This is a genomic window from Streptomyces sp. NPDC094032, assembly GCF_040303965.1.
In the GTDB taxonomy this organism is placed as follows: domain Bacteria; phylum Actinomycetota; class Actinomycetes; order Streptomycetales; family Streptomycetaceae; genus Streptomyces.
Genome location: NZ_JBEOUE010000017.1, coordinates 1 through 57,671, shown reverse-complemented (window position 1 = coordinate 57,671; position 57,671 = coordinate 1). Strand labels below are relative to the sequence as shown.

Annotated in this window: 43 protein-coding genes (1 of these 43 running past the window's edge); 21 read left to right on the top strand and 22 right to left on the bottom strand. The window is 72.8% G+C overall.

Going from position 1 to position 57,671, the window contains the following annotated elements:
• A protein-coding gene (gene glxA, locus ABTZ54_RS23210; protein ID WP_351666266.1) for a radical copper oxidase GlxA crosses the window boundary here: on the top strand, positions 1–1,954 show its 3' portion. The gene continues 14 nt to the left of window position 1, outside the view; 1,954 of the gene's 1,968 nt are visible here — the last part of the coding sequence; the start codon falls outside the window, past its left edge; it ends in the stop codon at positions 1,952–1,954.
• Positions 1,955–1,978: 24 nt separating this feature from the next.
• On the opposite strand, the gene ABTZ54_RS23205 is transcribed toward glxA, so the two are convergent.
• Both ABTZ54_RS23205 and ABTZ54_RS23200 read right to left on the bottom strand, forming a co-directional pair.
• Complete coding sequence (locus ABTZ54_RS23205) at positions 1,979–3,001, bottom strand: glycoside hydrolase family 6 protein (protein WP_351666264.1); 1,023 nt, start codon at positions 2,999–3,001, stop codon at positions 1,979–1,981.
• 65 nt (positions 3,002–3,066) lie between these two features.
• Entirely contained in the window at positions 3,067–4,065 is a 999-nt protein-coding gene (locus ABTZ54_RS23200) for an ArsR/SmtB family transcription factor (protein ID WP_351666254.1), read from the bottom strand.
• Positions 4,066–4,143: 78 nt separating this feature from the next.
• Between ABTZ54_RS23200 and ABTZ54_RS23195 the strand changes: the two genes are divergently transcribed.
• The 4 genes from ABTZ54_RS23195 to icmA all read left to right on the top strand — a co-directional run bounded on the left by ABTZ54_RS23195 (position 4,144) and on the right by icmA (position 8,142).
• Positions 4,144–5,457 carry an MFS transporter gene (locus ABTZ54_RS23195; protein WP_351666252.1) on the top strand — a complete coding sequence of 438 codons (1,314 nt, stop codon included), beginning with the start codon at positions 4,144–4,146 and terminating at the stop codon, positions 5,455–5,457.
• A gap of 9 nt (positions 5,458–5,466) precedes the next feature.
• On the top strand, positions 5,467–5,976 hold the full coding sequence (locus tag ABTZ54_RS23190; protein WP_351666250.1) for a MarR family winged helix-turn-helix transcriptional regulator: 510 nt from the start codon (positions 5,467–5,469) through the stop codon (positions 5,974–5,976).
• 54 nt (positions 5,977–6,030) lie between these two features.
• A complete protein-coding gene (locus ABTZ54_RS23185) occupies positions 6,031–6,360 on the top strand; it encodes a DUF3817 domain-containing protein (RefSeq protein WP_351666248.1) in 330 nt (109 codons plus the stop codon).
• 81 nt (positions 6,361–6,441) lie between these two features.
• Complete coding sequence (icmA, locus tag ABTZ54_RS23180) at positions 6,442–8,142, top strand: coenzyme B12-dependent isobutyryl-CoA mutase large subunit (protein WP_351666246.1); 1,701 nt, start codon at positions 6,442–6,444, stop codon at positions 8,140–8,142.
• Between the two features lie 91 nt (positions 8,143–8,233).
• On the opposite strand, the gene ABTZ54_RS23175 is transcribed toward icmA, so the two are convergent.
• Positions 8,234–8,860 (bottom strand): TetR/AcrR family transcriptional regulator, encoded by a 627-nt coding sequence (locus tag ABTZ54_RS23175; RefSeq protein ID WP_351666244.1) that lies wholly within the window; start codon positions 8,858–8,860, stop codon positions 8,234–8,236.
• Positions 8,861–9,123: 263 nt separating this feature from the next.
• On the opposite strand from ABTZ54_RS23175, the gene ABTZ54_RS23170 reads away from it, so the two are divergent.
• From ABTZ54_RS23170 to ABTZ54_RS23155, 4 genes are all read left to right on the top strand, one after another.
• Positions 9,124–10,095, top strand: a complete 972-nt coding sequence (locus ABTZ54_RS23170; protein WP_351666242.1) for a tetratricopeptide repeat protein — start codon at positions 9,124–9,126, stop codon at positions 10,093–10,095.
• Between the two features lie 569 nt (positions 10,096–10,664).
• Positions 10,665–11,318: a DUF6230 family protein gene (locus ABTZ54_RS23165; RefSeq protein ID WP_351666240.1), complete on the top strand. Its 654-nt coding sequence runs from the start codon at positions 10,665–10,667 to the stop codon at positions 11,316–11,318.
• A gap of 124 nt (positions 11,319–11,442) precedes the next feature.
• The gene (locus ABTZ54_RS23160) at positions 11,443–12,015 is read left to right on the top strand and encodes a DUF6114 domain-containing protein (protein WP_351666238.1); all 573 of its coding nucleotides are present in this window, start codon (positions 11,443–11,445) and stop codon (positions 12,013–12,015) included.
• Positions 12,005–13,327, top strand: a complete 1,323-nt coding sequence (locus ABTZ54_RS23155) for a hypothetical protein (protein ID WP_351666236.1) — start codon at positions 12,005–12,007, stop codon at positions 13,325–13,327. Before ABTZ54_RS23160 ends, ABTZ54_RS23155 begins: the two co-directional genes overlap by 11 nt.
• A gap of 74 nt (positions 13,328–13,401) precedes the next feature.
• Here the strand turns inward: ABTZ54_RS23155 and pyk are convergent, their stop codons facing one another.
• The 3 genes from pyk to pta all read right to left on the bottom strand — a co-directional run bounded on the left by pyk (position 13,402) and on the right by pta (position 18,232).
• Positions 13,402–14,820: a pyruvate kinase gene (gene pyk, locus ABTZ54_RS23150; RefSeq protein ID WP_351666234.1), complete on the bottom strand. Its 1,419-nt coding sequence runs from the start codon at positions 14,818–14,820 to the stop codon at positions 13,402–13,404.
• 74 nt (positions 14,821–14,894) lie between these two features.
• Positions 14,895–16,142: an acetate kinase gene (locus ABTZ54_RS23145; RefSeq protein WP_351666232.1), complete on the bottom strand. Its 1,248-nt coding sequence runs from the start codon at positions 16,140–16,142 to the stop codon at positions 14,895–14,897.
• The gene (gene pta / locus ABTZ54_RS23140) at positions 16,139–18,232 is read right to left on the bottom strand and encodes a phosphate acetyltransferase (protein ID WP_351666230.1); all 2,094 of its coding nucleotides are present in this window, start codon (positions 18,230–18,232) and stop codon (positions 16,139–16,141) included. The genes ABTZ54_RS23145 and pta overlap by 4 nt, the downstream gene beginning before the upstream one ends.
• 259 nt (positions 18,233–18,491) lie before the next feature.
• On the opposite strand from pta, the gene ABTZ54_RS23135 reads away from it, so the two are divergent.
• Positions 18,492–19,517 (top strand): ATP-dependent 6-phosphofructokinase, encoded by a 1,026-nt coding sequence (locus tag ABTZ54_RS23135; RefSeq protein WP_351666228.1) that lies wholly within the window; start codon positions 18,492–18,494, stop codon positions 19,515–19,517.
• 201 nt (positions 19,518–19,718) lie between these two features.
• The gene (locus tag ABTZ54_RS23130; protein WP_351666226.1) at positions 19,719–20,810 is read left to right on the top strand and encodes an RICIN domain-containing protein; all 1,092 of its coding nucleotides are present in this window, start codon (positions 19,719–19,721) and stop codon (positions 20,808–20,810) included.
• Positions 20,811–20,889: 79 nt separating this feature from the next.
• Here ABTZ54_RS23130 and ABTZ54_RS23125 read toward each other — a convergent pair whose 3' ends face one another.
• From ABTZ54_RS23125 to ABTZ54_RS23110, 4 genes are all read right to left on the bottom strand, one after another.
• The gene (locus ABTZ54_RS23125) at positions 20,890–21,636 is read right to left on the bottom strand and encodes a tyrosine-protein phosphatase (protein WP_351666224.1); all 747 of its coding nucleotides are present in this window, start codon (positions 21,634–21,636) and stop codon (positions 20,890–20,892) included.
• Positions 21,637–21,645: 9 nt separating this feature from the next.
• Positions 21,646–22,260, bottom strand: coding sequence for a helix-turn-helix transcriptional regulator (locus ABTZ54_RS23120; protein WP_351666529.1), 615 nt, complete (start codon positions 22,258–22,260; stop codon positions 21,646–21,648).
• Between the two features lie 209 nt (positions 22,261–22,469).
• The gene (locus ABTZ54_RS23115; RefSeq protein ID WP_351666222.1) at positions 22,470–23,171 is read right to left on the bottom strand and encodes a response regulator; all 702 of its coding nucleotides are present in this window, start codon (positions 23,169–23,171) and stop codon (positions 22,470–22,472) included.
• The gene (locus ABTZ54_RS23110) at positions 23,168–24,787 is read right to left on the bottom strand and encodes a sensor histidine kinase (protein ID WP_351666220.1); all 1,620 of its coding nucleotides are present in this window, start codon (positions 24,785–24,787) and stop codon (positions 23,168–23,170) included. The genes ABTZ54_RS23115 and ABTZ54_RS23110 overlap by 4 nt, the downstream gene beginning before the upstream one ends.
• Before the next feature lie 210 nt (positions 24,788–24,997).
• Between ABTZ54_RS23110 and ABTZ54_RS23105 the strand changes: the two genes are divergently transcribed.
• Positions 24,998–26,353, top strand: a complete 1,356-nt coding sequence (locus tag ABTZ54_RS23105; RefSeq protein WP_351666219.1) for a cation:dicarboxylate symporter family transporter — start codon at positions 24,998–25,000, stop codon at positions 26,351–26,353.
• Positions 26,354–26,460: 107 nt separating this feature from the next.
• On the opposite strand, the gene ABTZ54_RS23100 is transcribed toward ABTZ54_RS23105, so the two are convergent.
• The 3 genes from ABTZ54_RS23100 to ABTZ54_RS23090 form a co-directional block, all read right to left on the bottom strand.
• Positions 26,461–27,939, bottom strand: a complete 1,479-nt coding sequence (locus ABTZ54_RS23100; protein WP_351666218.1) for a glycoside hydrolase family 16 protein — start codon at positions 27,937–27,939, stop codon at positions 26,461–26,463.
• A 111-nt stretch (positions 27,940–28,050) separates the two neighbouring features.
• The gene (locus ABTZ54_RS23095; protein WP_351666217.1) at positions 28,051–28,929 is read right to left on the bottom strand and encodes an aldo/keto reductase; all 879 of its coding nucleotides are present in this window, start codon (positions 28,927–28,929) and stop codon (positions 28,051–28,053) included.
• Positions 28,929–29,831 carry an NAD-dependent epimerase/dehydratase family protein gene (locus tag ABTZ54_RS23090; protein ID WP_351666216.1) on the bottom strand — a complete coding sequence of 301 codons (903 nt, stop codon included), beginning with the start codon at positions 29,829–29,831 and terminating at the stop codon, positions 28,929–28,931. The genes ABTZ54_RS23095 and ABTZ54_RS23090 overlap by 1 nt, the downstream gene beginning before the upstream one ends.
• Before the next feature lie 44 nt (positions 29,832–29,875).
• On the opposite strand from ABTZ54_RS23090, the gene ABTZ54_RS23085 reads away from it, so the two are divergent.
• Genes ABTZ54_RS23085 through ABTZ54_RS23075 form a run of 3 tightly spaced genes read left to right on the top strand, consistent with a single transcriptional unit; the run spans position 29,876 to position 31,194 of the window.
• Positions 29,876–30,397, top strand: a complete 522-nt coding sequence (locus ABTZ54_RS23085) for an Lrp/AsnC family transcriptional regulator (RefSeq protein ID WP_351666214.1) — start codon at positions 29,876–29,878, stop codon at positions 30,395–30,397.
• Between the two features lie 51 nt (positions 30,398–30,448).
• A complete protein-coding gene (locus ABTZ54_RS23080; protein ID WP_351666527.1) occupies positions 30,449–30,850 on the top strand; it encodes a MerR family transcriptional regulator in 402 nt (133 codons plus the stop codon).
• Entirely contained in the window at positions 30,847–31,194 is a 348-nt protein-coding gene (locus tag ABTZ54_RS23075; protein ID WP_351666212.1) for a thioredoxin family protein, read from the top strand. The genes ABTZ54_RS23080 and ABTZ54_RS23075 overlap by 4 nt, the downstream gene beginning before the upstream one ends.
• 37 nt (positions 31,195–31,231) lie before the next feature.
• Here ABTZ54_RS23075 and ABTZ54_RS23070 read toward each other — a convergent pair whose 3' ends face one another.
• Both ABTZ54_RS23070 and thrS read right to left on the bottom strand, forming a co-directional pair.
• Entirely contained in the window at positions 31,232–32,452 is a 1,221-nt protein-coding gene (locus tag ABTZ54_RS23070; protein WP_351666525.1) for a glycosyltransferase, read from the bottom strand.
• Positions 32,453–32,500: 48 nt separating this feature from the next.
• Entirely contained in the window at positions 32,501–33,715 is a 1,215-nt protein-coding gene (gene thrS / locus ABTZ54_RS23065; RefSeq protein WP_351666523.1) for a threonine--tRNA ligase, read from the bottom strand.
• 359 nt (positions 33,716–34,074) lie between these two features.
• Here thrS and ABTZ54_RS23060 point away from each other — a divergent pair, with 359 nt between their 5' ends.
• Positions 34,075–36,312, top strand: coding sequence for a HelD family protein (locus tag ABTZ54_RS23060; RefSeq protein ID WP_351666210.1), 2,238 nt, complete (start codon positions 34,075–34,077; stop codon positions 36,310–36,312).
• On the opposite strand, the gene glgB is transcribed toward ABTZ54_RS23060, so the two are convergent.
• The 5 genes from glgB to ABTZ54_RS23035 all read right to left on the bottom strand — a co-directional run bounded on the left by glgB (position 36,299) and on the right by ABTZ54_RS23035 (position 45,284).
• Complete coding sequence (gene glgB, locus ABTZ54_RS23055) at positions 36,299–38,557, bottom strand: 1,4-alpha-glucan branching enzyme (protein ID WP_351666208.1); 2,259 nt, start codon at positions 38,555–38,557, stop codon at positions 36,299–36,301. The two genes, ABTZ54_RS23060 and glgB, sit on opposite strands and share 14 nt — an antisense overlap.
• A gap of 136 nt (positions 38,558–38,693) precedes the next feature.
• A complete protein-coding gene (locus ABTZ54_RS23050) occupies positions 38,694–40,046 on the bottom strand; it encodes a maltokinase N-terminal cap-like domain-containing protein (protein WP_351666206.1) in 1,353 nt (450 codons plus the stop codon).
• Positions 40,047–40,279: 233 nt separating this feature from the next.
• Complete coding sequence (treS, locus tag ABTZ54_RS23045) at positions 40,280–41,992, bottom strand: maltose alpha-D-glucosyltransferase (RefSeq protein ID WP_351666204.1); 1,713 nt, start codon at positions 41,990–41,992, stop codon at positions 40,280–40,282.
• The gene (locus ABTZ54_RS23040; protein ID WP_351666202.1) at positions 41,989–43,983 is read right to left on the bottom strand and encodes an alpha-1,4-glucan--maltose-1-phosphate maltosyltransferase; all 1,995 of its coding nucleotides are present in this window, start codon (positions 43,981–43,983) and stop codon (positions 41,989–41,991) included. Before ABTZ54_RS23040 ends, treS begins: the two co-directional genes overlap by 4 nt.
• Positions 43,984–44,339: 356 nt before the next feature.
• The gene (locus tag ABTZ54_RS23035; protein ID WP_351666200.1) at positions 44,340–45,284 is read right to left on the bottom strand and encodes an SDR family oxidoreductase; all 945 of its coding nucleotides are present in this window, start codon (positions 45,282–45,284) and stop codon (positions 44,340–44,342) included.
• Between the two features lie 121 nt (positions 45,285–45,405).
• Here ABTZ54_RS23035 and ABTZ54_RS23030 point away from each other — a divergent pair, with 121 nt between their 5' ends.
• The 5 genes from ABTZ54_RS23030 (at position 45,406) to glgP (ending at position 53,190) form a co-directional block, all read left to right on the top strand.
• Positions 45,406–46,383, top strand: coding sequence for an AraC family transcriptional regulator (locus ABTZ54_RS23030; protein ID WP_351666198.1), 978 nt, complete (start codon positions 45,406–45,408; stop codon positions 46,381–46,383).
• A 142-nt stretch (positions 46,384–46,525) separates the two neighbouring features.
• Complete coding sequence (locus ABTZ54_RS23025; protein ID WP_351666196.1) at positions 46,526–47,971, top strand: 4-hydroxyphenylacetate 3-hydroxylase family protein; 1,446 nt, start codon at positions 46,526–46,528, stop codon at positions 47,969–47,971.
• A gap of 87 nt (positions 47,972–48,058) precedes the next feature.
• Positions 48,059–49,156, top strand: a complete 1,098-nt coding sequence (locus ABTZ54_RS23020) for a monodechloroaminopyrrolnitrin synthase PrnB family protein (RefSeq protein WP_351666194.1) — start codon at positions 48,059–48,061, stop codon at positions 49,154–49,156.
• Between the two features lie 14 nt (positions 49,157–49,170).
• On the top strand, positions 49,171–50,553 hold the full coding sequence (locus tag ABTZ54_RS23015; RefSeq protein ID WP_351666192.1) for an FAD-dependent monooxygenase: 1,383 nt from the start codon (positions 49,171–49,173) through the stop codon (positions 50,551–50,553).
• A gap of 93 nt (positions 50,554–50,646) precedes the next feature.
• Positions 50,647–53,190, top strand: coding sequence for an alpha-glucan family phosphorylase (glgP, locus tag ABTZ54_RS23010; protein WP_351666190.1), 2,544 nt, complete (start codon positions 50,647–50,649; stop codon positions 53,188–53,190).
• 82 nt (positions 53,191–53,272) lie between these two features.
• Here the strand turns inward: glgP and ABTZ54_RS23005 are convergent, their stop codons facing one another.
• Both ABTZ54_RS23005 and ABTZ54_RS23000 read right to left on the bottom strand, forming a co-directional pair.
• Entirely contained in the window at positions 53,273–55,294 is a 2,022-nt protein-coding gene (locus ABTZ54_RS23005) for a M4 family metallopeptidase (RefSeq protein ID WP_351666188.1), read from the bottom strand.
• Between the two features lie 466 nt (positions 55,295–55,760).
• A partial coding sequence (locus ABTZ54_RS23000) for an ABC transporter ATP-binding protein (protein WP_351666186.1) occupies positions 55,761–57,671 on the bottom strand: 1,911 nt, incomplete at its 5' end.

Sequence of the window (57,671 nt, the reverse complement as noted above, 5' to 3'; positions counted from 1 at the left end):
GTCCAAGCAGTTCAGGAAGGCCCTGCTCGGCAGCGGCGCCGTCCTCGTCCTGGCGGCGCTCAACGCCCCGGCGGCGCTCTCCTTCGCCACCGAGAAGTACCACGCCTACAAGATCGCCCAGCCGGGCTACCAGCGGGAGTTCGGCTCCTGGTCGGTGGTCCCGGTCCCCGACGCGTACCGCGTCAACGCCATCCACGCGGCCCTGCTGCACACCGGCAAGGTGCTGCTGATCGCGGGCTCCGGCAACAACCAGAAGAAGTTCGACGCCGGCACCTTCGAGACCGTCCTCTGGGACCCGGTGAGGAACACCTTCAAGAAGATCCCCACCCCCGAGGACTTCTTCTGCTCCGGTCACACCGCGCTCCCAGACGGGCGGCTGCTCGTCGCCGGCGGCACCGCCCGCTACGAGATCCTCGACGGCGAGGTCAAGAAGGCCGGCGGCGGCATGCGGGTCAAGAACGAGAGCCCCGACCGGGCCGTCACCCTGAAGAAGGGCACCCTCTTCCGCTCGCCCTCCGGGGTCGAGTACGTCTCCAAGACCGATGTCACCGTCCCCAAGGCCACGCGCGCGTTCGAGATCTCGTACTTCGCGTCCGGCCAGATGAAGCCCTGGAAGACCAAGGTCACCGCGGCCGAGGCACGGGTCTTCGTGGAGGCCGTGGAGGAGGGCCCGCAGGCCCTGACCACGGAGGCCGCGCAGTACGAGGTCGTCGGGCTCAAGGGCGAGGACGCCGACAACGTCTACGGCCTCGCCCAGCGGCTCACCACCGAGAAGCAGGACTTCCAGGGCATCAGGGCCGCCTACGAGTTCGACCCCGGGGCCGAGCGGTACGTCCCGGTGGCGCCCATGAAGGACGCCCGCTGGTACCCGACCCTGGTCACCCTCGCCGACGGCAAGGTCCTCGCCGTCTCCGGGCTCAACGACGTCGGCGACGTCGTCCCCGGCGACAACGAGATCTACGACCCCGCGACCAAGAAGTGGTCCAAGGGCCCCTTCCGCTACTTCCCCACCTACCCCTCGCTCTTCCTCACCAAGGGCGGCAAGCTGCTCTACACCGGCTCCAACGCCGGTTACGGCCCCGCCGACAAGGGCCGCGAGCCGGGCCTGTGGGACCTGAGGAAGAACTCCTTCACCAAGCTGGGCGGCCTCACCGACCCGGACCAGCTGGAGACCTCCTCCTCCCTCCTGCTGCCGCCCGCGCAGGACCAGCGGGTGATGGTCCTCGGCGGCGGCGGGGTCGGCGAGTCGCCCGCCGCCACCGCCCGCACCTCGATCGTCGACCTGTCGAAGGAGGGCCCGGTCTTCCGCGACGGACCCGCCCTGCCCCAGGGCACCCGCTACCTCAGCAGCGTGCTCATGCCCGACGACACCGTCTTCACCAGCGGCGGCTCCGGCGACTACCGGGGCCGCAGCGGCAGCGACATCCTCCGGGCCCAGTTCTACGACCCGAGGACCAACGCCTTCACCGCCGCCGCCGAACCCACCGTCGGCCGCAACTATCACTCCGAGGCGCTGCTGCTGCCCGACGGCCGGGTCGCCACCTTCGGCTCCGACCCGCTCTTCGACGACACCGACAACACCAAGCTGGGCACCTTCGAACAGCGCATCGAGGTCTTCACCCCGCCCGCCCTGCACCGGGGCGGCGCCGACCGGCCGGTCCTCGGCGAGGGCCCGGGCGCGCCCGACCGGAACGGGCGCGTGACGTTCCGTACCAAGGACGCCGCCCGGATCGCCAGGGCCCGGCTGATGCGGCCCAGCGCCGTCACCCACACCACCGACGTCGAACAGCGCTCGGTCGAACTGGGCCTGACCAAGGCGCCGGACGGGTCGGCCGTCACCGTCCAGGTCCCCGCCGACCGCACCCTGGTCCCGCCCGGCTGGTACATGGTCTTCGTCACCGACCGGGACGGGATCCCGTCCGAGGCGAGGTGGATCCGGGTGGGGGAGGGCTGAGGCCTTCGCGCGTACGGAGCGGGCTCAGGCCTTCGCGCGCCGGGCGAGCCCCAGCGCGTAGTCGGGCCACCAGGTACCGGCGGCCGGGCCGCCCCGGCAGGGGCCGTCCGAGTCGCCGGGCCGCTTGATCCACAGATAGGCGTCGACCAGCTCGTCCCCGGTCCGGTCGGTCGGCGGCACCCCCAGCGAACGGCCCGGCGGGTTGCACCAGCCCTCCGGCCGGTCGCCCGGCAGCGGGCCGGCCCCGTTGCGGCTGGTGTCCACGGTGAAATGGGTGCCGCCGAGCAGCCGGGAGAGCCCGGCGCCGAAGCCCCGGACCACGTCGTTGGTCTGGAAGTTGGACACGTTCAGCGCGAAACCGTCGGCCCGCGCGACCCCCGCCCGCCGCAACGGCTCCACCAGCTTGTCCGGCCGCTCGATCCAGGCCGGATTGCCCGCGTCCAGATAGACCCGGGTCCGCGGCTGCCGCTTGAAGCGCTGGACCGCCTCCGCGAGCAGCCGGAGCCGCTCCTCGTGGTACTCCGCCGGGGTGCAGCCGTCCACGATGTGCGGCACCGCGTCCGGCTCCAGGACCACGACCGCCGGGGCGTCGCCGATGGCGGCGGCGAAGGCGTCCACCCAGCGCCGGTACGCGGCGGCGTCGTGCGCCCCGCCCGCCGAGTACAGGCCGCAGTCGCGGTGCGGGATGTTGTACGCGACGAAGAGCACCGTCCGCAGCCCGGGCGCCGCGCCCCGCACCGCCTTCGCCACATCCGGTACGGGATCGTCGCCGGCCGGCCAGTCGGCGACCGGCCGCTCCGAGATCCGCTTGAGCAGCCGGGCGTCCTCCGCCCGCCCCTGCGCCTCGTACTGCCGCACCTGCCGGGCCGCGTCGCTCTCCGGGTCCACCCAGAACGGCGAGCCGCCCGTCGGGGGCGCCGCCTCGCCGCGCGAGGAGGGCGGCCCGACGGGAGCGACGGGCGCCTCACCGCGCCCGCAGCCGGAGAGCGGCAGCGCGGCGACGAGGGCGAGAGCGGCGACGGTGACGGTGACGGAGCGACGGGACATCCGGCCCCCAGGGTCGGGATACGGGAGGGGTTACGGAACAGACCGGGGTCATCCTCACATAACGGTCAGTCGCCGTCCGGCTGCGACACCGCCAGCGCGATCCCCAACGGCGTCCGCTCGTACAGCACCTGATGCCCGTAGCGCCGCGAGACCAGCAGCCCGGCCGCCCGCAGCACCGACAGATGCGCCGACACCGACGAGGGCGCGAGCGCCAGCCGGTGCGCCAGCGCCGTCGTCCCGGCCGGCTCCTCCAGGGCGCACAGCACGTCCGCCCGCGCCCGTCCGAGCAGCCGCGCCAGCGCCTCCGGCGTCCGGTCCCGGGCCTCCGTCCACAGGCCGCCGATGCCCCGTGCCGGATACGCCACCGTCGGCTGCCACGGCGGATCGAAGCCGCTCACCACGTCCGGCCAGGTGAACACCGAGGGCAGCAGCACCAGACCCTGCCCGTCCAGGGCCCGCACATGCTCGCCGTGGTAGTCCACCGTCAGCGTCGCGGTCTCCTCCGCCCAGTCGAAGGCCGGATGCAGCTCCGCGAGCAGCCGCTCCAGACCCCCCTCGGCCAGCCGCCGCGAGTGGTACGCCACATCCGCCTCCAACAGCGCCCGCAACCGCGGCCACTCCGGCTCGACCAGCGCCTCCCAGGCCCGCTCAAGGAGATCGGCCAGCCGCTCAAGCGACCCGGCGGGATCCGCCAGCATCCGCCGCCCCTCCTCCGTGGCCGCCGCGCCGGGCGTCTCCGCGAGCGCGCGCCGGAAGTCGTCCAGGGCGAGCGCCGGGTCGGTCTCCCGTACCGCCGCGATCTCCCGCTCGAACGGCGTGGCCGTCCCGATCGGCGGCGGATAGAGGAAGTCGGGACTGTGCCCGCGCAGCGGCATCAAGAGATGCAGCGGCCCCAGATCCACCCCCGCCGCCGCCTCCGCGATCCGCCGCAGCCACGGCAGGTGGTACCCCTGCTGCCGCGGCCGGGCAAGCACCCGCACCGCGCAGTGCGTCTCCCACAGCGGCGAGATCGCGAACCGGATACGCAACGGATCGGCCTCGCCGAAGTGCAGGTGGTACGGCATGGGCGCGCCTCCGGCCCGGAAGATTCGGCTGGGCCCGAAAGTCTAGGGCCAGGGCCCGACCGCCCGCACGCTCCTCCCATGCCCACGAACGACACCGGGGCGCCCGCGGCGGCCCCCGCGCACACCCCTGCCCCGGCGCCCGAGCCCGCCCCCGCGCCGGAGCCCGCGCCCGCCGCCCCCGCCTCGCCCGGATACGCCGCCGTCTTCGCCGTACGCGAGTTCCGCTTCGTCTTCGTCGCCCATCTCTTCTCCCTCCTCGGCGTCGTCGTCAGCGAACTCGCGCTCACCGTGCTCGTCTACGACCTCACCCGCTCCCCGCTGCTCTCCTCCCTCACCTTCGCCCTCGGCTTCCTGCCCTACCTCCTCGGCGGCACCCTCCTCGCCGGCGTCGCCGACCGCTTCCCGCCCCGCCGCGTCCTCGTCGTCTGCGACCTCGTCTGCGCCGGCTGCGTCGCGCTCATGGTCCTGCCGACCACCCCCGTCGCCGCCCTGCTCGCCCTGCGCTGCGCCGTCGCCGCCGTCGCCCCCGTCTTCAACGGCACCCGCATCGCGACCCTCGCCGACATCCTCGGCGAGGGCGACCTCTTCGTCCTCGGCCGCTCCCTGCTCCGGATCGTCTCCCAGAGCGCCCTGCTCACCGGGTTCGGCGTCGGCGGACTGCTGCTCACCGTGCTCACCCCGCGCGGCGCCATCGCCGTCACCGCCGCCACCTTCCTCGCCTCCGCCCTGCTGCTGCGCCTCGGCACCGCCCGCCGCCCCGCCCGCGCCCCCGAGCGGCGCGAGGGCATCGGGGCCACCTGGGGCATCCTGCGCGACCGGCGGATCCGGGCGCTCATGCTGCTCTTCTGGGTCCCCCCGCTCTTCTTCGTCGTGCCCGAGGCCCTCGCCGCCCCCTACGCCGACGAGATCGGCGTCTCCACCGCCGCCCTCGGCCTCCTCATGTGCGCCGTACCCGCCGGCACGATCCTGGGTGAGCTCTTCGCAGGCTCCGCCCTCAGCGCCGCCACCCGCGCGCGGATCGTGCACCCGCTCCTCCTGACCGGCTTCCTGCCCTTCCTCGTGTACGCGCTGCGCCCCGGCCTCGCCCTCGCGGCCGCCGCGCTCTTCCTGGCCGGGGCGGCGGGCGCGTACAGCCTCGGACTGGACGCCTGGTTCGTCGCCGCCGTGCCCGAGGAGCAGCGCGGCCGGGCGATGACCCTGATGACCGCGGGCATGATGACCGTGCAGGGCCTCGGCATGGCGGGCGCGGGGCTCGCCGCCGAGTTCACGTCCGTCCACACCGTCGTCGCGGGCACCGGCGTGCTCGCCACGCTGTGCGTGCTCGGGCTCGTCCTGGAGGTGCGGGCGACCGAAAGGCGAGACGCGGCTGACCGTCATATGACCAGTGGGTAAGGTCGACGCGTGCCCAAGCCGCTCAGTCTCCCCTTCGACCCCATCGCCCGCGCCGACGAACTCTGGCAGCGGCGCTGGGGTCCGGTCCCCTCGATGGCCGCGATCACCTCGATCATGCGCGCCCACCAGATCCTGCTGGCCGAGGTGGACGCGGTGGTCAAGCCGTACGGACTGACCTTCGCGCGGTACGAGGCGCTGGTGCTGCTCACCTTCTCCAAGGCGGGCGAGCTGCCGATGTCCAAGATCGGCGAGCGGCTCATGGTGCACCCCACCTCCGTGACGAACACGGTGGACCGCCTGGTGAAGTCGGGCCTGGTCGCCAAGCGCCCCAACCCGAACGACGGCCGCGGCACCCTCGCCACCATCACCGAGAAGGGCCGCGAGGTGGTCGAGGCCGCCACCCGGGACCTGATGGAGATGGACTTCGGACTCGGGGCGTACGACTCGGAGGAGTGCGCCGAGATCTTCGCGATGCTGCGCCCGCTGCGGGTCGCGGCGCACGACTTCGACGAGGGCTGAGCCGCCGGGGACCCGGCGGAAGATCGCCCGGATCGTGCCGTTACGCTCGACGGCATGAAAGAGAATGTGCTGACCCGCTACCGGGTGATGGCCTACGCCACCGCGATCTGGCTCCTCGTCTTCACGGGCGCGATCATCGCCAAGTACGTGTTCAAGGTCGGCGACACCATGCTGATCTCGCAGATCCACGGCGTGCTCTTCATCATCTACGTGCTGTTCGCCTTCGACCTGGGCTCCAAGGCGAAGTGGCCGCTCGGCAAGCTGGTGTGGGTGCTGGCCGCCGGCTGCATCCCCTTCGCCTCGTTCTTCGTCGAGCCGAAGATCACCCGCGAGGCGCGCGCGCTGATCGCGGACGCGGCGGACCCCGTGACCGTCAAGGCCTGATCCCGGGTCCACCTCACCCCCGCACGGATGTGCGGGGGTTTCCCATCGACATTTACTAGGACGTCCTAGTAAATTCGAACCATGGACGCTGACGCCATCGAGGAAGGCCGCCGTCGCTGGCAGGCCCGTTACGACAAGGCCCGCAAGCGCGACGCCGACTTCACCACGCTCTCCGGCGACGCCGTGGAGCCGGTCTACGGCCCGCGCCCCGGGGACACCTACGAGGGGTTCGAGCGCATCGGCTGGCCCGGTGAGTACCCCTTCACCCGAGGGCTGCACCCGACCGGCTACCGCGGCCGGACCTGGACCATCCGCCAGTTCGCCGGCTTCGGCAACGCGGAGCAGACCAACGAGCGCTACAAGATGATCCTGGCCGCCGGCGGCGGCGGCCTCTCGGTCGCCTTCGACATGCCGACCCTGATGGGCCGCGACTCCGACGACCCCCGCTCCCTGGGCGAGGTCGGCCACTGCGGCGTCGCCATCGACTCCGCCGCCGACATGGAGGTCCTGTTCAAGGACATCCCGCTCGGCGACGTCACCACCTCGATGACGATCTCAGGACCGGCCGTCCCGGTCTTCTGCATGTACCTGGTCGCCGCCGAGCGCCAGGGCGTCGACCCGGCCGTCCTCAACGGGACGCTCCAGACCGACATCTTCAAGGAGTACATCGCGCAGAAGGAGTGGCTCTTCCAGCCCGAGCCGCACCTGCGCCTGATCGGCGACCTCATGGAGCACTGCGCCGCCGGCATCCCCGCGTACAAGCCGCTCTCGGTCTCCGGCTACCACATCCGCGAGGCCGGGGCGACGGCCGCGCAGGAGCTCGCGTACACCCTCGCCGACGGCTTCGGCTACGTCGAGCTCGGCCTCTCCCGCGGCCTGGACGTCGATGTCTTCGCGCCCGGCCTGTCCTTCTTCTTCGACGCGCACCTCGACTTCTTCGAGGAGATCGCGAAGTTCCGCGCGGCCCGCCGGATCTGGGCCCGCTGGATGAAGGAGGTGTACGGGGCCAAGACCGACAAGGCGCAGTGGCTCCGCTTCCACACCCAGACCGCCGGTGTCTCGCTCACCGCGCAGCAGCCGTACAACAACGTGGTGCGCACGGCCGTCGAGGCCCTGTCCGCCGTGCTCGGCGGCACCAACTCGCTGCACACCAACGCCCTCGACGAGACCCTCGCGCTGCCCAGCGAGCAGGCCGCCGAGATCGCCCTGCGCACCCAGCAGGTGCTCATGGAGGAGACCGGCGTGGCCAACGTGGCCGACCCGCTGGGCGGCTCCTGGTACGTCGAGCAGCTCACCGACCGGATCGAGGCCGACGCCGAGAAGATCTTCGACCAGATCAAGGAGCGCGGTCTGCGCGCCCACCCGGACGGCAGGCACCCGATCGGTCCGATCACCTCCGGCATCCTGCGCGGCATCGAGGACGGCTGGTTCACCGGCGAGATCGCCGAGTCGGCCTTCCGCTACCAGCAGTCCCTGGAGAAGGGCGAGAAGCGGGTCGTCGGCGTCAACGTGCACCACGGCTCGGTCACCGGCGACCTGGAGATCCTGCGGGTCAGCCACGAGGTCGAGTGGGAGCAGGTGCGGGTCCTCGGCGAGCGCAAGGGCCGCCGCGACGACGCGAAGGTCACCGCCTGCCTGGACGCGATGCTGGCCGCGGCCCGGGACGGCTCCAACATGATCGGCCCGATGCTGGACGCGGTACGGGCCGAGGCCACGCTCGGCGAGATCTGCGACGTGCTGCGCGAGGAGTGGGGCATCTACACGGAGCCCGCGGGCTTCTAGCCGTACGGATACGGAGGAGAGGGCCCCGCACGACGGCGTGCGGGGCCCTCCCGCGTCCGCGCGCCGCCTGCCGCTCGTCCGCGCCGGGCCCCTACTGCTCCGCCGCCGCCGCGAGGCCGCCGAGGAGCAGGGTGGTGAGGCGGCGCACCCAGGCCTCGTCCACCGGTTCCGCGCTGACCAGCGCCCGGTGCACCACCGCGCCCGCGACCACGTCGAAGATGAGGTCGTCGATCGCCTCGACGGTCAGCGGGTCGCGCTCCCCGGGGAGTTCGCCGCGCTCCTGGGCGCGCTGTCGGCCCTCCAGGACCAGGCGCTTCTGGCGGTCCACGATCGAGGCGCGGATCCGCTCGCGCAGCGGCTCGTCGCGGGTGGACTCGGCGACCACCGCCATCAGGGCGGTCTTGGTCTCGGGGCGGCCGAGGAGCTCCGCGAACTGGAGCACCACGTCGGCGATGTCGGCCTGGAGGGAACCCCGGTCGGGCAGGTCGAGTTCGTCGAAGAGGACGGCGACGGCGTCGACGACGAGTTCGTTCTTGTTGGCCCAGCGGCGGTACAGGGTGGTCTTGGCGACCCCGGCCCGGCTCGCGACGTCGCCCATCGTCAGCTTGGACCAGCCCAGCTCCACCAGGGCCGCCCGGGTCGCCTCCAGGATGGCCGTGTCGGCCTCGGCGGAACGGGGGCGTCCGGATCGGGCGCGGGAGTGGGGGCGGCTGCACATGGAGGTCGACCATACCCGCCGGTAGGTATTGCGCCAGGGGGCGGTGATGTGAGGCAGTTCACGAACCGGGCCTCCCCACGGCGGGGGGTGGAGGATTACGCTACGACCCGTAGCGAAAGGCTTTTCAGGGGCCGGCTCGCGACAACCACCCGCGCCTGGTGGGGACCCGGCGCAGACGAACAGCGGTCCGTGCCGTCCTCCGTGGACGGCACGGATCAGCCATGGCTTACCGGTTACGCGCGCGGAAGGGGGAGGATGTAGTCATGCAGCCCCGAAACATGTCCATGAGCGGCGTCGTCGACCTCGCCGCGGTGAAGGCGGCCGGAGAGGCCAAGGCGAAGGCGGAGCAGGCGCGCGCCGAGGCCGCCCGGCAGGGCGGGACGCCCGCCGTCGCGCCTTCCGCCCTGGTGATCGACGTCGACGAGGCCGGCTTCGAGCGCGATGTGCTCCAGCGTTCCGCCGAGGTCCCGGTCGTCATCGACTTCTGGGCCGAGTGGTGCGAGCCCTGCAAGCAGCTCGGCCCCCTCCTGGAGCGGCTCGCCGTCGAGTACAACGGCCGCTTCCTGCTCGCCAAGGTCGACGTCGACGCCAACCAGATGCTGATGCAGCAGTTCGGCATCCAGGGAATTCCGGCCGTTTTCGCGGTGGTCGCCGGCCAGGCGCTGCCGCTCTTCCAGGGCGCGTCCCCGGAGCCCCAGATCCGCGAGATCCTCGACCAGCTGATCCTGGTCGGCGAGGAGCGCTTCGGTCTGACGGGCATCCAGGTGGACCCCGCCGCCGAGGGCGTGGCCGCCGAGTCCGCGGCCGCTCCGGTCGGCCCGTACGACGCCCTGCTCGAAGCGGCCATGTCCGCGCTCGACGCCGGTGACATGGCCGGCGCCGTCCAGGCGTACAAGAACGTGCTCGCGGACGACCCGGAGCACCCGGAGGCCCGGCTGGGGCTCGCCCAGGCCGAGCTGCTCGCCCGGGTGCAGGCGATGGACCCGGCGGCGGTGCGCAAGGCCGCGGCCGACGGCCCGGCCGATGTCGCCGCGCAGATCGCCGCCGCCGACCTGGATCTGGCGGGCGGTCATGTCCAGGACGCGTTCGGCCGGCTGATCGAGACGGTCCGCCGCACGGCGGGCGAGGACCGGACCGCGGCCCGGCTGCGGCTCCTGGAGCTGTTCGAGGTCATCGGCTCCGACGACCCGCGCGTGACGGCGGCCCGACAGGCGCTGGCGAGGGCGCTGTACTAGGCCGGTCGCCCCGTCCGTACGGGGACGATTTGGCGACACAGTGACATTCGGCGGCCGCGCTTTACCAAAACTTGGTAATCGCGGCCGCTGTTACTTGCAGTAAATCGAACCCGTGATTACGTCCGGATTCCTCCTTCCTTATCCCCTTTTGTCCCATCACGCGACGACACCCTGAGTCGCGGTCCGGCCCCGGCCTGTCGTGCTGCGGTTATCAGGCCGTTACTAGCCAGTAACGAACCCCCTTGTGCGGGCGCCCGGAATGGACCACGATCGGCGACGCTCGGTCCGATGCCGCACCAGTGGCAGCGGGTCCCCACCGGGCGGGCCGGCGGCGGTGCCGCCGGTCGTGGACAGGGGGGTTCCTGCTCTGACCGGCAGGGCCTGTCCAATCCGGCCGCGCGCACGGCGTGGCCAGTGGTTGTCGCTCGGGGGTGACCGCCGGTGATTCGGACGCGCGTCGTGCCGCCTGAGCCCTCGGCGCTCCCCTTCCCGAGGACGTAACGCTTCTCCCATCCCAGGACGGGCCCGGGGCCCATCCGGAGATGTACGTCCGAGAAGGAGGAATTCTCATGAAGTCCCAGGTTCGTGGCGGGACCAGATGGAAGCGGTTCGCCGTCGTCATGGTGCCGAGCGTGGCCGCGACGGCCGCGATCGGTGTCGGCCTGGCCCAGGGCGCGCTCGCCGCGTCCTTCAGCATCTCCGGCCAGGAGTTCAAGGTGAAGGCCGACAGTCTCGTCGGCAAGGACTTCGTCCAGTACGGCAGCGTGGACGCCGGTAAGGACCTCGAAGGCAAGGCCTTCGCGGAGCCCGTCGCCGTGTCCGGCTTCTCCGAGGCCTGGATCAGCAACATGTGCCAGTCCGTCGTGACGCCGAACGTCCCGTTCGTCGGCGACGTCACGCTGGTGCTGAAGGCCGGCACGCAGAACAACAAGCCGGTCTACGCGAAGGACATCTACCTCGATGTCTCCGAGCTGAAGGCCGACGCCGAGTTCGGCAACATCGACATCGGTGTCGCCGCGGGCAAGCTGGCCAAGGCGGACGGCAAGCCGGGCATCCAGCCGGGTACCCAGGCCAACCCGTACGGCTTCGGCCAGCGGGCCGAGGACGCGAAGCTCACCGACGTCCACCAGAAGGCGTGGGCCACCACGGCCGCGACCTTCAAGCTGCCGAACCTCGACCTCTCCCTCAAGCGGGGCAAGGGCGCCGGGGTCGAGTGCTACTGATGCCGACGTCCCTCCGGGACTGACGCGTCCAGGGTGCGGGGCCGTCCCGTACGGCCCCCACCCGCTTCGGCAGCGTTGCCTTCTCCACCTCTTTCAGCAACACCGCTTCCAGGGAGCTGTTTCCATGAGCGCCGAGTCCACTGCTTCCAGCGGAGTCCCCCACGACAACCGGTTCAAGATCTGGCGGCAGACCCGGCCCTTCTGGGCCGGCCTCTTCACCATGATCGGCGGCGTACCGATCGCCTACCTCCCGTACGGGGACATGCGGCTCGGCAACGTCACGCTCGCGATGAAGACGACGGCCGGCGCCGGCGCGCTGATCATCGGCGTCCTGCTCATCACGCTCGGTCTGACCATGTGGTTCCAGCCCCTCGTCCGGGTCTTCGCGGGCGTCGCGGCGATCGTGCTCGCGCTGGTCTCCATCCCCGTGTCGAACTTCGGCGGACTCGTCATCGGCTTCCTCTTCGCCCTGATCGGCGGCGGGATGTCGGCGGCCTGGGCCCCGGCACCCCCGGCCAGGGAACCCGCGGCCGGCGCCGAGCACGACGGGCCCCCGGCCGAGCACCAGGCCGCACCGGTCGAGTACGCGCACATGCACGACGGCACGACGCAGCCCGTGGTCCCGCAGCAGGGTCCCGAGGCGCCGGCGGCCGAGACGACGATCGAAGCCAACGGCGGGAGGAACAGTGCGGGGTGACGAATCACAGTCGGCGGCGCAGACGCCGAGAGGACCGCGCCACGCGGCCCCGCGCAAGTCACTGCTGAACAAGATCCATGTACCGGCGGGCAAGGCGATGGCCCTCGCGGCCATGCCCACCGCGGTGCTCGTCGGCATGGGCCTCACCCCCCGGCTCGCCCTCGCCGACGACAAGGACATCCCCTTCGCGCCCGGCCCGTGCGTGACCCGCTCGGACGAGCCGACCACCGGCGCGAGCGCCAAGCCGGACGAGACCAGGAGCCCCGACCCCACGGCGAGCGCGAGCGCCACCGGGACGGCGAAGCCCGACCCGACCGGGTCCGCGACCAGCTCCCCGGAGCCGACCGCCACCGGTGCCACCGGCGGGACCACCGCCACCACGGCCCCCAAGGCGGGCACGACGCAGGCGCCCGCGCCCAAGGCGACCACGGCCGCGCCCGCGCCCACGCCCACCAAGTCGGTCAACCCGCTCGACCCGCTGGGCCTCGGCGACGCGCTCAAGGACCTGTTCGGCGCACCGGCCGCGACCACCGCGCCCGCCCCCGCCCCGACCACCCCGAGCACGTCGGCACCGGCCGCGCCCAAGCCGACGTCGTCCGCCCCGGCCACCCCGGAGCGGACGACGCCGCCGAAGACCGGCACCACCGGCGGCAAGGGCACGACCACCAAGGGCACGACCACCACCGACAAGGCGGCCGACAAGACCAAGGCCGCCATCAAGTCCGCCGCCGACAAGGCCGGTGCGAAGACCGAGGAGCTGCCGGAGTCCGCCCAGGGCCTCGACGCCAAGAAGGACGAGGACATACCCGACGGCGCGAAGCCGCGCTTCCCGTGCCCCGAGCCGGACGCGAAGGCGCTCGCCGACGCACAGCTGGAGCCGGGCATCCCGCTCCTGCCGGACGAGCCGTGGCTCCTGGAGACCTCGCTGCTCACCCTGCGGGGCCTGGACTACAAGGGCATCGTCGAGGTCAGGACGGGCAGCGGGAAGACCAAGAAGGTACTCAAGTTCACCGCGGACGAGATCGACATCAAGGACCTGCACCAGCTGACGGTGCACTCCGAGGGCCTGACCGGCCATGTCCGCTCGGACCGGGGGTCGACCTCCACGATCCGGCACGGCACGGTGACCATGTACACGGAGGAGCTGAAGGGCAACCTCTTCGGCCTGATCCCGGTCACCTTCAGCCCCGAGACCCCGCCCCCGCTCAACGTCCCCTTCGCCTTCTTCTCCAACGCCAAGGTGACGCAGGCCGGCCAGTTCGGCGGCACGCTCAAGGTCCCGGGCCTGCGCAACACGATCGAGCCCAACTGACGTACGTGTACGCACGTCGTACGACGGAGCCCCCGCCCCTCCGGGGAGGGACGGGGGCTCCGTCGTGCCGTGGGTCAGCCGCCCAGGTGGTGCACCCGGACCATGTTGGTGCTGCCGGGGACGCCGGGGGGCGAACCGGCGGTGATGATCATCGTGTCGCCGGCGTTGAAGCGCTGCAGCTTCAGCAGCTCCGCGTCGACGAGGTCGACCATGGCGTCGGTCGTCTCCACGAACGGCGTCAGGTGGGCCTCGACGCCCCAGCTCAGGGTCAGCTGGTTGCGGGTCGACTCGTCGGTCGTGAAGGCCAGGATCGGCTGGGCCGCGCGGTAGCGCGAGAGCCGGCGGGCCGTGTCGCCGGACTGGGTGAAGGCGATCAGCGCCTTGCCGCCCAGGAAGTCGGCGATCTCGCAGGCCGCGCGGGCGACCGAACCGCCCTGGGTGCGCGGCTTCTTGCCCGGGACCAGGGGCTGGAGGCCCTTGGAGAGCAGCTCCTCCTCGGCCGCGGTGACGATCTTCGACATCGTCTTCACGGTCTCGATCGGGTACGCGCCGACCGAGGACTCGGCCGACAGCATGACCGCGTCCGCGCCGTCCAGGATCGCGTTGGCGACGTCGCTCGCCTCGGCGCGCGTGGGACGCGAGTTGGTGATCATCGACTCCATCATCTGGGTGGCGACGATGACCGGCTTCGCGTTGCGGCGGCACATCTCCACGAGGCGCTTCTGCACCATCGGGACCTTCTCCAGCGGGTACTCCACCGCGAGGTCGCCGCGCGCGACCATGACCGCGTCGAAGGCGTCGACGACGGCGGCCATGTTCTCCACGGCCTGCGGCTTCTCCACCTTGGCGATGACGGGGACCCGGCGGCCCTCCTCGTCCATCACCTTGTGGACGTCCTTGACGTCGTTGGCGTCGCGGACGAAGGAGAGCGCGACCATGTCGCAGCCCATCCGGAGCGCGAAGCGGAGGTCCTCGACGTCCTTCTCGGACAGGGCCGGGACGTTGACCGCCGCGCCGGGCAGGTTGATGCCCTTGTGGTCGGAGATGACACCGCCCTCGATGACGACGGTCTTGACCCGCGGGCCCTCGACCTCGACGACCCGCAGCTCGACGTTGCCGTCGTTGATGAGGACCTGGTCGCCCTTGGACACGTCACCGGGCAGACCCTTGTACGTGGTGCCGCAGATCGACTTGTCGCCCGGGACGTCCTCGGTGGTGATGGTGAACTCGTCACCGCGCACCAGCTCGACGGGGCCCTCGGCGAAGGTCTCCAGACGGATCTTGGGCCCCTGGAGGTCGGCGAGCACGCCGACGGCGCGGCCGGTGTCCTCGGAGACCTTCCGGACGCGGTCGTACCGCTCCTGGTGCTCTGCCTGGGAGCCGTGGCTGAAGTTGAATCGGGCCACGTTCATGCCGGCCTCGATGAGAGCCTTCAGCTGCTCATAGGAGTCGACGGCGGGGCCCAGCGTGCAGACGATTTTGGAACGGCGCATGGGGCGGATCCTATCGGTTTGTTTCACTGCGGAATATTCCGTCTGGTGGAAAGTACAAATGGGCGGGGGGCCGCTCAGGCGTTCACTCCGTCGGGCGACGTCTCGTGCACGAGTGCGTAGCTCTGCCGGGCGATCTCCAACTCCTCGTCGGTGGGCACCACGGCGACCGCGACCCGGGCGTAGACCGGCGAGATGACCCGGGGCTCGTCGGAACGTACGGCGTTGAGGTCGGCGTCGACCGCCAGGCCCAGCTCCTCCAGGCCGGCGATCGCAGCCTCCCGCACCGGGGCGGCGTTCTCGCCGACCCCCGCCGTGAACGCGACCGCGTCCACCCGGCCGAGCACCGCGTAGTACGCACCGATGTACTTCTTCAGCCGGTGTACGTAGATGTCGAAGGCGAGCGCCGCCCGCGGGTCGCCCTCGTCGACGCGGCGCCGGATCTCGCGCATGTCGTTGTCGCCGCAGAGTCCGACGAGGCCGGACTTCTTGTTCAGCAGGGTGTCGATCTCGTCCGCCGACATCCCCGCCACCCGCTTGAGGTGGAAGGTGACCGCCGGGTCGATGTCGCCCGAGCGGGTGCCCATGACCAGGCCCTCCAGCGGGGTGAGCCCCATGGAGGTGTCCACGCAGCGCCCGCCGGCCACCGCCGAGGCGGACGCGCCGTTGCCCAGGTGCAGCACGATCACGTTCACCTCCTCAGGACGCTTGCCGAGCAGCTTCGCGGTCTCCCGCGAGACGTACGCGTGCGAGGTGCCGTGGAAGCCGTAGCGGCGGATGCGGTGCGCGTCCGCGGTCTCCACGTCGATCGCGTACCGCGCCGCCGACTCCGGCATCGTCGTGTGGAACGCCGTGTCGAAGACCGCCACCTGCGGCAGGTCCGGGCGCAGCGCCTGGGCCGTACGGATGCCGGTGAGGTTGGCCGGGTTGTGCAGCGGCGCCACCGGCACCAGCCGCTCGATCTCGGCGAGCACCTCGTCGTCGACGACGGTCGGCTCGGTGAAGCGGAGCCCGCCGTGCACCACCCGGTGGCCGATCACGGCCAGCTCGGGCGAGTCGAGCCCGAGCCCGTCCGCCGCCAGCTCCTCGGCGACCGCCTTCAGGGCCGCCGCGTGGTCGGGGATCGGCCCGTTCCGCTCGCGCTTCGCGCCGCCGCCGCCCAGGAGCGGGGTGTGCGCGAGACGCGAGGTCTCCTCGCCGATCCGCTCGACCAGACCGACCGCGAGGCGGCTGTCGTCCGCCATGTCGAGCAGCTGGTACTTCACCGACGAGGAGCCGGAGTTGAGGACGAGCACGCGGGTGGGTGCCTGGGTGGGGGTTGTCATGCGGGGAGCTCCTGACCCTGGGCGGGGTTCTGGGACTGGATCGCCGTGATGGCGACGGTGTTGACGATGTCGCTGACGAGCGCGCCGCGCGAGAGGTCGTTCACGGGCTTGCGCAGACCCTGGAGCACCGGGCCGACGGCGACCGCGCCGGCCGAGCGCTGCACGGCCTTGTAGGTGTTGTTGCCGGTGTTGAGGTCCGGGAAGATCAGCACGCTCGCCTGGCCCGCCACCTCGGAGCCGGGCAGCTTGGTCGCCGCCACGGAGGGCTCCACGGCCGCGTCGTACTGGATCGGGCCCTCGATCCGCAGCTCCGGCCGGCTCGCGCGGACCAGCTTGGTGGCCTCGCGCACCTTGTCGACGTCGGCGCCGGAGCCGGAGGTGCCGGTGGAGTACGAGAGCATCGCGATCCGCGGCTCGACGCCGAAGCGGGCGGCGGTGGCCGCGGACTGCACGGCGATGTCGGCCAGCTGCTCGGCGTTCGGGTCCGGGTTGACCGCGCAGTCGCCGTACACGAGGACCTTGTCGGCCAGGCACATGAAGAAGACCGAGGAGACGATCGAGGCGTCCGGCTTGGTCTTGATGATCTCGAAGGCGGGCCGGATTGTGGCGGCGGTGGAGTGCACGGAGCCGGAGACCATGCCGTCGGCGAGGCCCTCCTGGACCATCAGGGTGCCGAAGTAGTTCACGTCCGACACCACGTCGTACGCCAGCTCCACGGTGACGCCCTTGTGGGCGCGCAGCGCCGCGTACTTCTCCGCGAAGGAGTCGCGCAGCTCCGAGGTCTGCGGGTCGATCAGCTGGGTGTCGCCCAGGTCCACGCTCAGGTCGGCGGCCTTCTTGCGGATGGTCTCGACGTCGCCGAGGAGGGTGAGGTCGCAGACGTCGCGGCGCAGCAGCACGTCGGCGGCGCGCAGCACGCGCTCCTCGGTGCCCTCGGGCAGCACCACCCGGCGGCGGTCGGCCCTGGCCTGTTCGAGCAGCTCGTGCTCGAACATCATCGGGGTGACCCGGCCGCTGCGGGCGACGGAGATCCGGCCCAGCAGGTCGGCGGTGTCGACGTGCCGCTCGAACAGGCCGAGGGCGGTCTCCGCCTTGCGGGGCGTCGCCGCGTTCAACTTGCCTTCGAGGGCGAAGAGTTCGGCGGCGGTGGGGAAGCTGTTGCCCGGTACGGAGATGACCGGGGTGCCGGGCGCGAGGCGGGCCGCCAGGGTGAGGATCTCGTCGCTGGGCCGCTCGTTGAGGGTGAGCAGCACGCCGGCGATGGGCGGGGTGCCCGCGGAGTGCGCGGCGAGCGCGCCGACGACCAGGTCGGCCCGGTCCCCGGGGGTGACGACCAGACAGCCGGGGGTCAGCGCGTTGAGGAAGTTCGGCAGCATGGCGCCGCCGAAGACGAAGTCGAGGGCGTCGCGGGCGAGCCCGGCGTCGTCGCCGAGGACGACGGAGGCGCCGAGCGCGTGGGTGATCTGGGCGACGGTCGGCGCGGCGAGGGCCGGCTCGTCGGGCAGTACGTAGCAGGGCACCGGCAGGCGGGCGGACAGCCGCTCGGCGATGGTGGCCCGGTCGTCGCCTGCCACCCGGTTGACGACCATCGCGAGGACGTCGCAGCCGAGCCCGTCGTAGGCGCGGAAGGCGTTGCGGGCCTCGGCCCGTACGGACTCGGCGGTCTGGCCCTTGCCGCCGACCACCGGGATCACCGAGGCGCCGAACTCGTTGGCGAGCCGGGCGTTGAGGGCGAGCTCGTCGGGGAGCTGGGTGCCGGAGAAGTCGGTGCCGAGGACGAGCACGACCTCGTAGGCGCGGGCGACGGCGTGGAAGCGGTCCACGAGCCGGGAGACCAGCTCGTCGGTGCCGCGCTCGGCCTGGAGGTCGCTCGCCTCGTGGTAGTCCATGCCGTAGACGGTCGACGCGTCCTGGCTGAGCCGGTAGCGGCTCCGCAGCAGGTCGAACAGGCGGTCGGGTCCGTCGTGCACGAGCGGACGGAACACCCCCACGCGGTCCACCTGGCGGGTGAGGAGCTCCATGACTCCGAGCTCGACGACCTGACGGCCGTCCCCGCGGTCGATCCCGGTCACGTACACGCTGCGCGTCACGCCGTCGTCTCCTGTGTCGATCGAGTGTCAATCGAGTGTGTTCAAAAAACACCGATAGGGTGGCATTGCCCTCTTGACAATACCCCCGCGCGTGGATAGGACGCCCGCCGGACGGAGGGCCTGAAAGAGTGGGACCAAAGGCCCCGAAAGGCCCATCGGCACCGGGCGCGCGGAGTAGCAGCGAGCGCGTCGGCGCACTCGCCCGTGTGAGAATCGACGAGGCTCACACGTACCGATACCGAGCAGGAGACACAGCACGATGCGCATCGGAGTTCTCACCGCAGGCGGCGACTGTCCCGGCCTGAACGCAGTGATCCGGTCGGTCGTGCACCGCGCGCTGACCGGCCACGACGACGAGGTCATCGGCTTCGAGGACGGCTTCAAGGGCCTCCTCGACGGCCACTACCGCCCCCTCGACCTCAACGCGGTCAGCGGCATCCTCGCCCGCGGCGGCACGATCCTCGGCTCCGCCCGTCTGGAGCGCAACCGGCTGCGCGAAGCCGCCGAGTCCGCCCCCGACTTGGCCCGCAAGTACGGCATCGACGTCCTCATCCCGATCGGCGGCGAGGGCACCCTGACCGCCGCCCGGATGCTCTCGGACGCCGGCATGCCCGTCGTCGGCGTCCCGAAGACGATCGACAACGACATCTCCTCCACCGACCGCACCTTCGGCTTCGACACCGCCGTCGGCGTGGCCACCGAGGCCATGGACCGCCTCAAGACCACCGCCGAGTCGCACCAGCGCGTGATGGTCGTCGAGGTCATGGGCCGGCACGCCGGCTGGATCGCCCTGGAGTCCGGCATGGCCGGCGGCGCCCATGGCATCTGCCTGCCCGAACGCCCCTTCCAGGTCGACGACCTCGTCAAGATGGTCGAGGAACGCTTCGCCCGCGGCAAGAAGTTCGCCGTCATCTGCGTCGCCGAGGGCGCGCACCCGGCCGAGGGCTCGATGGCGTACGGGAAGGGCGAGATCGACCAGTTCGGTCACGAGCGCTTCCAGGGCATCGGCAACCAGCTCGCCGTCGAGCTGGAGCGGCGCCTCGGCAAGGAGGCCCGCCCGGTCATCCTCGGTCACGTCCAGCGCGGCGGCACGCCGACCGCGTATGACCGGGTGCTCGCCACCCGCTTCGGCTGGCACGCGGTGGAGGCCGCCCACCGGGGCGACTTCGGGCGGATGACGGCGCTGCGCGGCACGGACATCGAGATGGTCCCGCTCGCCGAGGCCGTCACCCGGCTGAAGACCGTCCCCGAGGACCGCATGCGCGAGGCCGAGTCCGTCTTCTGACGGGCCCGCGCCCCCGGGTCCTCGGACCCGTCCCTCCGGCCCCCGCGCGCGGGACCAAGGTCCCGACTTGTCCCGGACACCCCCCGGCCCCGATCATCCCCCCGTGGACGATCGGGGCCGAATCCATGCTTGAGCCCCGTGCCGCGATCAACAAGGCTTGAGACTGTCCCGGACATGTCCCAATGAGGGGAGCGGCGCGCCATGACGACGGGGGAGAGGGCTCCCGACCCTCGTGCGGCACGGAACCCGGCCGAATTCATCGCGCGGCTCCAGGACCTGAAGGACTGGTCCGGACTCACCTACCGAGAGCTCTCGGCCCGCGCCGACTCCCGCGGCGAGGTCCTGCCCCGCTCGACCGTCGCCAACATGCTGGCCCGCACCACCGTCCCCCGCGAGGAACTCCTCGCCACCTACCTCCGCGCCTGCGGGCTCCCGCCCGAACGGGCGACGGAATGGGAGACGGTACGCGCGGAGCTCGCGGCGCGGGGGACGTACGGGGCGCCGGGCACGGGCGGGGCGGAGGCCGGGCCCGCCCCCGCGGGGGCAGGGCCGGACGGGCTCCCGGCGGGCAGCCCCGCCGGTCTGCCGGTCGCTTGGCCCGGCGCGGAGCAGCCGTCTGCCGGGCTCGCCCCCGCCTGGCCTGGCGCCGAAGCGCCGTCCGGGGAGGCCGGGGAGTCCGGGGAGCCCGGGTCCGAGGGCCGCGAGCCGCGCTCGCGGGTGCGGCGTGCTCTCGTCGGGGCGGTCGCCGTGGCGGGGCTCGTGCTGGCGAGCGTCAGTGTCGTCGCGTTCGTACGGGACGACGTCCGGCCCGGCCGGGCGCACCGGCCGGTGCTCACCGCGCCCGCCGAGGGGCCGGTGCACATCCGGGTGATCGGCTCGGACCTCTGCCTGAACGAGCGGCGGGGCAGCCGGGACGGCCAGATCTACCAGCGCCCGTGCGCGGGCGCCGACGTCCCCCGCTACGAGCTGAAGCGGCTCGGCGGGGACGCCTGGCGGATCGTCTCGGTCCACCCGGACTTCCCCGTCGGCTGCTCGGGGATCCCGTCCGGCGGCCGGATACCCTACGCCGCACTTGAGGACTCCGAGTGCGGCGACCCCACCCGCGTCGAACGCTTCACCCTGGAGCCGCACGGCACCCCGGTCACCGGCTACCGCATCGTCCCGGCCGGCTCCGCGACCCCCGGCAGCTGCGTCACCGTCGTCGGCGACCGCATGGCCGCATGGTCCCGGCTGACCCAGGCGCCCTGCACGACGGACGCCCGGGGCCAGCTCTTCAGCTTCGACCGACGCTAGGGCCTGTCCGGCCGCGACGCCTTGCGAGGCACCGCACCGGACGTCGTGCCCCCTCCGGCCCCGATCCGCCGGACAGGCGCTACGCCGCCGGTTCGACCAGTCGGGTGCGCAGGGCCGTCACCACGGCCGGGTCGAGGCCGACATGGCCGGTGACGTACGCCTCCACCGAGCCGTACTCCGCGCGCAGGTCCGCGAGGACCAGCCGCATGACCTCCTCGGGCGCCCGCCCGTACCCCGGCCAGCGCAGCTCGCGGTCCGGATGCGCCGCCTTCCACTCGGCGACGAAGCGCTCGGTGGCCAGCTCGGTCAGGGCGAAGTCCGCCAGGATCCGCTCGTCGGGGACGCCGAGCAGCGCCAGGACGAGGGCCGCGAGCAGCCCCGTACGGTCCTTTCCGGACGCGCAGTGGAAGACCAGCGGGCCCTCGGCCGAGGCGATGAGCTCCAGCGCCTCGCGCAGTTCGACCGCGCCGTCGGCGGCGACCTCGGCGAAGCGGTCGGCGAGGTAGCGCCAGGGGTCGAGCGCGGGGTCGATCTCGGCCTGGTCGTACGGCCGGTGCTCGATGCTCAGGTTGTGCCAGGCCTGCGGCTCGCGCTCGGGGTGGCGGCCCTTGGCCGCGATCTCCCACGGATAGCGCAGGTCGATCACGGTGGCCACGCCCAGCGCGCGGAAGCGCTCCAGATCGGCCTCGGCGCCGGGCCCCGCCAGCTTGGCGAGGGAGTCGGAGCGGTAGAGGGTCTCCCACCGCACGGTCCCGCCGTCGGCGGTCGGATAGCCGCCCAGATCACGGAAGTTGTGGAGCCGTTCGAAGGCTATGTGTCGTCTCACGGCGCCAATCTACGGGCCGGTGCCGACGAGCCCCCAGAAGTGGTCCATGACCTCGTCGAGGTACGCGCGGCCCGCGTCGCCCGTCGCACCCGAGGCGCCCCAGCTGCTGGTGGCCGCCATCCTGGCGTGGTAGTCGGTGTGCAGCCGCTGCAACGCGTCCTCGACGGCCTGCTTGGGCAGCGGCAGCAGCTTGACCACCGGTTTCACATAGGCCTGCCAGCGGGTGGTCGCCGCGTCCCGCAGCAGGCCCGCCAGCTTCTCGTCGCCGCCGGTCGCGGTGAGCAGCGCGCGCGGGCCCAGGCCGAGCGCCCCGGCGAGGGCGGCGGTCTGGCGCTCGTTGCCGCGCCAGCGCCCCGACTCCTCCATCCGCAGATACGCGGCCGGTTCGAGCCCCACCCGGCGGGCCAGGTCCTCGTGGGCCAGGCCCCGGGCCATCCGGTGCTCGCGCAGGGTGGAGGCGGAGGCGAGGAGGTCGGCGGGGGAGCACCACAGGACGCCGGCGAGCGCGGTCAGCTCCTGCGGGCTGGGGGTGACCCGGCCGCGCTCCCAGGCGACGACGGTCTCGGGGGCGACGAGGAGGCCGTACTGGGCCCGCAGGCCGTAGGCGACATGTCCGGGGGCCATGCCGAGGCCCTCGCGCAGACGGCGTGCGGCGAGGGCGTCGAAGGGCGGGGAGGGTTGGTGCACGCAGCCACGGTAGGAGCGGAGGGTGAACGCTGGCTACGGTGCGTTCGCCCAACGCTGAGGCTCGTAGGAACGTGGGAACCGATCAGTAATCGGCCAGTCACCAATCGGCATCCGGCCACCGGAACCGGCCACCGGGAAACCGCCGCTCAGTGCCCGCCCCTCCGGTCCGGCAGCCACCGGTACTGCAGCTCCGGCCGCCCGATCTGGCCGTACTGCGGCGCCCGCGCCGCCCGCCCCTCCGTCACCAGGTGCTCCAGGTACCGGCGCGCGGTGATCCGCGAGATGCCCACGGCCGCGCCCGCCTCCGCCGCCGTCAGCCCCTCGGCGGCGCCCCGCAGGCTCCGTGTCACCGCCTCCAGGGTCGGCGCGCTCAGCCCCTTCGGCAGTGAGGCCGGGCGCGGGGCGCGCAGGGTCGCGAGGGCCCGGTCCACCTCGTCCTGGCCCGAGGCCTCGCCCGCCGTCGCCCGGAACTCGGCGTAGCGCGCGAGCCGGTCCCGCAGGGTCGCGAAGGTGAACGGCTTCAGGACGTACTGGACGACCCCGAGCGACACGCCCTCCCGGACGACCGCGAGGTCCCGCGCCGACGTCACCGCGATCACGTCGGCCGTGTGGCCCGCCGCGCGCAGCGCCCGCAGCAGTTGGAGCCCGTGCCCGTCCGGCAGATAGAGGTCGAGCAGGACGAGATCCACCGGCACCCGTTCGAGCAGCCGGACCGCCGCCGCCCGCGAGTGGGCCACGCCGACCACGGTGAAGCCCGCCACCCGCCCCGCGTACAGCGCGTGCGCGTCCGCGGCGACCGGGTCGTCCTCGACGACCAGCACCCGGATGTCCGTACCGGCGCCGTTCATGCGCCCACCTCCGCGGCGGCGGTTCCCACCGAGGCCCGCCGCAACGGCATGCGGGCCGTGAACTCCGCGCCGCCCAGCGGGGATTCGGTGACGGTCAGGGTGCCGGACGCGCGCGTGACGGCCTGGTGGGCCAGGGCGAGGCCGAGCCCCCGGCCGGGGCCGCGGGTGGACCATCCGCGGTCCAGGACGGCCGCGCGGTCCTCGGGGCGCACCCCGGGCCCCGAGTCGCCGACCTGGAGCAGCAGTTCGCCGTCCTGGGCGAGCGCCGTCACCGTCACCCGGGCGGCCGGGGTCCCGCCCGCCGCCTCGACGGCGTTGTCGATCAGGTTGCCGAGGATCGTCACCAGGTCCCGGGAGGGCAGTGACACCGGCAGCACCCCGTCGTCGATCCGGCTCGTCTCGGTCAGGACCAGCTCCACGCCCCGCTCGTTGGCCTGTGCCGCCTTGCCGAGCAGCAGCGCCGCGAGGACGGGTTCGCCGACCGCGCTCACCACCCGGTCGGTCAGCGCCTGCGCCAGCTCCAGCTCGGCCGTGGCGAAGCCGACCGCCTCCTCGACGCGGCCGAGCTCGATCAGCGAGACCACGGTGTGGAGCCGGTTCGCCGCCTCGTGGGCCTGCGAGCGCAGCGCCTCCGTGAAGCCCCGCTCCGAGTCCAACTCGCCCGAGAGCGCCTGGAGTTCGGTGCGGTCCCGCAGGGTGACCACGGTGCCCCTGCGCTCCCCGCCGACCACCGGGCGGGTGTTGACGACCAGCACCCGCCCGTCCGTCAGATGCAGCTCGTCCACCCGCGGCTCCGAGGAGAGCAGCGCCCCGGTGAGCGGTGCCGGGAGGCCGAGTTCGGCCGCCGAGCGCCCGACGGCGTCCGGGCCGAGACCGAGCAGCTCCCGCGCCCCGTCGTTGATCAGCGCGATCCGCCGCTGTCCGTCCAGCATCACCAGACCCTCGCGCACGGCGTGCAGCGCGGCCTCGTGGTAGTCGTGCAGATGGCTCAGCTCGGTCGCGTTCAGGCCCTTGGTGTGCCGCCGCAGCCGCGCGTTGATCACGTACGTGCCGGCGCCGCCGAGCGCGAGGGCCGCGCCCGCCATCCCGAGCAGCGCCGTGACCTGCTCGCGCACCTGCTCGCTGATCTTCTCGATGGTGATGCCCGCGCTGACCAGGGCCACCACCTCGCCGTGGTCGTAGACGGGCGCGACCGTGCGCACCGAGGGGCCGAGCACGCCCAGGTGCGTCTCGGAGAAGGTCTCCCCGCGCACGGCCCGGTCGATGTGCCCGAGGTAGGTGCGGCCGATCTGCTTCGGTTCCGGGTGCGTCCACCGGGTGCCGTCCGGCGCCATGATCACCACGAAGGTGACGCCCGCGTGCCGCCGCAGCGACTCCGCGTACGGCTGGAGCAGCGCGGTCGGATCGGCCGAGCGGGCCGCCGCCGCCACCGAGGGCGAGTCGGCCACGGCGGAGGCGGTCGCCTGCGACTGGCGGCGCGCGGTCTCCTCGGCCTGGGCGCGGTCCGTCACGTACGCGAAGACGGCGCATCCCGCGACGACGGCGGCCACCAGGACGACCTGCATCGCGAAGAGCTGGCCGGCGAGGCTGCGGGGCCGGGGGAGGGGGAGACGCATGCCGCCAGTGTGCCTGGCCGATTCGCGCCCCTGAACCGCCGGTACGAATCGTGCCGCGACCGAGACGTGCGGGGCGGGGAGGCCCGGGTTCCTTTATGGACGTTTCGGTCGTGAACGAAACGTACGCAAGCGTGACCCCGGTCACACGGCTGGTGGATAGTCGCGGGGTCCACCGGGACGTGGACGATCCCTGCGTACGAGGAGGAGCCCGTGGCCGCACGACGGGACCGCACCCACTATCTCTACCTGGCCGTCATCGGAGCCGTGCTGCTCGGCATCGCCGTCGGCTTCCTGGCGCCCGGCGTCGCCGTCGAGCTCAAGCCGCTCGGCACGGGCTTCGTGAGCCTGATCAAGATGATGATCTCGCCGATCATCTTCTGCACGATCGTGCTCGGCGTCGGTTCGGTCCGCAAGGCCGCCAAGGTCGGCGCCGTCGGCGGTCTCGCCCTCGGCTACTTCCTGGTGATGTCGACCGTCGCCCTCGCCATCGGCCTGGTCGTCGGCAACTTCCTGGAGCCCGGCTCCGGTCTGCACCTCACCAAGGACCTCGCCGAGGCCGGCGCCAAGCAGGCCGCGGGCGGGGGCGAGGGCACCGCCGACTTCCTGCTCGGGATCATCCCCACCACCATGGTCTCCGCCTTCACCGAGGGCGAGGTGCTCCAGACCCTGCTGGTCGCCCTGCTCGCGGGCTTCGCGCTGCAGGCGATGGGCTCGGCGGGCGAGCCGGTGCTGCGCGGCATCGGGCACATCCAGCGGCTGGTCTTCCGGATCCTCGCGATGATCATGTGGGCCGCCCCGGTCGGCGCCTTCGGCGCCATCGCGGCCGTGGTCGGCGCGACCGGCATGGACGCGCTGAAGTCGCTCGCCGTCATCATGATCGGCTTCTATGTGACCTGCGCGCTCTTCGTCTTCGTGGTGCTCGGCACGCTGCTGCGGCTCGTCGCCGGGGTGAACATCCTGTCGCTGCTCAAGTACCTGGGCCGCGAGTTCCTGCTGATCCTCTCCACCTCCTCCTCCGAGTCCGCGCTGCCGCGGCTCATCGCGAAGATGGAGCACCTGGGCGTCAGCAAGCCGGTGGTCGGCATCACCGTCCCGACCGGCTACTCCTTCAACCTCGACGGCACGGCGATCTATCTGACGATGTCCTCGCTCTTCGTCGCCGAGGCGATGGGCAACCCGCTCTCGGTGGGCGAGCAGATCTCCCTCCTCGTCTTCATGATCATCGCCTCGAAGGGCGCGGCGGGCGTCACAGGCGCCGGTCTCGCGACCCTCGCCGGCGGCCTCCAGTCGCACCGCCCCGACCTGGTCGACGGCGTCGGCCTGATCGTCGGCATCGACCGCTTCATGAGCGAGGCCCGCGCCCTCACCAACTTCGCGGGCAACGCCGTGGCCACCGTCCTCGTCGGCACCTGGACCAAGGAGATCGACAAGGCGCGCGTCACGGAGGTGCTGGCCGGGAACGTCCCCTTCGACGAGACCACCCTGGTCGACGACGGCCACGGCCCCGCGGCCGTGCCGGACCAGCCCTCCCACGAGGGCGAGGAGCGCGCCCGCGCGGGCGTCTGAGCTCCGGATCCCGGGCCTTGAGCCGGATCCGGGCACCGGAAGCGGATCGACCCCGGCCGGACCTCAGGCCGGGGTCGATCCGCGCGCGGGCGTTCCGTGCGCGGGTGTCAGCCGAAGGGGATGCGGACCACCGACCGGTTCCCGGTGCCCAGGGTGCTGGTCCCGTTGCCGATCGCGTTCCACACCTCGACCCTGATCCGCCCGTTCACCAGGTCGCCCAGGGTCCCGGTGGCCGACTGGAGCCCGGCCGACTCCGTGTAGTGCTCGTCGCCGGGCACGGGGTCGGTGGCGAAGTAGCGGTACGTCTCCACCCGCTCCCAGCTCCCGTCGCCGGTGCGGTCGTAACTCACCCGCACCTGCTGCCCGTTGGCGACCGTGCCGCCCGCGTCCACGAAGAGGTCGAAGCGGGTCGCGCCGCCGTCGTACGCCCGGGTGACCGGGCCCGAGACGAAGACCCGAGGGTCGGTCGGCGTCCCGTCGTGGTTGGCCCCGCCCGCCGAGGCGAGGGTGACCGTCCCGGCCGAGCCCTGCGCGTCCCCGGCCCCGCCGTCGCCGCGCAGATACAGCGTCGAGGAGCCCGTGGGCGGCGGAGTGGTGGGCGGAGTGGTCGGCGGGGGCGTCGTCGGCGGCGCCGTGGTGGCCGAGCCGCCGCCCTTGGTCCACACCGCCACGTAGTCGACCAGCATCGGGCGTCCCGGCACGGTCGCCGCCGTCGGGGTCCGCCCCGCCAGCGCGTCCGGGAACGCCCCGCCGACCGCCAGGTTGAGCAGGACGAAGTAGCCCGCGTGGCCGGTCATGTCGGCCCAGGCGGTGGCGCCGACCCGGGTCTCGTCCACGCGGTGGAAGAGCTGCCCGTCCACATACCAGCGCAGCTCGTTCGGTGTGACCGAGCGGTCCCACTCGAAGCGGTACGTGTGGAAGCCGGACTGGCAGGTCGAGCCGGGGCAGGCACGGCTCGCGCCGATCCCGGTCGTCTCGCCGCAGGGGCCGCCCGGGTTCACCCCGCAGTGCAGCACGCCCCACACGGAGTCCAGCCCGTTGACGTTCTCCATGACGTCGAACTCGCCGATGGCGGGCCAGTTCCAGTAGTTCCCCCGGTACGGGGCGCCGAGCGCCCAGAAGGCCGGCCAGTAGCCGAGGGCCGCGTCGCCGGTCACGTTCGGCATCTGAACGCGGCCCTCGATGCGCAGGGTGCCGCCGGCCGGGGCCTTGAAGTCGGCCCGCCTGGTCTCGATCCGGCCCGAGGTCCAGGTGCCGGCCCCGTCCCTGAGCGGGGTGATGCGCAGGTTGCCGGTGCCGTCGAGCCGCACGTTGTCGGGGTTCGCGGTGTACTCCTGGATCTCGCCCGTGCCCCAATTCGCGGGGCCTCCCGGGTAGTTGTGCCCGGTGTCGATCTGCCAGCGGCCCGCGTCGGGCAGCGCGCGGTCCGGTCCTTCGAAGTCGTCGCTCCACTGGAGCGTCCAGCCGGGCGCGGGCGGTACGGCGCCGCTGGCCGTACCGGCGCCGCCGAGGCCGAGCAGGGCGCCGCCGGCGAGGGCGGCGGCGAGGAGCGAGGCGAGCAGAGGGGTGCGTCGGGCGCGGCTCAAGGGAGCACCTCCGGTGGGGGCGTGGGGGCCTGCGGGGTGGTGAGAGCGCTCTCAGGATGCTTTTGTAGGTGAAGGCACCGGCCCCGTCAATGGGTCCGACGCCTTCGCCTCTCAAACCCCCAGCTCGGCCAACTCCGCCTCCGTGAGATCTAGTTCGGCGGCCAGTGCCGAGTCCCGCGCCGACTCCGGGCGGCTGGCGCCCGGGATCGGGAGGACGTTGCCCGGCCGGGCGAGCAGCCAGGCGAGCGCCACCCGCTGCGGGCTCACCCCCCGGGCCCGCGCCACCCGGTGGAAGGCCCCGAACTCCGGGTCCTCCTCCTGCGCGGAGGAGCCGTCCAGCGAGCTGCGCGAGATCCCGCCCAGCGGGCTCCAGGGCAGGAAGGCCAGGCCCAGCTCCGCGCAGAGCCGCAGCTCGGCCTCGGCGTCCCGGACGGCCGGGGAGTAGCGGTTCTGCACCGACACCAGGCGCTCGCCCAGGATCTCCCGGGCCAGCAGGATCTGCCCGCTGTCCACGTTGGAGATCCCCGCGAGCCGGATCGTGCCCGCGTCCAGCAACTCCCTGAGCGCGCCCAGTGATTCGGCGTACGGGACGGCCGGGTCCGGCTTGTGGAGCTGGTACAGGCCGAGCGGGGTGGTGCCGAGCCGCCGCGCCGAGGCCTCGGCCGCGCGCCGCAGATGCTCCGGCCGCCCGTCGACCGTCCAGCCGCCGTCGGCGCTCCGGCCCCGGCCGCCCTTGGTGGCCACCAGCACCCCGTCCCGGCCGCCCCCGTACGCGGCGAGCGCGCGGGCCACCAGACGCTCGCCCGCGCCGGGCTCCCCGCCCGGCGGGTGGTACGAGTCGGCCGTGTCGAGCAGGGTCACCCCCGCGTCCAGCGCCGCGTGCACGGTGGCCAGCGCGCGGGCCTCGTCCGGGTGCCCCTCGATGGACAGGGGCATCGCGCCGAGCCCGACGGCGCCGACGGTCAGATCGCCGAGGGTACGGAACCTCATCACGCGCCCGCCGGCCCGGACACGGTCTCGGCGACGGCCCGCGCGAGCCACTCCGAGGAATGCGAGAAGCGGTATCCGAGCCCCTCCGCGCGGGAATTGTCCATTCCATAGGAACGGTCGAAGGAGAACGGGGAGAACTCCCCGACCTCGACCTCCTGGAACACGGTCCTGCCGCCCACCCGCGATTCGATCGCGGCGCAGATCTCGGCCGTGGTCAGCGGACCGTGCGCGTGCGCGTTCACGGGGCCTGTGAATTCCGCCCCGGCCGCCCAGGCGAGGAAATCGGCGATCTCCTCCACGTACACATAGGTCGCGGGCCGGTTCACGGCCGGCACGGCGATCGGCTCGCCCGCCCGGATCCGGCGCGCGTAGTGGTCGAGCCGCCCGGTGAAGTCGTCGGCGCCGCCCAGCACGTGCGCCACCCGCACCGAGGCCCACGCGAACTCCGCGCCGCCCGCGAACACCGCCTCGGCCTGCCGCTTCCCCTCCCCGTAGTGCGCGTCGAGGAACTCCGGGTCCTCCCAGGGCAGTGCGAGGTCGACCACCACCGCGCCCAGGTCGAGGGCGTCCTCGGCGACCGGGACGGCGGAGTCCTCGTACCCGTACACCTCCACCGTCGAGGTCATCACATAGCGCCCGGTGCGCCCCGCGAACACCCGCCGGGCGATCTCCGCCTGGCGCGGTGTGTAGCAGACCTGGTCCACGACGACGTCGAACCGCCGCCCGCCGAGGGCCTTTTCCAGCGCGGCCTCGTCGTTCCGGTCGGCGACCAGCTGAACGGTCCCCTCCGGAGCCGCGGAAGAACCGCGATTGAGCACCGTCACCCGATGTCCCGCGCCCAGCAGGCGCTTTATCAGCCGCTTTCCGAAATAGCGGTTCCCGCCGATGATCAGAATGTCCATGGCTCAAGTGTTACGTTGTGCGCTCGCCAACTGAAGGGGGAAACATGGGAGTCCAGGCCGCCGCACCGAAGGAACCTCGGCAGTTGCGCGCCGCCACCGTCGAAACGACGGCGGGCGCCTACGACCCCATCGACCGGCAGATCCTGGACCTGCTCCAGAGCGACGGCCGGATCAAGCTCAGCGAGCTCGGCCGCCGGGTCCGGCTCAGCCCCGCCGCCGTCACCGAGCGGGTCCGCCGCCTGGAGTCCTGTGGGGCGATCACCGGCTACGGGGCCCAGATCGCGCCCGCCCTCCTCGGCTACGGCATCCAGGCCTTCATCCGGGTGAACCCGCACGGCGGCTACACCCTCAAGCACCCCCGCACCCTGGAGCTCCTGGCCCGGCCCGAGATCCGCGAGGCGCACCACGTGGTCGGCGAGGACTGCTGGATCCTCAAGGTCGCCGTGACCGACACCGTGCACCTGGAGGACGTCCTGGAGCAGGTCTCCGCGCTGGGCCGCACGACGACGTCGATCGTCCTGTCCTCCCCGGTCGAGCGGAAGCCGCTGCTGCCGCCGGGAGCCTGACGCGGCTTCCCGCTTGCCTTGACGTCGGCGTCAAGGCTTACGTTCGTGGACATGCGAATCGGCGAGCTGGCCGAGCGGGCGGGCACGACCACGCGGACTCTGCGCTACTACGAGTCCCGGGGTCTCCTGAGCGCACGGCGCACGGACAACGGCTACCGCTCCTACGACGAGGACGACCTGCGGCTGCTCCAGCAGATCCGGACCCTTCAGGACTTCGGGTTCGACCTGGAGGAGACCCGGCCGTTCGTGGACTGTCTGCGGGCCGGGCACCCGGCGGGCGACGCGTGCCCCGCGTCGCTCGCCGTCTACCGGCGCAAGCTGGCCGAGCTCGACGGGCTCATCGATCAGCTGAAGGAGGTGCGCGCCCAGGTCGGCGCGCAACTGCTGCGGGCCGAGGCGGAGTTGCCGGGCGGCCCGGAACCACGATGCGAACTGGGAGGAGCGACGGAATGACGTACGCGGAAGGCGTGGCGGAGGTCACGGACGCGGACTTCGACACCGAGGTCCTGGGTGCCGGGGTGCCGGTCCTGGTGAAGTTCACCGCGCGGTGGTGCGGGCCGTGCCGGCAGCTGAAGCCGGTGCTCGGCGCCCTCGCGGCGGAGGAGGGCGAGCGGCTGCGGATCGTCGAGATCGACGTGGACCACAACCCGCTGACCACCGTGAAGTACGGGGTGCTGGCGACCCCGACCCTGATGGTCTTCGACCGGGGCGAGCCCGTGAAGTCGATGGTCGGCGCCCGCCCCAAGCGCCGGCTCCTGGAGGAGCTGGCCGACGTCCTGGAGCCGTCCCGCGCGTGACGAGAGGGGGGGCGGCGCCGTGCGCCGCCCCTACCGGCTACCGCCCCGCGAGGTCGAGCAGCATCCGCGCCGCCGTCGCCGCCCCGTCTGTGCGGAAGTCCCGGGCCACCGCGGCGGCCCGCTCGCGGGTCTCCGGGGCCAGCGCCGTCCCCAGCGCGGCGGACAGCGACGCGAAGGCCGGGACCGGGCCGTCGTGCGCCGCGCCGATGCCCAGGCCCGCGACCCGCTCGGCGAAGTACGGCTGGTCCCCGCCCTGCGCCACGATCACCTGCGGCGCGCCCGCCCAGGTGGCGGTCGTCGTGGTGCCCGCGCCGCCGTGGTGCACCACGGCCGCCACCCGGCGGAACAGCGCCTGGTGGTTGGACTCGCCGACGACGAAGCAGTCGTCCCCGGCGTCCGCCGCGGCGAGCTCGGCCCAGCCGCGCGAGAGCAGCACCCGGCGGCCCCGTGCCCGTACCGCCTCGACGGCCGCCCGGGCGACCTCCTGAGGATCGCGTACGGGCACGCTGCCGAAGCCCACGTACACGGGCGGCTCGCCGGCATCCAGGAAGGCCAACAGATCGGCGGGGAGCGGGCGTTCGTCCGGCAGGACCCACGCCCCGGTCTGCACGACTCCGAGCTCGGCGGGCCGCTGCCACGGGGCCAGGACCGGGTCCGAGGCCAGCCACGGCCGGTCGGTGAAGACATGGTCGCGGAGGTCGTCCACGGGCGGCAGCCCGACCGACACCCGGTGCCCGTTGACCGCCTCGCCGAACACCTCCTGCGCGTCCCGGGCGTCCCGCTCCCACAGCACGCCGTTGTCGGTGACGTCCGGCGGCAGCGGGCGGCCGGGCCGGGGGATCGGCGGGTGGTGCGGCGACGGCAGGCTGACCGGCTGGTAGCTGGCGTACACGTAGGGGATGCCCCGGAGTTCGGCGACCGACCGCACCCCGGCCACGGCGGGCACGAGCCCGGTCGCGAGCAGCACGTCGCAGCCCTCCGCCACGGCGGACACGTTCTCGTGGAACGCGGCGACCAGCTCGGCGGCGCGGCGCGGCACCCCGCCCGGCGACGGCGGGACCCTGCCGCTCACCAGGTCCCGTACCGACGCCCCGGTGGGCACCATCTCGACGCCCACCCCGGCGAGCCGCCGCGCGAACTCCTCGTCGGGCGGGGCGCACACCAGCACCTCCGCGCCGAGCCCCCGCAGCCGCACCGCGAGCCCGACCAGCGGCTCGACGCCCCCGCGCGAGTCGTACGCCGACAACACCACACGCATGCTCATGTTCCCCGTTCCGTCGCTCTCGTCCGAGCCGCCGATTCTGCCTCAGTCCCACAGCTCGGTGGAGTGCGCGGCCACCAACCCAGCGATCCTGTCGAGCAGTTCGCCCTCCGGCAGGGGGTCGAGCCGCCGCCCGTCCCGGAGTCGTACGGAGAGCTGCCCGGCGGCGGCCTCCCTGGCGCCGATGACGACCTGGTACGGGACGAGCCGGGCCGCGCGGATCCGGGCGCCCAGGGTGCCGTCCCCGGGGCCGGCCGCCTCGGCGCGCAGGCCGAGCGCGGCGCAGCGCTCGACGAGCCGGGCGGCGGCCCCGGACTCGGCGTCGGAGACCGGCAGGACGGCGAGCTGGACCGGGGCGAGCCAGCCGGGGAAGGCGCCCGCGTGGTGCTCGACGAGGTGGGCGACGGCCCGCTCCACGCTGCCGACGACGCTGCGGTGGATCATCACCGGGCGGTGCTTGGCGCCGTCGGGGCCGATGTACTTCAGGTCGAAGCGCTCGGGCTGGTGGAAGTCGATCTGCACGGTGGAGAGGGTCGACTCGCGGCCGGCCGGGTCGGCGACCTGCACGTCGATCTTGGGCCCGTAGAACGCGGCCTCGCCCTCGGCCTCCTCGTAGTCGAGCCCGGAGGCGTCGAGCACCTCCCGCAGCAGCGCGATCGACCGCTCCCACTTCTCCGGTGCCGCGACGTACTTTCCGCCGGGGCCCGGCAGCGAGAGCCGGTGGCGTACCGGCACGATCCCCATGGCCGCGTGCGCCCGCCGGATCAGCTCCAGGGCGGCGGCGGCCTCCTCGGCGACCTGGTCGAGGGTGCAGAAGATATGGGCGTCGTTGAGCTGGATGGCCCGCACCCGGGTGAGCCCGCCGAGCACCCCCGACAGCTCGGAGCGGAACATGCCGCCCAACTCGGCCATCCGCAGCGGCAGTTCCCGGTAGCTGTGGGCGCGGGAGCGGAACATCACGGCGTGGTGCGGGCAGAGGCTGGGCCGCAGCACGAACTCCTCGCCGCCCACCTCCATGGGCGGGAACATGTCCTCGCTGTAGTGGGACCAGTGCCCGGAGATCTCGTACAGCTCCCGTTTGCCGAGCACGGGCGAGTACACGTGCCGGTATCCGGCCCGCCGCTCGGCCTCGCGCACGTACTCCTCCAGGGCGTGCCGTACGGCGGCACCGTCCGGCAGCCAGTACGGCAGCCCGGCTCCGATCAGCGGATCGGTGTCGAACAGCTCCAGCTCGCGGCCCAGCCTGCGGTGGTCGGCGATTTCCTGGTTCATGGGGGCACTCCTGGTGCGAGGGGGAGCGAGCCCCCGGCGCACACGGCGAAGCCCCGGGGCACTCGCCCCGGGGCTTCGGACAAAGACAGCTGTCAGCGCGCCGGGACACTCTCCGGCGTCGTCGTGAGGATGGCAGCGCGCTTCATGCGGCAGACGTTAACAGGGGGCGGCGGCAGGACGCGAGGGATTATGCGCGGGCCGATCTGCGGGCCTGCGGGCACAAAAAAGCCCCGGACTAGAATTGACAGCCGGGGTCGTACGCCGCGTATATTAAGAGATTCCGTGTCTGGACATGAAAAAGACGCGGAGAAGTTCAATACACGCACTGTATCGCGCCGGGAGTCGAATTGTCAACCGAGGAATTTCGGAAAGAGCAGCGATTCATCACCGAGCTCTACGCACGACTCGACGACCTGAGGGACCAGGCCGAAGCCGGGGTCGCGCGGGCGCTCTCCACCTCCGGTGAGGGCAGCGCCCAGGCCCGGCTGGAACGTGACGTGCTCGTCGCCGAACAGTCCGGACTGCTCGCCGCCTTCAACGCGGGCGAGACCGGGCTCTGCTTCGGGCGGCTCGTCTTCCAGGACGGGCGCGACCACCACATCGGCCGCATCGGCATCCGCGAGGACGACCCGAACCGCACCCCGCTCGTCGTCGACTGGCGCGCCGAGATCGCCCGCCCCTTCTACCTCGCCACCGGCTACGAGCCCATGGGCCTCAGCCGCCGCCGGCACATCACCACCCAGGGCCGCGAGGTCGTCTCCCTCCACGACGAGGTGCTCGACCTCGCCGACGCCACCCGCACCGGGCACGAGAGCCGGGACGCCGACGAGGTGCTGCTCGCCGCCCTCGACGCCGCCCGCACCGGCCGCATGCACGACATCGTGCAGACCATCCAGGCCGAGCAGGACGCCATCATCCGCTCCCCGCACCGGGGGGTCCTCGTCGTCGAGGGCGGCCCCGGCACCGGCAAGACCGCCGTCGCCCTGCACCGCGCCGCCTACCTGCTCTACGCCCACCGCGAGCAGCTCGCCAAGCGCGCCGTGCTCATCGTCGGCCCCAACCCCGCCTTCCTCGGCTACATCGGCAACGTGCTGCCCTCCCTCGGCGAGACCGGCGTCCTGCTCGCCACCCCCGCCGAGCTCTTCCCCGGCGTCCGCGCCACCGGCACCGACACCCCCGAGGCCGCCGCCGTCAAGGGCTCCGCCGCCATGGCCGAGGCCCTCGCCGCCGCCGTCCGCGACCGCCAGCAGGTCCCCGGGCGCGGCGAGCCGCTGACCGTCCCGCACGAGGACGGCGACCTCGTCATCGACTGGGACATGGCCCTCGAAGCCCGCCACAAGGCCCGCGAGACCTTCCTCCCGCACAACCTCGCCCGCCCCTACTTCGTCTTCCACATCCTCGACGCCCTCGCCGAACAGCTCGCCGACCGCATCGGCGCCGACCCCTACGGCGGCCCGAACTTCCTCGGCCCCGACGACCGCGCCCTGCTCGCCAAGGGCGTCGCCGCCAACCCCGAGGTGCACAGCGCCCTCGACACCCTCTGGCCGGACCTCACCCCGCAGGAGTTCCTCGCCGACTACCTCGCCGAACCCACCCACCTCGACGAGCGGGACCTCGACGCCATCCGCCGCACCGGCGAAGGCCCCTGGACCCCCGCCGACGTCCCCCTCCTCGACGAGGCCGCCGAACTCCTCGGCGAGGACGACTCGGCCGCCCGCGCCGCCGAGGAGGCCGAGCGGCAGAAGCAGATCCAGTACGCCCAGGGTGTCCTCGACGTGTCCTTCGCCTCGCGCACCTACGAGTTCGAGGACAAGGAGGAGTTCGACAAGGACGCCTCCGAGGTGCTCTCCGCGCACGACATCATCGACGCCGAGCGCTTCGCCGAACGCCACGAGGAGGCCGACCACCGCAGCGCCGCCGAACGGGCCGCCGCCGACCGGACCTGGGCCTTCGGCCACATCATCGTCGACGAGGCGCAGGAGCTCTCCGCGATGGCCTGGCGGCTCCTCATGCGCCGCAGCCCCACCCGCTCCATGACCCTGGTCGGCGACCCCGCCCAGACCGGCGACCCGGCCGGCGTCGGCTCCTGGGAGGGGATCCTCGCCCCGTACGTCGAGGACCGCTGGGAGCTCGTCAGGCTCGGCGTCAACTACCGCACCCCGGCCGAGATCATGGCCGTCGCCGCCGAGGCGCGGCGCACCGCCGACCCGGCCTTCGAGCCGCCCCGCTCGGTCCGCTCCACCGGCGTCGAGCCCTGGGACCGGACCGTCGAGGACCCGGTCAAGGAGACCGCCGACGCCGTCGCCGCCGAGCCGCGCGGCGAGGGCAGGCTCGCGGTGGTCGCCCCGGTCGCCCTCCACCCGGCGCTGCTCGCGGCCCTCCCCGAGGCCTCGTACGGGCCGAAGCCCGACCTGACGCGGCCGGTCGTGCTGCTCGACCCGCGCCAGGCCAAGGGCCTGGAGTTCGACACGGTCCTCGTCGTCGACCCGGACGGCATCCGGGACGGCGCCACGCACGGCATCAACGACCTGTACGTGGCGCTCACCCGGGCCACCCAGCGGATGGGTGTGATCAGGCCGGCCTGAGCCACACCGTCGCCAGCGGCGGCAGCGTCGTCCGCAGGCTCGCGGACCGCCCGTGCCACGGCACCGACTCGGTCTTCACCGGGTCGGTGCCCACCACGTCCCCGCCGCCGTAGCGCGCCGCGTCCGTGTTCAGGACCTCCGCCCAGGCCGCGAACGCGTCCGGCACCCCGAGCCGGTAGTCGTGCCGCACCACCGGGGAGAAGTTGGAGACCGCGAGCAGCGGGGAGCCCTCGGCGTCGAAGCGGAGGAAGGCGAAGACGTTGTCCTCGGCCGCGTCGCCCACCACCCACTGGAAGCCCTCGGGCGAGGCGTCCCGCTCCCACAGCGCGGGCGTCGCCGCGTACACCGTGTTCAGGTCGCGCACCAGGTCCCGCACGCCCCGGTGGTCGGCCTCCGCCCCGTACGACGGATCGAGCAGCCACCAGTCGGGCCCGTGGTCCACCGACCACTCCGCGCCCTGGGCGAACTCCTGCCCCATGAAGAGCAGCTGCTTGCCCGGATGGGCCCACATGAAGCCCAGATAGGCGCGGTGGTCGGCCCGCTGCTGCCACCAGTCGCCCGGCATCTTCGACACCAGCGACCGCTTCCCGTGCACCACCTCGTCGTGCGAGATCGGCAGGATGTAGTTCTCGCTGTACGCGTACACCATCGAGAAGGTCATCTCGTGGTGGTGGTACTTGCGGTGCACCGGCTCCTTCCCGACGTAGCCGAGGGAGTCGTGCATCCAGCCCATGTTCCACTTCAGACCGAAGCCGAGCCCGCCGAAGCCCCCCGGCCCCACCTGGTCCGTCGGCCGGGTCACCCCGTCCCAGGCGGTGGACTCCTCGGCGAAGGTCACCACCCCCGGGCAGCGCTTGTACACGGTCGCGTTCATCTCCTGGAGGAACGCCACCGCGTCCAGGTTCTCCCGCCCGCCGAACTCGTTCGGCAGCCACTCGCCGTGCTCGCGCGAGTAGTCCAGATAGAGCATCGAGGCGACCGCGTCGACCCGCAACCCGTCGATGTGGAAGCGCTCGCACCAGTACACCGCGTTGGCGACCAGGAAGTTGCGCACCTCCTTGCGCCCGTAGTCGAACTCCAGCGTCCCCCAGTCGGGATGGGCCGAGCGGCGCGGGTCCTCGTGCTCGTACAGCGGCCGCCCGTCGAACTCCGCCAGCGCCCAGTCGTCGCGCGGGAAGTGCGCCGGCACCCAGTCCATCAGGACGCCGATCCCCGCCCCGTGCAGGGCGTCCACGAGGTACCGGAAGTCGTCCGGGGTGCCCATGCGGGCCGTCGGCGCGTAGAAGCCGGTGACCTGGTAGCCCCAGGAGCCGTGGAAGGGATGCTCGGCGACCGCCATGAACTCGACGTGGGTGAAGCCGAGATCGCGTACGTACTCCGGCAGCTGCTCGGCCAGCTGCCGGTACGAGAGACCCGGCCGCCAGGACGGCAGATGCAGCTCGTACACGGACAGCGGCGCCTCGTGGTGCGGGCGCGCCCCCCGCCGCTCCATCCACTCCGCGTCCGTCCACACATGGTGGTCGTCGGTCACCACCGACGCGGTGTTCGGCGGGCACTCGGTACGCCGGGCCATCGGGTCGGCCCGGACCGTGCGCGAGCCGTCCGGCCGGGCGATGTCGAACTTGTACAGCGCGCCCTCGCCGACCCCCGGCACGAACAGCTCCCACACGCCCGAGGAGCCGAGCGAGCGCATCGGCAGCGCGCCGCCGTCCCAGTACGTCCAGTCGCCGGTGACCCGCACCCCGCGCGCGTTCGGCGCCCACACGGTGAACCGGGTGCCGGCCGTGCCCTGGTGGGTCATCACCCGGGCGCCGAGCGCCGTCCACAGCTCCTCGTGGCGGCCCTCGCCGATCAGATGCAGATCGAGCTCGCCGAGCGCGGGCAGGAAGCGGTACGGGTCGTCGACGGCGAGCTCGTCGGAAGCGTCGGTGCCGGCCGGATCGTCGCCGTAGCGCACCCGGAGCTCGTACGCGGGCACCTTGCGCAGCAGCGGCAGGAGCCCGGAGAACAGCCCGTCCCCGTCGTCGTCGAGGACGACCCGCCGCCCCTTCGGCAGGACGACGGCCACCTCCTTCGCCCAGGGGCGGAGCACCCGCACCACGACCCCGCCCCTGACCGGGTGGGCGCCGAGCACGCCGTGCGGGTCGTGGTGCTCACCGGCGAGCAGCCGGGCCCGGTCACCGGGATCCAGCGGCGGCGCCTGCCGCGCGCTGCCTGCCGTCTTGCCTGCGGGTCGGGGGGTCACCGCGGTGCCTCCTGGAGGGCGAGGGGAACGGGGGTACGCGTACGCAACGGCGCCGCGCGGGACGGGGAAACTCGGCCGAACGGTGCGAGTGACCCGCACCGCAGGCCAGGGCCCCGCCCGGCTGGGCCGAACGGGGTCACGGGGTGCCGCTCGACAGGCGTTCGATGGCCGCCATCGGGACCGGCAGCCAGTCCGGCCGGTGCCGGGCCTCGTAGACGACCTCGTACACCGCCTTGTCCGTCTCGTACGCCCGCAGCAGCGCCGGGTCGTCGCGCGGATCCGTACCGGCGGCCTCCGCGTAGCCGGTGCAGTAGGCGGCCCGGCAGCGGGCCGCCCAGTCCGCGTTCCAGGGGCGGTGGGTGCGGGCCGCGTAGTCGAAGGAGCGCAGCATGCCGGCGATGTCGCGGACGGTCGGCTGCGGGCTGCGCCGCTCGTCCAGCGGCTTGGCCGGCTCGCCCTCGAAGTCGATCACGGCCCAGCCCCCGTCGGCGCCGCGCAGCGTCTGCCCGAGGTGGAGGTCGCCGTGGATGCGCTGGAGCCGCCCCGAACCGAGCGCGTCCTCGGCCGCGGCGAAGACCGAGCGCAGCCCCGGCACGTGCGGGAGGAGGGCAGGGACGGCCTGGGCGGCGGCGTGCAGCCGGGCGTCCATGGCCGCCGCGAGGTGCCGCGACTGCGCGCGGTGCAGCCGCTCGGTGGGCAGGGCGGCGGCGAGCGCGAGATGGACCTCGGCGGTGGCCCGGCCCAGGGCGAAGGCCTCGCCGGTGAACTCCCGCCCGTCGGCCAGCGCGTCGAGCGCGAGCCGCCAGCCGTCGCGCGAGTCGCGCAGATAGGGCTGGAGCACGCCCAGGGTGGCCGCGCCCGTCTCGAACCAGGCGACCGGCGCCGGGACCCGGGCGCAGCCCGCGCCGGCCAGCGCCAGCGGCAGCTCCAGGTCGGGGTTGGCGCCGGGGCTGACCCGACGGAAGATCTTCAGGATGAACGAATCCCCGTAGACCAGCGAGGAGTTGGACTGCTCGGCGTCGAGCACCCGGGGGGCCAGGGCGGGCGGCAGCGCCGTCGTGGTGTGGAACCGCAGCGGCCCGATCCGGCCCGGGGAGCGCAGCCGCTCGTAGAGCAGTCCGGCGAGCCGCGGGTCGCGCAGCCCCTCGTAGACGGCCCGTCCGGCGAGCGGGCCCTGCCGGATCCGCCCGATCAGGGCGGGGGCGAGGCGCGGCGGCAGCTGCGGCCGCACGCCGAGGAGCAACTGGTAGCAGTCGGCGGGCGTTCCGGCCGGGCGGCCCGGCTGTTCGACCCGTACGAGCAGATGGAGGAGTCCGGGTCCTGTGCCGTCCAGCGGCAGCAGCTCGGTGGCCGCGTCCAGGGTGAAGCCGGTGACCCGCCGGCCCTTGCCGGCGAACCAGCGCTGCCGGGGCAGCCAGCCGTGGAGCAGAGGTGTGAGCGACGGAAGGAGGGCATCCGGGGCCCGGGTGGTGGATGCGGTCTCCGGCATGGCATCGCGTCCTTTCCCCGGGGTGCGCACCTGAGGTTCGTATGCGTTCAAATGCGCAGAGTGTCCCGGATGGCGGCTTCGGCTGTCCGGCTGTGCGGGACGTGTCGGAAGGGGAAGATCCGTATGGGCCCGGCAAGAAGGCCCGTATGGACCTGAAGTGTGTGTGGGACACAGTTCCCTGTGTGGGGCGGGGGAAACCGCCCCACACGGGGCAGCGCCGAATTGGCGCTGCTTCAGGACCGCTTGAGGCGGAACCAGTAGAAGCCGTGCCCGGCGAGGGTGAGCAGATACGGCAGCTGTCCGATCGCCGGGAACTCCACCCCGCCGATCAGCTCCACCGGCCGCACCCCGTCGAATCGGCGCAGGTCCAGCTCGGTCGGCTGGGCGTGGCGGGAGAAGTTGTTCACGCACAGGACGAGGTCGGCGTCGAGGCCCTCCTCGGGGGTGGTCTCCCGGAGGAAGGCCAGCACCGCCGGGTTGGTCGAGGGGAGTTCCGCGTACGTCCCCGTCCCGAAGGCACGGTTCTGCTTCCGGATCTCGATCATCCGCTTCGTCCAGTGCAGCAGCGAGGACGGCGAGGCCATCCCCGCCTCCACGTTGGTCACCTGGTAGCCGTGGACCGGGTCCATGATGGCCGGCAGGTAGAGCCGCCCCGGGTCGCAGGAGGAGAAGCCCGCGTTGCGGTCCGGGGTCCACTGCATCGGGGTCCGCACCCCGTCCCGGTCGCCCAGCCAGATGTTGTCGCCCATGCCGATCTCGTCGCCGTAGTACAGCACCGGGGAGCCCGGCAGCGAGAAGAGCAGGGCGGTGAACAGCTCCATCTGCTTGCGGTCGTTGTCGAGGAGCGGGGCGAGCCGCCGCCGGATGCCGATGTTGGCCCGCATCCTCGGGTCCTTGGCGTACTCGGCGTACATGTAGTCGCGCTCTTCGTCGGTGACCATTTCGAGGGTGAGCTCGTCGTGGTTGCGCAGGAAGATGCCCCACTGGCAGCCGGACGGGATCTGCGGGGTCTTCGCCAGGATCTCCGAGACCGGGTGGCGCGACTCGCGCCGCACGGCCATGAAGATCCTCGGCATCACCGGGAAGTGGAAGGCCATGTGGCACTCGTCGCCGCCGGAGGCGAAGTCGCCGAAGTAGTCGACCACGTCCTCCGGCCACTGGTTCGCCTCGGCCAGCAGCACCGTGTCCGGGTAGTGCTCGTCGATCTCCTTGCGCACCCGCTTCAGGAAGGTGTGGGTGGCGGGCAGGTTCTCGCAGTTGGTGCCCTCCCGCTGGTACAGGTACGGCACCGCGTCGAGCCGGAAGCCGTCGATGCCCAGGTCCAGCCAGAAGCGCAGCGAGGACATGATCTCCTCCTGGACCGCCGGGTTCTCGTAGTTGAGGTCCGGCTGGTGGGAGAAGAAGCGGTGCCAGTAGTACTGCTTGCGGACCGGGTCGAAGGTCCAGTTGGAGGTCTCGGTGTCGACGAAGATGATCCGGGCGTCCGCGTACTGCTTGTCGTCGTCGGCCCAGACGTAGTAGTCCCCGTAGGGGCCCTCGGGGTCGCTGCGGGACTCCTGGAACCACGGGTGCTGGTCGCTGGTGTGGTTCATGACGAAGTCGATGATCACGCGCATGCCGCGGGCGTGCGCCGCGTCCACGAACTCCACGAAGTCGGCGAGGTCGCCGAACTCGGGCAGGACGGAGGTGTAGTCGGCGACGTCGTAGCCGCCGTCCCGCAAGGGGGACCTGAAGAAGGGCGGCAGCCAGAGGCAGTCGACGCCCAGCCACTGGAGATAGTCCAGGCGGGACGTGATGCCCTTCAGGTCGCCTACTCCGTCGCCGTTGCTGTCCTGGAAGGAGCGGACCAGGACCTCGTAGAAGACCGCCCGCTTGAACCAGTCGGGGTCGCGGTCCTTGGCGGGGGTGTCCTCGAAGGTGTCGGGGACGGGTTCGTTGACAGTCATGATGTGGGTGACCCTCCGGTCTGCGGGGACGGTCGCAGGACGAGTACGTGCGCGGGCCTGACGCCCGGCTCTAGGCGCACGTAGTTGTGCCTGCCCCAGTGATAGGTCTCGCCGGTGAGCTCGTCGCGCACCGGTACGGTCTCGTGCCAGTCCAGGCCGAGTTCCGGCATGTCCAACGAGACCGTGGCCTCCTGGGTGTGGTGGGGGTCGAGGTTGGCGACCACCAGAACGGTGTTCGAACCGGAGCGCTTGGCGTACGCGATCACGGCGTCGTTGTCGGTCGTGTGGAAGGTCAGGTTCCGCAGCCGGCGCAGCGCCGGGTGACGGCGCCGGATCCGGTTGAGCGCGGTGACCAGCGGGGCGATCGAGGCGCCCGAGCGCTCCGCCGACTCCCAGTCGCGGGGCCGCAGTTGGTACTTCTCCGAGTCCAGGTACTCCTCGCTGCCGTCCCGCAGCGGGGTGCCCTCGCACAGCTCGTACCCGGCGTACATGCCCCAGGTGGGCGAGAGGGTGGCGGCGAGCACCGCCCGCACCTCGAAGGCCGGCCGGCCGCCGGTCTGGAGGTAGGCGTGCAGGATGTCCGGGGTGTTCACGAAGAAGTTGGGCCGCATGTGGGCGGCGGCCTCCCCGGAGAGTTCGGTCAGGTACTCCGTGAGCTCCTCCTTGGTGTTGCGCCAGGTGAAGTACGTGTACGACTGCTGGAAGCCGACCGCGCCGAGCGTGCGCATCATCGCGGGCCGGGTGAACGCCTCCGCCAGGAAGATCACGTCCGGATCGGCCCGGTTGATCTCCCCGATCACCCGCTCCCAGAACACCACCGGCTTGGTGTGCGGGTTGTCGACCCGGAAGATCCGCACCCCGTGGTCCATCCAGTGCCGCAGCACCCGGACGGTCTCGGCGACGATCCCGTCCATGCCGTCGGCGGCGCCGTCGAAGTCGATCGGGTAGATGTCCTGGTACTTCTTCGGCGGGTTCTCCGCGTACGCGATCGAGCCGTCCGGCCGGTGGGTGAACCACTCCGGGTGCTTCTCCACCCACGGGTGGTCGGGCGAACACTGGAGCGCGAAGTCCAGCGCGATCTCCAGCCGCAGCTCCCGGGCCCGGGCCACGAAGGCGTCGAAGTCCTCGATCGTGCCGAGGTCCGGGTGGACCGCGTCGTGGCCGCCCTCCGGCGAGCCGATCGCCCACGGCACCCCCACGTCCTCCGGGCTCGCCGACAGCGAGTTGTTCGGGCCCTTGCGGTGGGTGACGCCGATCGGGTGGATCGGCGGCAGGTACACCACGTCGAAGCCCATCGCGGCGATGGCCGGCAGCCGCTCGGCGGCCGTCCGGAAGGTGCCGGGCCGGGTGCGGCCGCGGACCTTCCGTACGCCCTCGGAGCGCGGGAAGAACTCGTACCAGGAGCCGACCAGGGCCCGCTCGCGCTCCACCCGCAGCGGCAACGCGGGGGAGACGGTGAGCAGTTCGCGCAGCGGGTGCCGGTCCAGGGCGTCCAGGACGCGCGGGGCGAGCGCCGCCGCCAGGCGGACCGCGGCCGGCCGGGACTCGTCGCGCAGCGTGTCCGCCACGGCGAGCACCGCCTCACGGCCGCCGCCCTTCTTCGGCACGCCCTTCGCGGCCCGCTCGTGCAGCAGCGCGCCCTCCGCGAGGACCAGCTCCGAGTCGATCCCCGCCGGGATCTTGATCCTCGCGGTGTGCCGCCAGGTCGCCAGCGGATCGCTCCACGCCTCGACCGTGTACGACCAGGCGCCCTCGGCGTCCGGGGTGACCTCGGCGCCCCACCGGTCGGTGCCGGGGGCCAGTTCGCGCATCGGGGTCCAGGGCCCCGGCCGGCCGGACGGGCCGCGCAGGACGACGTTGGCGGCGACGACGTCATGGCCTTCGCGGAAGATCGTGGCCGACACCTCGAAGGTCTCGCCCACCACCGCCTTCGCGGGGCGGCGGCCGCAGTCGACCAGCGGGCGGACGTCCAGTACGGGAATGCGTCCCATGAGCGGATTCACAGCATCACCTGACGGTTCGCGAGGATTCGGGTGGTGGTGCGCTCTTTCTAGCTCCGTCGACGGCCGGCGGGTTGCGGGCATGACCGCTCCTGTGCGCGTTCACTCGGATGGCGGGTCTGAAGGGAGTAAGGAGGGGTACGGGGAGGAGCCTTCCCACGGATTTCGGGTGGGCAATCCGGCGCTTTGTTAACTACTAGGACGTAGCCGGACCGACAAGAACACGTCCCGGACAAGAAAACGGCCCCGTCCTTGTCGGACGGGGCCGGTTCCCCCCGGGTCCGGACCGTGGCTCCGGTCCCGGGTGGTCATGGTGTGTGCGTCGGTTCACGAGGGCGCGAGCGGGCTCACGGGCTGGAGGCGGGCTGCTCCCGGGTGTCGCTGTCGCCCGCCCACACCTGCCAGGGCTGCCGGGTCACCCACTCCTCCACCGGGGCCGGGTCCACCGCCAGGACCTCGGCCGACACCCCGTCGTCGCCCGCGAGCAGCAGCGGATCGCCGCCCGCCGCCAGATGGTGGTAGATGCCCGCCACCCCGGCCGCCGTCCCCGGGCCGAGCAGCCCCGCAAGGCTCCGCTCGAACACCTCGGGCCGCAGCGGCACATAGCGCACCGAGCGCCCCAGCCCCCGGCCGAACGCCGCCGCCAGGTCCGGGCCGGTCAGCGACACCGCCCCGCCGATGTCGAGGACACGCCCCTCCAGACCCTCCCCGGTCAGCGCCGCGTACGCCGCCCGCGCCAGGTCACGGTGGCTGATCCAGGCGACCGGCGCGTCCGCCGGCAGCGGATAGGCCAGCACACCCTCGTTCACGAGGTCCGGCCCGTTCCACGGCGAGAACAGGTTGTCCAGATACACCGGGGGCCGCAGCACCACCAGCGGCAGCCCGCTGCGCCGGAACACCTCCTCCGCCGCCCGCCGCGTCTCGAACGCCGCCACCGACGTCGCCGCCCGCGGCACCCGCGTGTTGGCGTTGAACACCAGCCGCTCGACCCCCATGGAGAGCGCCGCCCGCGCGATGCTCCGCGCGAAGCCGCGCACCCGCTCCGCGTCGTACACCAGCGGCATCGTGACGAAGGCGTGCGTCGCGCCCTCGAACAGGCGCCGTACGTCCGCCGGGCTGCCGAGCTCGCCCGCCACGAACTCGGTGCCCGGCAGCGGCGGCCGGTCGCCGTCCGGGCGGCGGGTCAGCGTACGGACGCGGTGGTGCCGCTCGGCGAGCAGCCGCGCCACGGCGCCGCCCTGGAAACCGGTCGCCCCCACGACCGCCACCCGCATCGGAATCTGACTGGACATGTGTCGATGAGGCCCTTCGATAAGGTGTGACCCGCCGCTGCCGTGTCGGCTCCTTCACAGGCTGTGGCGGCGGCTCCATCCGTTCAATTAACAAACCGGGGCGGAAGTTGAAGGATCGTCCATGGAAACCGTGGGAACCCAGCGTGCCGGCCGTCGCCAGGCGGAGCACGACGACCTCCTCAGCGAACTGCTGAAACCGCTCCGTCTCACCGGGGTCTTCGACAGCCGCTGGCACGTCAGCGCCCCCTGGGCCATCGAGGGCGACGCCGAACAGAGCTGCGCCGTCCTCCACTACATCGTCGAGGGCGGCTGCTGGATCACCGGCGCCGGCCAGACCCCCATCGAGCTGGGCGCCGGCGACCTCATCGTCTTCCCCACCGGCCTCGCGCACCGGCTCTCCGACCGCCCCGACCGCCAGGGCGTCCCGCTCAAGGCCGTGCTGCCCGAACGCAGGCCCGGCACCTCGGGCGAGATCCGCATCGAGGGCACCGGCGCCGAGAGCCGGCTGCTGTGCGCCGGACTCCACTACGACGCCAGCGCCGCCACCGGCCTCTACCGGTCGCTGCCCTGGGCCCTGGTCCTCGACGGCGCCCAGGTCGACCGCGAACCCCTGCTCCGCGACACCCTCCGGCTGCTCGCCGCCCCCGACCGCCCGGTCGGCCCCGGCGACCGCCTGATCACCCTGCGCGCCTTCGAGATGGCCCTGGTCCTCGCCCTGCGCCCGCTCCTGCGCGAACTGGCCGACAACCCCGCCTCGCTCCCCGTCCTGGCCCACCCCGGCATCAGCCGCGCCCTGGTGATGATCGCGACCCGCTTCGCCGAGCCGTGGACCATAGAATCCCTGGCCCGCGAGGTCGGCATGTCCCGCTCCGCCTTCACCGCCGCCTTCCGCGACCTCGTCGGCGAGTCCCCGGCCCGCCACCTCACCGCCCGCCGCATGCAGGAAGCCGCCCGCCTCCTCACCGAGACCTCCCTGCCCCAGTCCTCCGTCCCGCCCCGCGTCGGCTACCAGAGCGCCGTCGGCTTCCACCTCGCCTTCCGCAAGCGGTTCGCGATGACCCCGGGGGAGTACCGGGCGGGGGTCGCCAGCGCCGCCTGAGCCCGCCGGGCGCCCCTCTTCGGGCTGGCCGGTTCTTAAAGACCCCTGGACGGACGCTCATTGCCCAGGGGGTCGCGGCCGTGGAGGCTCGGACGGCGCGTCGTGGCAACCCGCGGCATTCCCGAGGAGAGGCGAGTCACCGGTGACGAGGTCGGGGCAGGAGTATCTGGCGGCGTTACGCGACGGGCGGGAGGTGTGGCTCGACGGGGAGCGGGTCCGGGACGTCACCGCGCACCCGGCCTTCCGCTCGGCCGCCGCCTCCTTCGCCCGGCTCTACGAGCTCGCCGCCGACCCGGCCCTGCGGCCCGTCCTGACCCAGGGCGGGGTGCACCGCGCGTACGCCGTGCCCCGCTCGTACGAGGATCTCGTCGCCCGCCGGCACGCCTACAAGGCGGGGGCGGAGGCCGGGTTCGGTTTCCTCGGGCGTACCCCGGACTACATGGCCTCCGGGGCGGCCGGATTCGCCGCCCTGCCGGGCGCCTTCGCCGCCGAGGACAGCGACTTCGACGGGGGCGAGCACGCCCTCGCCTTCCACCGGCGGCTCGCCGAGGGCGACCTGCACTGCGCCTTCACCCTCACCGACCCGCCCTCCGGGACCGGCGAGGACGACCTGCGGATCCGGGCCGTCCAGGAGCGCGACGGCGGGATCGTCGTACGCGGCGCCAAGAGCGTCGGCACCGGGGCCGTCTTCGCCGACGAGATCCTCGTCGGCACCATCGAACCCCTCGCCGCCGACGACGCCGAGCACGCCCTCAGCTTCGCCGTCCCCGTCGACACCCCCGGCCTGAAGCTGATCTCCCGCAGCTCGTACGAGCAGCGCGCCCGTTCCGTATACGACCAGCCGCTCTCCTCGCGGTACGACGAGAACGACGCGCTGCTGGTCTGCGAGGACGTCTTCGTGCCCTGGGAGCGGGTGCTCACCTACCGCTCCCCGGCCGCCACCGCCGCCATGTGGTGGCGCACCCCCGCCTACCTCCACCTCACCCACCAGTCCGCGACCCGCTTCTGGACCAAGCTGGAGTTCCTCACCGGCCTCGCCATCCTCGTCGCCCGCTCCCACGGGACCGAGCAGGTGCCGGCCGTCACCCAGGCCATCGGGCGGCTGCTCGGCGCCGTCGCCCAGGCCAAGGCCTTCGTGCTCGCCGCCGAGGCCTCCTGGGAGGAGGTCGACGGCGGCCGGGGCGGCGTACGGCCCGGGCAGGAGATCTCCTTCGCCCAGCGGATCATGGCGGGCGAGCTCTACCCCCGCGTCGTCCAGGACATCAAGCTGCTCGCCGGCGGGGCGCTGATCCAGCTCCCCGCGAGCGGCCGCGACCTGCTCCACCCCGAACTCGGACCGCTCGTCCACCAGTACTTCCGCACCCCCGGCGAGCCCGCCGAGGACCGGATCAAGCTGCTGAAACTCGCCTGGGACGCCCTCGGCTCCGAGTTCGCCGGACGCCACGAGCAGTACGAGCGCTTCTACCAGGGCGCCCCGCACGTCTACCTCACCATGCAGACCCGGGCCGGCGCCGCCGACGCCTGCGAGGCACTGGCCCGGGCCTGTCTCGACGGCTACGACCTGGGCACCACCGGCCGGACCGGGTGAGCGAGCCGGGCCCGCCGCACCTGCGGCCGGCCCGGGCGGAACCGCACCCACCCCACTCACCTACCTCCCCCGAGGGGGCCCGTTGTGATGCCGTACGACCTCGTCGTGCCCGGACTCGACGAACGCACCGACCCGCGCTGCCGCACCGGCGACATCCGCGCCGCCGACCCCCTCGGCGCCGACGCCGTGCTCGCCGCCGTCCCCGCGATGAACGCCGACGCCGACACCGCCGCCCTCACCGTCGCCCTGCGCGCCCTCGTGCCCGACCCCGACCGGGCCGCCGACTGGAGCGTGGTCGCCGCCCTCGCCGCCATGCGGGACCTCGGCATCCTGCTCGGCTCGCTGAAACGGCACGGCGTCCAGCCCGTCGCCGCCGTCCCCGAGGTGCTCCCGGTCCTCGAACTGCTCGCCCGGCGCACCGACATGGTGCCCCGCGACACCGTCCACCACTACACGGCCTGGAACCCCACAGGCCCCCGCCGCCGCAGCTACACCGGCCACCCCATGGAGGCCCACCTCCAGGAAGCCGTCCGGATGACCTACCCCGGGCTCGTCGCCGCCCTCGACAGCTGCGACCGGATCGCCCGCCTCGAACCGTACGACCCCGGCTTCGCCCACGCCCTCGACCGCACGGCCGAGCACGTACGGACCGTCGTCGACGCCATCGACTTCACCGTCGCCCGCGTCTCGCCCGAGTACTTCGCGCGCACCCTGCGCCCCTACTTCGAGGAGATCGACGTCGCGGGACGGGACTACCTCGGCCCCGCCGCCGCCCAGATACCGCTCTGGCCGGTCGACCTCACGCTCTGGCAGTGCGACCGCCCGCACCCGGCCTACGACTCCTTCCTCGCCGACTCCCTCCCGTACGCCCTGCCGTCCTGGCGCGCCTTCCACGCCCGCCACCACGGCGGCGTCTCCGCCGTCGGCAAACTGTCCGCCGCCATCAGCTGGGAGAGCGCCGAACGGCTGCCCCCGGCCCTGGAGGCCTCCGCCCACGCGCTCGCCCGGGTGCTGCGCCTGCTCAAGTCCTTCCGCGCCCGGCACCTCACCCTCGCCCGCAAGGCCTACCGCGAGGAGCTGCGCCGGTACGACGAGGGCAGCGGCGGCGCCCCGGTCGCCCTGCTCCGCTCGATCCTCGACCTCACCCGCGACAACGAGACGCTGGTGCGCCGCAGCGGCGCCTGACGCAGGAGACCCCCTTGACCCCCCACATCGTGATCGCCGGCGGCGGAGTCGCCGGACTCACCACCGCGCTCGCCCTGCACGCCGTCGGCTTCGAACGGATCACCGTCGTCGAGGCCGCCCGCACCCTGCGCCCGGCCGGCGCCGGGCTCAACCTCATGCCGGGCGCGGTACGCGAGCTCGACGCGCTCGGACTGCTCCCCGCCCTGGAGTCCGGCGCCGCCCTGCGCACCCGCGAGCTGCGCTACTACCACCGCTCCGGCGCGCTGATCTCCCGCGAGCCGCGCGGCCTGGACGCCGGCTACCGCTGGCCCCAGCTCTCGGTCCACCGCGCCCACCTCCAGCGGGTGCTGGCCGAGGCCGTACGGGACCGGCTCGGGTCCGCCGCCGTGGTGCCGGGCGTCCGGGTGGCGGGCGTGGAGCTCCCGGGCGGGGAGCTCACGGGCGGCGGGCTTTCGGGCGGCGGGCTTTCGGGTGGCGGGCGGCCCCGGCCACGGCTGCGGCTTGTGCACCGGGACGGCGGTCGCAGCGGGCGGGCCTCGATGGAGCCGGACGTGCTGATCGGCGCCGACGGGATCCGCTCGGCGGTCCGGGCCGCGCTCCACCCGGGGGAGACGGGGCCGGTGTGGAACGGGATGCTGGTGTGGCGCGGGGTCTCCCGGCTGCCCGCGGCGGCGGTCGGCTCCTTCATGCTGATCGCCGGGGACGACCGGCAGAAGGCCGTGGTCTACCCGATGACCCGGCCCGCGCGGCCCGGCGGCGAGGTGCTGGTCAACTGGGCGCTGGCCCGGCCCGCCGAGTCCGTCCCCGAGGAGCGGCTGCTGGGCGACTGGCGCCGGGACGTCGATGTGGAAACGTTCCTGCACCACTACGAGGGATGGGAGTTCGACGGCGTCAGCGTCCCCCGGGTGCTGCGCGCCGCCGAGACCGCCCAGGAGTACCCCATGGTCGACCGCGAACCCCTCGACCGCTGGAGCCACGGCCCCACCACCCTCGTCGGCGACGCCGCCCACGCCATGTACCCCATCGGCTCCAACGGGGCCAGCCAGTCCGTCGTCGACGCCCGCGCCCTCGCCTACGCGCTCGCCCGGCACCCCGACCCCGCCCGGGCCCTGCGCGCCTACGAGGCCGAACGACGGCCCGTCACCACCGCCCTCCAGCGGGCCAACCGGCGGCAGGGCCCCGAGGTCGTCATCGACCTCGCCCACCGGCGCGCCCCGCACGGCTTCACCGACGTCCACCAGGTCATCCCCGCCGACGAGCTCGCCGCCATCGCCGGCCGCTACGCCGCCACCGGCGCCTTCGACCCGGCCACCGTCAACCAGGACTCCCCCTACGGGGCGCCGTACCTTCCCGTACGCGCCCCGCGCGCCCTGCCGGGACCCGTCACCTTCGTCTAGCCTCCGCGACGGACGCGACGAACCCGACGGAACAGTGGTCGCACAGCGTGGTGCTTCCGCTCCGCTCCGTCACACCCTGCGAAGGTGGAACACGTGAAGGCAATCCGTCGATTCACCGTGCGCCCCGTCCTCCCCGACACCCTTCGACCCCTCGCCGACCTGGCGCGCAACCTGCGCTGGTCCTGGCACGAACCCACCCGTGAGCTCTTCGACTCCCTCGACCCGCTCGGGCAGGCCGACGGCGACCCCGTCCGCGTGCTCGGCGCCATCGACGCCGGACGCCTCGCCGCGCTCGCCGCCGACCAGGACTTCCAGGCCCGGCTGCGGGCCGCCGCCGAGGACCTCGACCGCTACCTCCACGAGCCCCGCTGGTACCAGCGGCAGCCCGGCGAGCCGCCCGCCTCGATCGCGTACTTCTCACCCGAGTTCGGCGTCACCGCCGCCCTGCCCCAGTACTCCGGCGGCCTCGGCATCCTCGCCGGCGACCACCTCAAGGCCGCCAGCGACCTCGGCGTCCCGCTCATCGGCGTCGGCCTGCTCTACCGCCACGGCTACTTCCGCCAGTCCCTCTCGCGCGACGGCTGGCAGCAGGAGCACTACCCCGTCCTCGACCCCGGCGAGCTCCCCGTCACCCTGCTCCGCGAACCCGACGGCACCCCCGCCCGGGTCACCCTCGCCCTGCCCGGCGGCCGCAGCCTCCACGCCCACCTCTGGATCGCCCAGGTCGGCCGGGTCCCGCTGCTCATGCTCGACTCCGACGTCGAGGAGAACGCCCCCGGCGAACGCGAGGTCACCGACCGGCTCTACGGCGGCGGTAGCGAGCACCGGCTGCTCCAGGAGATGCTCCTCGGCATCGGCGGCGTCCGCGCCGTCCGCACCTGGTGCCGGCTCACCGGCACCCCCGCGCCCGAGGTCTTCCACACCAACGAGGGCCACGCCGGCCTCCTCGGCCTCGAACGCATCCGCGAACTCGCCGGACAGGGCCTCGCCTTCGACGCCGCCCTGGAGACCGTCCGGGCCGGCACCGTCTTCACCACCCACACCCCCGTCCCGGCCGGCATCGACCGCTTCGACCGGGCCCTGGTCGCCCGCCACCTAGGGGACGACGGCGAGCTCCCCGGCCTCGACGTGGGCCGGGTCCTCGCCCTCGGCGACGAGACCCCGCTCGGCGGCGAGCCCGGCGTCTTCAACATGGCCGCCATGGGCCTCCGGCTCGCCCAGCGCGCCAACGGCGTCTCCACCCTGCACGGCGCCGTCAGCCGCGCCATGTTCGCCGGACTCTGGCCCGGCTTCGACGGCGACGAGATCCCCCTCACCTCCATCACCAACGGCGTCCACGCCCCCACCTGGACCGCCCCCGAGGTCGCCCGGCTCGGCCCCGACGCCGACGACCGCACCCTGTGGGAACTCCGCCGCACCCTGCGCGAACGGCTCGTCGCCGACGTACGGCAGCGGCTGCGGGCCTCCTGGCGGCAGCGCGGCGCCGCCGCCGCCGAACTCGGCTGGACCGACACCGTCCTCGACCCCGACGTCCTCACCATCGGCTTCGCCCGCCGGGTCCCCTCGTACAAGCGGCTCACCCTGATGCTGCGCGACAAGGACCGGCTGCGCGCCCTGCTGCTCCACCCCGAACGCCCGGTGCAGCTGGTCGTCGCGGGCAAGGCCCACCCCAACGACGACGGCGGCAAGCGGCTGGTCCAGGAGCTGGTCCGGTTCGCCGACGACCCGCGCGTACGCCACCGGATCGTCTTCCTGCCCGACTACGGCATGGGCATGGCCCGCGGGCTCTACCCCGGCTGCGACGTCTGGCTCAACAACCCGCTGCGGCCCCTGGAGGCCTGCGGCACCAGCGGCATGAAGGCCGCGCTCAACGGCTGCCTCAACCTCTCGGTCCTGGACGGCTGGTGGGACGAGTGGTTCGAGTCCGACTTCGGCTGGGCCATCCCCACCGCCGACGGGGCCGCCGCCCTCGACGAGGACCGCCGCGACGACCTGGAGGCCGCCGCGCTCTACGAGCTGATCGAGCGCCGGGTCGCCCCCCGCTTCTACGACCGGGGCCCCGACGGGGTGCCCGCCGGCTGGACCACGATGGTCCGGCGCACCCTGAGCGACCTCGGCCCCAAGGTGCTCGCCGACCGCATGGTGGCGGAGTACGTGACCCGGCTGTACGCGCCCGCGGCCGCCGCCCACCGGGCGCTCGGCCCGGCCGAGGCGCGCGGACTGGCCGCCTGGAAGGCCCGGGTGCGCGGGGCCTGGCCGAAGCTGTCGGTCGACCACGTGGAGATCGGCGACGGTCTGGAGGACGCCGAGCTGGGGGCCACCCCGGCCGTCCGGGTCCGGGTGGCCCTCGGCGAACTGAGCCCCGACGACGTCGAGGTGCAGGCCGTCACCGGGCGGGTCGACCCCGACGACCGCCTTCTCGACCCCCGGACCACCGTCCTCAAACCCCTCGCGGGCCCGGACCTGGAGGGCCGGGTCCCCTACGGGGGCGCCCTCTCCCTGGACCGCACCGGGCCCTTCGGGTGCACCGTCCGGGTCCTGCCGGCCCATCGGCTCCTCGGGCATCCGGCGGAGCTGGGGCTGGTGACCGTTCCGGTGGAGGCGAGCGGTGAGAACGGGGGAGTGATTCTGCGGTAGCGCTAGCGGTAGCTGTCGCGGTGGCAGAAAGGGCGGACGCCCGGAGGGAACGTTCCCTCCGGGCGTCCGTCAAGCCTCTTCCTTACGGGAAGGTCAGCTTGAACTGGTTGATGTAGCCGGTGTCGATCGCGGCCTTGTCCTGGACCCGCAGCTTCCAGACGCCGTTGGCGACCTCCGAGGAGGCGTTCACGTAGAAGGTCTGCTGGATGTTGTCGGCGCTGCCACCGGCGCGGTTGCTCAGGTTGTAGACCGAGCCGTCGGGGGCGATGAGGTCGACGATCAGGTCACCGATGTAGGTGTGGACGATGTCCACGCCGACGGCGAGGTTGGCCGGGGCGTTGCCCGTCACGCCGGAGACCGTCAGCGACGAGGTCACCGCGACGCCGTTGTCCGGGATGGACACGTCGGTGTCGTTGGTGAAGACCGTGCCGCCGGGGGTGCCGCCGCCGGGGCGGGGACCGACGTTGATGCCGGCCCAGGCGTTCTCGACGGCCGTGACCTCGGGGCTGCCGGCGCCGTAGAGGTCGGTGGCGGCCGCGACGGTGCCGGTGCGGGCGCCCGCGTAGTTGGTGTTGGAGCTGAACTTGGTGCTCAGCGCCTTGAACCAGATCAGCGCGGCCTTGTCCCGGCCTATGCCGGTGACGGGCAGACCGTCGGAGGTCGGCGAGTCGTAGTTCACGCCGTTGACGGTCTTGGCGCCGCTGCCCTCGGAGAGCAGGTAGAAGAAGTGGTTCGCCGGACCCGAGGAGTAGTGGACGTCGATGCCGCCGAGGCCCGAGTACCAGGCGTCCTTGGACGCGCCGTCCTTGCTCGGCTTGTCCATGTAGCGCAGCGGGGTGCCGTTGCCGTTGATGTTGATCTTCTCGCCGACGAGGTAGTCGCCCGGGTCGGACGCGTTGTTGGCGTAGAACTCGACGGCCGCGGCCATGATGTCCGAGGTGGCCTCGTTGAGGCCGCCGGACTCACCGCTGTAGACCAGGCCGGCGGTGTTGGAGGTGACGCCGTGCGTCATCTCGTGCGCGGCCACGTCGATCGAGGTGAGCGGCTTGGTGTTGCCCGAGCCGTCGCCGTAGGTCATGCAGAAGCAGGAGTCGTCCCAGAACGCGTTGACGTACGCGTTGCCGTAGTGGACGCGGGAGTACGCGCCGACGCCGTCACCGCGGATACCGGTGCGGCCCTGCACGTTCTTGTAGTAGTCCCACGTGAGCGCGGCACCGTAGTGCGCGTCGGCGCCGGCCGTCTCCTTGTTGGAGGCCAGGCCGTTGCCCCACGTGTCCGTGGTGTTCGAGAACAGCGCGCCGGTACCCGACGTGCCACCGTTGAGGTTGTACGTCTTGTGGTTGCCGCGCGTGGTGTCCGTCAGCGTGTACGACGGGGCGGTGCCCAGGGTGACCTGGCCGCTGTACATCGTGTTGCCGACGCCGGTCTCGATACCCTGCCACTCGAACAGCTTCGCACCGGACTTGGCGTCCGTGATGACGTGCAGCTGGTTCGGGGTGCCGTCGTGCTGGAGGCCGCCGACGACGGTCTCGTACGCGAGGACGGGGGTGCCGTTGGCGGCCCACACGACCTTGCGCGGGGCGCGGTCGGCCTTGGTGCTCTTGGAGCCGTCGGCCTTGGCACGGCCCAGCGCCTGGCGCTCGGCCGCGGCCGGGGCGAGGGTGGCGGTCGTGTCGACCTTGGTGATGTCGGCGCGGGTGGCCTTGTTGACGGACGTGGTGGCGCCCGCCTTGGTCTCCTCGACGATCAGGTCGCCGCCGAGGACCGGGAGGCCCGCGAAGGTGCGCTCGTACCGCGTGTGGGTCGAGCCGTCGCGGTCCTGGACGACGTCGCGGACGACCAGCTTCTCCTGGGCGCCGAGGCCCAGCTTCTTGGCGGTCGCGGCGGTGTCCGCCTGGGCCGCGCGGATCAGCGCGGCGCGCTGGGCCGGCGAGAGGTCGGCCGGCAGCTTGCCGGGGTTCGCCTTGGAGGCGGCCTGCGCCTTGGGGGCGGCACCGAGCTGGTCGGCGGTGGCGGAACCGGTCTGGACGCCGACGGCGATCATGGCGGCGGCAGCGATCAGGGCGCCGGTCGCGGTGAGGCGACGGCTGGGCGTGGATCTCACGCAGACTCCTTTTGCGAGGGGGGTACCGGGAGGACTGGGTGGTGCCGCCCGGGGTGAGCAAACTGAGCTGTGGAGCACGTACGGGTGATGCGCTGAACGGTGGTGCGAAATGTTGGTGCGAAGAGCCGGGGGAGAGAGTGGCAGTTGTTGCCGCCACCTGTCAGGAGCGCGTCAACAAGTTGGCCGGAAATCGTCCGCTGTTTGAAGGGGCGTGTTCGTTAAGCGGACGTTTCGTCGATCATGGGGTGAGTGTCGTCCGGCGTTCATCGGAGGCCGGATCGGGAGGGCGGTCGCGGGGTCGGTGCGGGGCCGCCCTCCGATGTCAGGGTGTGCGGGAGGGGTGGGGGGTGGTCTGCCGGATCTTCCGGGGCCGTGGCTGGATTTGATGTCTTCGCCTGGTGTCGGAGATGCCCGGATCATGGTGCGGGCGCCGCCTCGGCCTGTCGGCCATTCCCATCCCTTGGACTCAGCCCACCAGGCTGTCGCGCCACGCCTTGTGCAGCCCCGCGTAGCGGCCCTCGCCGCCCACCAGTTGCGCCGGTGAGCCGTCCTCCACCACCCGGCCCGACTCCATCACCAGGACCCGGTCCGCCACCTCCACCGTCGACAGGCGGTGGGCGATCACCACCGCCGTACGGCCCGCCAGCACCGTGTCCATCGCCCGCTGCACCGCCCGCTCGCCCGGTACGTCCAGCGAGCTGGTCGCCTCGTCGAGGATCAGCACCGCCGGGTCCGCCAGCAACGCCCTCGCGAAGGCCACCAGTTGGCGCTGGCCCGCCGAGATGCGGCCGCCCCGCTTGCGTACGTCGGTGTCGTAGCCGTCCGGCAGCGCCGCGATGAACTCGTGCGCGCCGATCGCCTTCGCCGCCTGCTCGATCTCCTCGCGGCTCGCCTCCGGGCGGCCGATCGCGATGTTCTCCGCGACCGTCCCCGAGAACAGGAACGCCTCCTGCGTCACCATCACCACGCCCTTGCGCAGCTCCGGCGTGGCCAGCGCTCGTAGGTCGGTTCCGTCGAGGAGCACCCGGCCCTCCGTCGGGTCGTAGAAGCGGGCCAGCAGCTTCGCCAGCGTCGACTTGCCCGCGCCCGTCGCCCCCACCACGGCGACCGTCTGGCCCGCCGGGATCGTCAGGTCGAAGCGCGGCAGCACCTCGCCGCCCGTCCGGTACGCGAAGCCGACGCCCTCGAAGACCACCTCGCGGCCCGGCGTGCCCGTCCGCACCGGCAGCTCCCTCGGCGCGGTCGCCTCCGGGACGCCCGGCACCTGGGCGAGCAGGCCCGCGATCTTCGCCAGCGAGGCTGCCGCCGACTCGTACGAGTTGAGGAACATGCCGAGGCGGTCGATCGGGTCGTACAGGCGGCGTACGTACAGCACCGCCGCCGCCAGCACGCCCAGCTCCAGGGTGCCGCCCGCCACCCGGTACGCGCCCCACAGGCACATGGCGGCGACCGCCGTGTTGGCCACCAGGCGGGAGCCCACCACGTACCGGGCCATCTCCAGGAGTGCGTCGCCGTTGCTGCGTTCGTGGTTTGCGTTGAGGGTCGCGAACTCCGTGTCGTTGTGCTGTTCGCGGCGGAACGCCCTGACGGGGCGGATGCCGTTCATCGTTTCCGCGAACTTCACGATCACCTGGGCTATGGCCGTCGAGCGGACCGCGAACACCCGGGCGGAGCGGCGGCGGTAGCTCTGCACGAGGAGGTACAGCGGGGCGAAGGACGCCACCGCCACCGCGCCGATGCCCAGGTCCAGCCAGAGGAGCATCGCCGCGATCGACAGGAACGACAGGGCCACCCCGAGCAGCTCCTGGAGGCCCTCGTTGAGCAGTTCGCGCAGCGACTCCACGTCGGTCGTCGAGCGGGAGATCAGCCGGCCCGAGGTGTAGCGCTCGTGGAAGTCGACGCTGAGGGCCTGCGCGTGCCGGAAGATGCGGCCGCGCAGGTCGAGCAGCACCGCCTGGTTGATCCTCGCGGCCATCCGTACGAACGCGTACTGGAGCAGGCCGCCGGCCGCCGCGCAGGCCAGGTAGGCGAGGGCCACCGCCACGACCGGGGTGTGGTTCCCGGCGCGGAAGGCCGGTACGCCCTTGTCGATCGCGTACGCCACGAGGAGTGGGCCTGCCTGGAGGGCCAGCTGCTGGGCTACGAGGACCAGGGCCGTGGCCAGGGCCCTCGTTCGGTGGGTGCCTAGGAGGTCGCGGAGGAGTCTGCCTGTCGCTCCGGGGGTGGTGGGGAGGTCGTCCTGGTCGAAGGGGTCCGGGGTGGTGGCGGGGGCGGTGCGGGGTGGGTCGGGGGCCGGCGCGGGGGTGGGGGTGTCCGGACTGCGACCTCCACTTCGCTTCGCTCGTTCCGGGCGCCGCCACGTCCGGACACCCCCTAC

What these genes read in the sequence shown, in the direction of transcription:
- ABTZ54_RS23175 (WP_351666244.1), bottom strand. Translation starts at nt 8,860, where the DNA reads ATGTGCAGCCGCCCCCACTCCCGCGCCCGATCCGGACGCCCCCGTTCC.
- ABTZ54_RS23095 (WP_351666217.1), bottom strand. Translation starts at nt 28,929, where the DNA reads ATGAGGTTCCGTACCCTCGGCGATCTGACCGTCGGCGCCGTCGGGCTC.
- ABTZ54_RS23020 (WP_351666194.1), top strand. Translation starts at nt 48,059, where the DNA reads ATGCCGTACGACCTCGTCGTGCCCGGACTCGACGAACGCACCGACCCG.
- ABTZ54_RS23030 (WP_351666198.1), top strand. Translation starts at nt 45,406, where the DNA reads ATGGAAACCGTGGGAACCCAGCGTGCCGGCCGTCGCCAGGCGGAGCAC.
- ABTZ54_RS23195 (WP_351666252.1), top strand. Translation starts at nt 4,144, where the DNA reads ATGCCCACGAACGACACCGGGGCGCCCGCGGCGGCCCCCGCGCACACC.
- ABTZ54_RS23075 (WP_351666212.1), top strand. Translation starts at nt 30,847, where the DNA reads ATGACGTACGCGGAAGGCGTGGCGGAGGTCACGGACGCGGACTTCGAC.
- ABTZ54_RS23040 (WP_351666202.1), bottom strand. Translation starts at nt 43,983, where the DNA reads ATGGGACGCATTCCCGTACTGGACGTCCGCCCGCTGGTCGACTGCGGC.
- ABTZ54_RS23080 (WP_351666527.1), top strand. Translation starts at nt 30,449, where the DNA reads ATGCGAATCGGCGAGCTGGCCGAGCGGGCGGGCACGACCACGCGGACT.
- pyk (WP_351666234.1), bottom strand. Translation starts at nt 14,820, where the DNA reads ATGCGCCGTTCCAAAATCGTCTGCACGCTGGGCCCCGCCGTCGACTCC.
- ABTZ54_RS23110 (WP_351666220.1), bottom strand. Translation starts at nt 24,787, where the DNA reads ATGCGTCTCCCCCTCCCCCGGCCCCGCAGCCTCGCCGGCCAGCTCTTC.
- ABTZ54_RS23050 (WP_351666206.1), bottom strand. Translation starts at nt 40,046, where the DNA reads ATGCCGGAGACCGCATCCACCACCCGGGCCCCGGATGCCCTCCTTCCG.
- ABTZ54_RS23090 (WP_351666216.1), bottom strand. Translation starts at nt 29,831, where the DNA reads ATGGACATTCTGATCATCGGCGGGAACCGCTATTTCGGAAAGCGGCTG.
- ABTZ54_RS23185 (WP_351666248.1), top strand. Translation starts at nt 6,031, where the DNA reads ATGAAAGAGAATGTGCTGACCCGCTACCGGGTGATGGCCTACGCCACC.
- ABTZ54_RS23070 (WP_351666525.1), bottom strand. Translation starts at nt 32,452, where the DNA reads ATGCGTGTGGTGTTGTCGGCGTACGACTCGCGCGGGGGCGTCGAGCCG.
- ABTZ54_RS23085 (WP_351666214.1), top strand. Translation starts at nt 29,876, where the DNA reads ATGGGAGTCCAGGCCGCCGCACCGAAGGAACCTCGGCAGTTGCGCGCC.
- ABTZ54_RS23170 (WP_351666242.1), top strand. Translation starts at nt 9,124, where the DNA reads ATGCAGCCCCGAAACATGTCCATGAGCGGCGTCGTCGACCTCGCCGCG.
- ABTZ54_RS23205 (WP_351666264.1), bottom strand. Translation starts at nt 3,001, where the DNA reads ATGTCCCGTCGCTCCGTCACCGTCACCGTCGCCGCTCTCGCCCTCGTC.
- ABTZ54_RS23120 (WP_351666529.1), bottom strand. Translation starts at nt 22,260, where the DNA reads ATGGCCCCCGGACATGTCGCCTACGGCCTGCGGGCCCAGTACGGCCTC.
- ABTZ54_RS23115 (WP_351666222.1), bottom strand. Translation starts at nt 23,171, where the DNA reads ATGAACGGCGCCGGTACGGACATCCGGGTGCTGGTCGTCGAGGACGAC.
- icmA (WP_351666246.1), top strand. Translation starts at nt 6,442, where the DNA reads ATGGACGCTGACGCCATCGAGGAAGGCCGCCGTCGCTGGCAGGCCCGT.
- ABTZ54_RS23145 (WP_351666232.1), bottom strand. Translation starts at nt 16,142, where the DNA reads ATGACAACCCCCACCCAGGCACCCACCCGCGTGCTCGTCCTCAACTCC.
- ABTZ54_RS23135 (WP_351666228.1), top strand. Translation starts at nt 18,492, where the DNA reads ATGCGCATCGGAGTTCTCACCGCAGGCGGCGACTGTCCCGGCCTGAAC.
- ABTZ54_RS23160 (WP_351666238.1), top strand. Translation starts at nt 11,443, where the DNA reads ATGAGCGCCGAGTCCACTGCTTCCAGCGGAGTCCCCCACGACAACCGG.
- ABTZ54_RS23200 (WP_351666254.1), bottom strand. Translation starts at nt 4,065, where the DNA reads ATGCCGTACCACCTGCACTTCGGCGAGGCCGATCCGTTGCGTATCCGG.
- ABTZ54_RS23035 (WP_351666200.1), bottom strand. Translation starts at nt 45,284, where the DNA reads ATGTCCAGTCAGATTCCGATGCGGGTGGCGGTCGTGGGGGCGACCGGT.
- ABTZ54_RS23130 (WP_351666226.1), top strand. Translation starts at nt 19,719, where the DNA reads ATGACGACGGGGGAGAGGGCTCCCGACCCTCGTGCGGCACGGAACCCG.
- treS (WP_351666204.1), bottom strand. Translation starts at nt 41,992, where the DNA reads ATGACTGTCAACGAACCCGTCCCCGACACCTTCGAGGACACCCCCGCC.
- ABTZ54_RS23165 (WP_351666240.1), top strand. Translation starts at nt 10,665, where the DNA reads ATGAAGTCCCAGGTTCGTGGCGGGACCAGATGGAAGCGGTTCGCCGTC.